Annotated in this window: 55 protein-coding genes, 2 rRNA genes and 1 pseudogene (2 of these 58 running past the window's edge); 15 read left to right on the plus strand and 43 right to left on the minus strand. The window is 40.8% G+C overall.

The window, feature by feature from the left end; genetic code table 11:
- The 3 genes from MUO15_RS09570 to MUO15_RS22150 all read right to left on the minus strand — a co-directional run.
- Positions 1 to 1,312, minus strand: a 23S ribosomal RNA gene (locus tag MUO15_RS09570) (it extends 1,609 nt beyond the left edge of the window).
- Between the two features lie 233 nt (positions 1,313 to 1,545).
- A 16S ribosomal RNA gene (locus tag MUO15_RS09575) occupies positions 1,546 to 3,112 on the minus strand.
- The 16S and 23S rRNA genes sit together here, the layout of an rRNA operon.
- Before the next feature lie 390 nt (positions 3,113 to 3,502).
- Positions 3,503 to 3,838: a hypothetical protein gene (locus MUO15_RS22150; protein ID WP_396266350.1), complete on the minus strand. Its 336-nt coding sequence runs from the start codon at positions 3,836 to 3,838 to the stop codon at positions 3,503 to 3,505.
- A 77-nt stretch (positions 3,839 to 3,915) separates the two neighbouring features.
- On the opposite strand from MUO15_RS22150, the gene MUO15_RS09580 reads away from it, so the two are divergent.
- Positions 3,916 to 4,563, plus strand: coding sequence for a DNA-3-methyladenine glycosylase family protein (locus MUO15_RS09580; protein WP_245035378.1), 648 nt, complete (start codon positions 3,916 to 3,918; stop codon positions 4,561 to 4,563).
- 400 nt (positions 4,564 to 4,963) lie between these two features.
- Here MUO15_RS09580 and MUO15_RS09585 read toward each other — a convergent pair whose 3' ends face one another.
- Complete coding sequence (locus tag MUO15_RS09585) at positions 4,964 to 6,253, minus strand: MFS transporter (RefSeq protein WP_245035380.1); 1,290 nt, start codon at positions 6,251 to 6,253, stop codon at positions 4,964 to 4,966.
- Between the two features lie 324 nt (positions 6,254 to 6,577).
- Positions 6,578 to 6,766, minus strand: a complete 189-nt coding sequence (locus MUO15_RS09590) for a helix-turn-helix domain-containing protein (protein ID WP_245035382.1) — start codon at positions 6,764 to 6,766, stop codon at positions 6,578 to 6,580.
- Positions 6,767 to 7,285: 519 nt separating this feature from the next.
- Here MUO15_RS09590 and MUO15_RS09595 point away from each other — a divergent pair.
- From MUO15_RS09595 to MUO15_RS09605, 3 genes are all read left to right on the plus strand, one after another.
- On the plus strand, positions 7,286 to 8,746 hold the full coding sequence (locus tag MUO15_RS09595; RefSeq protein ID WP_245035384.1) for a SulP family inorganic anion transporter: 1,461 nt from the start codon (positions 7,286 to 7,288) through the stop codon (positions 8,744 to 8,746).
- Between the two features lie 27 nt (positions 8,747 to 8,773).
- Positions 8,774 to 9,196, plus strand: a complete 423-nt coding sequence (locus tag MUO15_RS09600) for a universal stress protein (protein WP_245035387.1) — start codon at positions 8,774 to 8,776, stop codon at positions 9,194 to 9,196.
- A 270-nt stretch (positions 9,197 to 9,466) separates the two neighbouring features.
- Complete coding sequence (locus tag MUO15_RS09605; protein WP_245035947.1) at positions 9,467 to 10,078, plus strand: class I SAM-dependent methyltransferase; 612 nt, start codon at positions 9,467 to 9,469, stop codon at positions 10,076 to 10,078.
- A gap of 231 nt (positions 10,079 to 10,309) precedes the next feature.
- Here the strand turns inward: MUO15_RS09605 and MUO15_RS09610 are convergent, their stop codons facing one another.
- From MUO15_RS09610 to MUO15_RS09640, 8 genes are all read right to left on the minus strand, one after another.
- The gene (locus MUO15_RS09610) at positions 10,310 to 10,924 is read right to left on the minus strand and encodes an NUDIX hydrolase (RefSeq protein ID WP_245035389.1); all 615 of its coding nucleotides are present in this window, start codon (positions 10,922 to 10,924) and stop codon (positions 10,310 to 10,312) included.
- Between the two features lie 276 nt (positions 10,925 to 11,200).
- Positions 11,201 to 11,278: a putative holin-like toxin gene (locus tag MUO15_RS22155; protein WP_396266351.1), complete on the minus strand. Its 78-nt coding sequence runs from the start codon at positions 11,276 to 11,278 to the stop codon at positions 11,201 to 11,203.
- 91 nt (positions 11,279 to 11,369) lie between these two features.
- On the minus strand, positions 11,370 to 12,584 hold the full coding sequence (locus MUO15_RS09615) for an EAL domain-containing protein (protein WP_245035391.1): 1,215 nt from the start codon (positions 12,582 to 12,584) through the stop codon (positions 11,370 to 11,372).
- Between the two features lie 228 nt (positions 12,585 to 12,812).
- Positions 12,813 to 13,601: a cytochrome c oxidase assembly protein gene (locus MUO15_RS09620; RefSeq protein WP_245035393.1), complete on the minus strand. Its 789-nt coding sequence runs from the start codon at positions 13,599 to 13,601 to the stop codon at positions 12,813 to 12,815.
- A complete protein-coding gene (locus MUO15_RS09625; protein WP_245035395.1) occupies positions 13,594 to 14,109 on the minus strand; it encodes a DUF2243 domain-containing protein in 516 nt (171 codons plus the stop codon). The genes MUO15_RS09620 and MUO15_RS09625 overlap by 8 nt, the downstream gene beginning before the upstream one ends.
- A gap of 246 nt (positions 14,110 to 14,355) precedes the next feature.
- Complete coding sequence (locus MUO15_RS09630; RefSeq protein ID WP_245035397.1) at positions 14,356 to 14,928, minus strand: CBO0543 family protein; 573 nt, start codon at positions 14,926 to 14,928, stop codon at positions 14,356 to 14,358.
- Between the two features lie 120 nt (positions 14,929 to 15,048).
- Complete coding sequence (locus MUO15_RS09635) at positions 15,049 to 16,059, minus strand: DUF3231 family protein (protein WP_245035399.1); 1,011 nt, start codon at positions 16,057 to 16,059, stop codon at positions 15,049 to 15,051.
- 567 nt (positions 16,060 to 16,626) lie between these two features.
- On the minus strand, positions 16,627 to 17,007 hold the full coding sequence (locus tag MUO15_RS09640; protein WP_318036214.1) for a DUF420 domain-containing protein: 381 nt from the start codon (positions 17,005 to 17,007) through the stop codon (positions 16,627 to 16,629).
- Positions 17,008 to 17,087: 80 nt separating this feature from the next.
- On the opposite strand from MUO15_RS09640, the gene MUO15_RS09645 reads away from it, so the two are divergent.
- Positions 17,088 to 18,092: a DUF3231 family protein gene (locus MUO15_RS09645; RefSeq protein WP_245035401.1), complete on the plus strand. Its 1,005-nt coding sequence runs from the start codon at positions 17,088 to 17,090 to the stop codon at positions 18,090 to 18,092.
- Positions 18,093 to 18,160: 68 nt separating this feature from the next.
- Here the strand turns inward: MUO15_RS09645 and MUO15_RS09650 are convergent, their stop codons facing one another.
- On the minus strand, positions 18,161 to 18,616 hold the full coding sequence (locus tag MUO15_RS09650; protein ID WP_245035404.1) for an SRPBCC family protein: 456 nt from the start codon (positions 18,614 to 18,616) through the stop codon (positions 18,161 to 18,163).
- Positions 18,617 to 19,009: 393 nt separating this feature from the next.
- On the opposite strand from MUO15_RS09650, the gene MUO15_RS09655 reads away from it, so the two are divergent.
- Positions 19,010 to 19,597: a histidine phosphatase family protein gene (locus MUO15_RS09655; protein WP_245035406.1), complete on the plus strand. Its 588-nt coding sequence runs from the start codon at positions 19,010 to 19,012 to the stop codon at positions 19,595 to 19,597.
- Between the two features lie 126 nt (positions 19,598 to 19,723).
- On the opposite strand, the gene MUO15_RS09660 is transcribed toward MUO15_RS09655, so the two are convergent.
- The 3 genes from MUO15_RS09660 to MUO15_RS09670 all read right to left on the minus strand — a co-directional run bounded on the left by MUO15_RS09660 (position 19,724) and on the right by MUO15_RS09670 (position 22,397).
- Positions 19,724 to 20,617: a DMT family transporter gene (locus tag MUO15_RS09660; RefSeq protein ID WP_245035408.1), complete on the minus strand. Its 894-nt coding sequence runs from the start codon at positions 20,615 to 20,617 to the stop codon at positions 19,724 to 19,726.
- 240 nt (positions 20,618 to 20,857) lie between these two features.
- Positions 20,858 to 21,019, minus strand: a complete 162-nt coding sequence (locus MUO15_RS09665) for an aspartyl-phosphate phosphatase Spo0E family protein (protein ID WP_245035410.1) — start codon at positions 21,017 to 21,019, stop codon at positions 20,858 to 20,860.
- A gap of 22 nt (positions 21,020 to 21,041) precedes the next feature.
- Entirely contained in the window at positions 21,042 to 22,397 is a 1,356-nt protein-coding gene (locus tag MUO15_RS09670; protein WP_396266333.1) for a glycosyltransferase family 2 protein, read from the minus strand.
- 605 nt (positions 22,398 to 23,002) lie between these two features.
- Here MUO15_RS09670 and MUO15_RS09675 point away from each other — a divergent pair.
- The 3 genes and pseudogenes from MUO15_RS09675 to MUO15_RS22280 form a co-directional block, all read left to right on the plus strand.
- The gene (locus tag MUO15_RS09675) at positions 23,003 to 23,197 is read left to right on the plus strand and encodes a hypothetical protein (RefSeq protein WP_245035412.1); all 195 of its coding nucleotides are present in this window, start codon (positions 23,003 to 23,005) and stop codon (positions 23,195 to 23,197) included.
- Positions 23,198 to 23,473, plus strand: a complete 276-nt coding sequence (locus MUO15_RS09680; RefSeq protein WP_245035414.1) for an OsmC family protein — start codon at positions 23,198 to 23,200, stop codon at positions 23,471 to 23,473.
- A gap of 290 nt (positions 23,474 to 23,763) precedes the next feature.
- Positions 23,764 to 23,982, plus strand: a pseudogene (locus MUO15_RS22280) (IS110 family transposase); the annotation flags it as partial.
- A gap of 389 nt (positions 23,983 to 24,371) precedes the next feature.
- Here the strand turns inward: MUO15_RS22280 and pdxR are convergent.
- Positions 24,372 to 25,751, minus strand: coding sequence for a MocR-like pyridoxine biosynthesis transcription factor PdxR (pdxR, locus tag MUO15_RS09685; protein ID WP_245035416.1), 1,380 nt, complete (start codon positions 25,749 to 25,751; stop codon positions 24,372 to 24,374).
- Between the two features lie 130 nt (positions 25,752 to 25,881).
- On the opposite strand from pdxR, the gene MUO15_RS09690 reads away from it, so the two are divergent.
- Both MUO15_RS09690 and MUO15_RS09695 read left to right on the plus strand, forming a co-directional pair.
- The gene (locus tag MUO15_RS09690; RefSeq protein WP_245035418.1) at positions 25,882 to 26,496 is read left to right on the plus strand and encodes an FMN-binding negative transcriptional regulator; all 615 of its coding nucleotides are present in this window, start codon (positions 25,882 to 25,884) and stop codon (positions 26,494 to 26,496) included.
- Between the two features lie 108 nt (positions 26,497 to 26,604).
- Positions 26,605 to 27,741, plus strand: a complete 1,137-nt coding sequence (locus tag MUO15_RS09695; protein ID WP_245035420.1) for a trans-sulfuration enzyme family protein — start codon at positions 26,605 to 26,607, stop codon at positions 27,739 to 27,741.
- Positions 27,742 to 27,783: 42 nt separating this feature from the next.
- Here MUO15_RS09695 and MUO15_RS09700 read toward each other — a convergent pair whose 3' ends face one another.
- The 3 genes from MUO15_RS09700 to MUO15_RS09705 all read right to left on the minus strand — a co-directional run bounded on the left by MUO15_RS09700 (position 27,784) and on the right by MUO15_RS09705 (position 29,209).
- Positions 27,784 to 27,924, minus strand: coding sequence for a hypothetical protein (locus tag MUO15_RS09700; RefSeq protein WP_245035422.1), 141 nt, complete (start codon positions 27,922 to 27,924; stop codon positions 27,784 to 27,786).
- Positions 27,925 to 28,121: 197 nt separating this feature from the next.
- Positions 28,122 to 28,250, minus strand: a complete 129-nt coding sequence (locus tag MUO15_RS21635) for a hypothetical protein (RefSeq protein ID WP_256464177.1) — start codon at positions 28,248 to 28,250, stop codon at positions 28,122 to 28,124.
- Between the two features lie 782 nt (positions 28,251 to 29,032).
- Positions 29,033 to 29,209: a helix-turn-helix transcriptional regulator gene (locus MUO15_RS09705; RefSeq protein WP_245035424.1), complete on the minus strand. Its 177-nt coding sequence runs from the start codon at positions 29,207 to 29,209 to the stop codon at positions 29,033 to 29,035.
- A 193-nt stretch (positions 29,210 to 29,402) separates the two neighbouring features.
- Between MUO15_RS09705 and MUO15_RS09710 the strand changes: the two genes are divergently transcribed.
- Entirely contained in the window at positions 29,403 to 30,653 is a 1,251-nt protein-coding gene (locus tag MUO15_RS09710) for a PucR family transcriptional regulator (protein WP_245035426.1), read from the plus strand.
- Between the two features lie 106 nt (positions 30,654 to 30,759).
- Complete coding sequence (gene ald / locus MUO15_RS09715) at positions 30,760 to 31,890, plus strand: alanine dehydrogenase (protein ID WP_245035429.1); 1,131 nt, start codon at positions 30,760 to 30,762, stop codon at positions 31,888 to 31,890.
- A 188-nt stretch (positions 31,891 to 32,078) separates the two neighbouring features.
- On the opposite strand, the gene MUO15_RS22160 is transcribed toward ald, so the two are convergent.
- From MUO15_RS22160 to fosM, 6 genes are all read right to left on the minus strand, one after another.
- Positions 32,079 to 32,156, minus strand: a complete 78-nt coding sequence (locus MUO15_RS22160) for a putative holin-like toxin (protein ID WP_396266352.1) — start codon at positions 32,154 to 32,156, stop codon at positions 32,079 to 32,081.
- 191 nt (positions 32,157 to 32,347) lie between these two features.
- Positions 32,348 to 32,947, minus strand: coding sequence for a hypothetical protein (locus tag MUO15_RS09720; protein ID WP_245035431.1), 600 nt, complete (start codon positions 32,945 to 32,947; stop codon positions 32,348 to 32,350).
- Between the two features lie 420 nt (positions 32,948 to 33,367).
- Complete coding sequence (locus tag MUO15_RS09725; RefSeq protein WP_245035433.1) at positions 33,368 to 33,751, minus strand: DUF4183 domain-containing protein; 384 nt, start codon at positions 33,749 to 33,751, stop codon at positions 33,368 to 33,370.
- A gap of 252 nt (positions 33,752 to 34,003) precedes the next feature.
- Positions 34,004 to 34,483 carry a DUF4183 domain-containing protein gene (locus MUO15_RS09730; protein WP_245035435.1) on the minus strand — a complete coding sequence of 160 codons (480 nt, stop codon included), beginning with the start codon at positions 34,481 to 34,483 and terminating at the stop codon, positions 34,004 to 34,006.
- Between the two features lie 155 nt (positions 34,484 to 34,638).
- Entirely contained in the window at positions 34,639 to 36,174 is a 1,536-nt protein-coding gene (locus MUO15_RS09735) for a BCCT family transporter (RefSeq protein ID WP_245035437.1), read from the minus strand.
- Between the two features lie 503 nt (positions 36,175 to 36,677).
- A complete protein-coding gene (fosM, locus tag MUO15_RS09740; RefSeq protein ID WP_245035439.1) occupies positions 36,678 to 37,100 on the minus strand; it encodes a FosM family fosfomycin resistance protein in 423 nt (140 codons plus the stop codon).
- 333 nt (positions 37,101 to 37,433) lie between these two features.
- Here fosM and MUO15_RS09745 point away from each other — a divergent pair, with 333 nt between their 5' ends.
- Positions 37,434 to 38,231, plus strand: coding sequence for a C40 family peptidase (locus tag MUO15_RS09745; RefSeq protein WP_245035441.1), 798 nt, complete (start codon positions 37,434 to 37,436; stop codon positions 38,229 to 38,231).
- Between the two features lie 78 nt (positions 38,232 to 38,309).
- Here MUO15_RS09745 and MUO15_RS09750 read toward each other — a convergent pair whose 3' ends face one another.
- The 4 genes from MUO15_RS09750 to MUO15_RS09765 form a co-directional block, all read right to left on the minus strand.
- Positions 38,310 to 39,227 (minus strand): aldo/keto reductase, encoded by a 918-nt coding sequence (locus MUO15_RS09750; RefSeq protein ID WP_245035443.1) that lies wholly within the window; start codon positions 39,225 to 39,227, stop codon positions 38,310 to 38,312.
- Positions 39,228 to 39,500: 273 nt separating this feature from the next.
- Positions 39,501 to 40,430, minus strand: coding sequence for an alpha/beta hydrolase (locus MUO15_RS09755; RefSeq protein ID WP_245035445.1), 930 nt, complete (start codon positions 40,428 to 40,430; stop codon positions 39,501 to 39,503).
- 57 nt (positions 40,431 to 40,487) lie between these two features.
- Positions 40,488 to 42,107 (minus strand): flavin-containing monooxygenase, encoded by a 1,620-nt coding sequence (locus MUO15_RS09760; RefSeq protein WP_245035447.1) that lies wholly within the window; start codon positions 42,105 to 42,107, stop codon positions 40,488 to 40,490.
- Between the two features lie 403 nt (positions 42,108 to 42,510).
- A complete protein-coding gene (locus tag MUO15_RS09765; protein ID WP_245035449.1) occupies positions 42,511 to 43,884 on the minus strand; it encodes an MFS transporter in 1,374 nt (457 codons plus the stop codon).
- A 467-nt stretch (positions 43,885 to 44,351) separates the two neighbouring features.
- Here MUO15_RS09765 and MUO15_RS09770 point away from each other — a divergent pair, with 467 nt between their 5' ends.
- Complete coding sequence (locus tag MUO15_RS09770) at positions 44,352 to 45,119, plus strand: TerC family protein (protein WP_245035451.1); 768 nt, start codon at positions 44,352 to 44,354, stop codon at positions 45,117 to 45,119.
- A 207-nt stretch (positions 45,120 to 45,326) separates the two neighbouring features.
- Here MUO15_RS09770 and MUO15_RS09775 read toward each other — a convergent pair whose 3' ends face one another.
- The 12 genes from MUO15_RS09775 to MUO15_RS09830 form a co-directional block, all read right to left on the minus strand.
- Positions 45,327 to 46,748 carry an SLC13 family permease gene (locus MUO15_RS09775; RefSeq protein WP_245035453.1) on the minus strand — a complete coding sequence of 474 codons (1,422 nt, stop codon included), beginning with the start codon at positions 46,746 to 46,748 and terminating at the stop codon, positions 45,327 to 45,329.
- Positions 46,749 to 46,862: 114 nt separating this feature from the next.
- Positions 46,863 to 48,203: an MmgE/PrpD family protein gene (locus tag MUO15_RS09780; protein WP_245035455.1), complete on the minus strand. Its 1,341-nt coding sequence runs from the start codon at positions 48,201 to 48,203 to the stop codon at positions 46,863 to 46,865.
- A gap of 17 nt (positions 48,204 to 48,220) precedes the next feature.
- A complete protein-coding gene (locus MUO15_RS09785; protein WP_245035457.1) occupies positions 48,221 to 48,871 on the minus strand; it encodes a GntR family transcriptional regulator in 651 nt (216 codons plus the stop codon).
- A gap of 36 nt (positions 48,872 to 48,907) precedes the next feature.
- Positions 48,908 to 50,386 (minus strand): tripartite tricarboxylate transporter permease, encoded by a 1,479-nt coding sequence (locus MUO15_RS09790; RefSeq protein WP_245035459.1) that lies wholly within the window; start codon positions 50,384 to 50,386, stop codon positions 48,908 to 48,910.
- A 13-nt stretch (positions 50,387 to 50,399) separates the two neighbouring features.
- Positions 50,400 to 50,831 carry a tripartite tricarboxylate transporter TctB family protein gene (locus tag MUO15_RS09795; RefSeq protein WP_245035951.1) on the minus strand — a complete coding sequence of 144 codons (432 nt, stop codon included), beginning with the start codon at positions 50,829 to 50,831 and terminating at the stop codon, positions 50,400 to 50,402.
- Between the two features lie 55 nt (positions 50,832 to 50,886).
- Positions 50,887 to 51,900 (minus strand): tripartite tricarboxylate transporter substrate binding protein, encoded by a 1,014-nt coding sequence (locus MUO15_RS09800; RefSeq protein WP_245035461.1) that lies wholly within the window; start codon positions 51,898 to 51,900, stop codon positions 50,887 to 50,889.
- Positions 51,901 to 52,276: 376 nt separating this feature from the next.
- Positions 52,277 to 52,579: an AtuA-related protein gene (locus MUO15_RS09805; RefSeq protein ID WP_245035463.1), complete on the minus strand. Its 303-nt coding sequence runs from the start codon at positions 52,577 to 52,579 to the stop codon at positions 52,277 to 52,279.
- Positions 52,576 to 53,922 (minus strand): acyclic terpene utilization AtuA family protein, encoded by a 1,347-nt coding sequence (locus MUO15_RS09810; RefSeq protein ID WP_318036215.1) that lies wholly within the window; start codon positions 53,920 to 53,922, stop codon positions 52,576 to 52,578. Before MUO15_RS09810 ends, MUO15_RS09805 begins: the two co-directional genes overlap by 4 nt.
- Before the next feature lie 59 nt (positions 53,923 to 53,981).
- Positions 53,982 to 55,334 carry an acyclic terpene utilization AtuA family protein gene (locus tag MUO15_RS09815; protein ID WP_245035465.1) on the minus strand — a complete coding sequence of 451 codons (1,353 nt, stop codon included), beginning with the start codon at positions 55,332 to 55,334 and terminating at the stop codon, positions 53,982 to 53,984.
- Entirely contained in the window at positions 55,321 to 55,719 is a 399-nt protein-coding gene (locus tag MUO15_RS09820) for an AtuA-related protein (RefSeq protein WP_245035467.1), read from the minus strand. Before MUO15_RS09820 ends, MUO15_RS09815 begins: the two co-directional genes overlap by 14 nt.
- Positions 55,720 to 55,742: 23 nt before the next feature.
- Entirely contained in the window at positions 55,743 to 57,059 is a 1,317-nt protein-coding gene (locus MUO15_RS09825; RefSeq protein ID WP_245035469.1) for a CitMHS family transporter, read from the minus strand.
- 205 nt (positions 57,060 to 57,264) lie between these two features.
- Positions 57,265 to 57,671 carry the 3' end of a sigma-54 interaction domain-containing protein gene (locus MUO15_RS09830; RefSeq protein ID WP_245035472.1) on the minus strand. It continues 967 nt past the right edge of the window, so 407 of the gene's 1,374 nt are visible here — the last part of the coding sequence; the start codon falls outside the window, past its right edge — the gene reads right to left on this strand; its stop codon occupies positions 57,265 to 57,267.

Below are 57,671 nucleotides of genomic sequence, written 5' to 3' on the forward strand. Positions count from 1 at the left end.
GCTACTCATACCGGCATTCTCACTTCTAAGCGCTCCACCAGTCCTTACGGTCTGACTTCTCCGCTCTTAGAACGCTCTCCTACCACTGATCCGTTCGGATCAATCCGCAGCTTCGGTGGTGTGTTTAGCCCCGGTATATTTTCGGCGCAGAGTCACTCGACCAGTGAGCTATTACGCACTCTTTCAATGATGGCTGCTTCTAAGCCAACATCCTGGTTGTCTAAGCAACTCCACATCCTTTTCCACTTAACACACACTTTGGGACCTTAGCTGGCGGTCTGGGCTGTTTCCCTTTCGACCATGAACCTTATCACCCATGGTCTGACTCCCAGAACAAAGTCGTTGGCATTCGGAGTTTGACTGAATTCGGTAACCCGGTAGGGGCCCCTCGTCCAATCAGTGCTCTACCTCCAAGACTTTCTATTCTGAGGCTAGCCCTAAAGCTATTTCGGAGAGAACCAGCTATCTCCGTGTTCGATTGGCATTTCACCCCTACCCACACCTCATCCCCGCAATTTTCAACTTGCGTGGGTTCGGGCCTCCAGTCAGTGTTACCTGACCTTCACCCTGGACATGGGTAGATCACACGGTTTCGGGTCTACGACCGCCTACTGCTTCGCCCTATTCAGACTCGCTTTCGCTGCGGCTCCGCTGCTTTAGCTTAACCTTGCAGACGGTCGTAACTCGCCGGTTCATTCTACAAAAGGCACGCCGTCACCCATCAATGGGCTCCGACTACTTGTAGGCACACGGTTTCAGGATCTCTTTCACTCCCCTTCCGGGGTGCTTTTCACCTTTCCCTCACGGTACTGGTTCACTATCGGTTACTAGGGAGTATTTAGCCTTGGGAGATGGTCCTCCCGGATTCCGACGGAATTCCTCGTGTTCCGCCGTACTCAGGATCCACTCCGGAGAAAAGAAGATGTCGACTACAGGGCTCTTACCTGCTCCGGCTGATCGTTCCAGATCGATTCATCTATCCTCTTTTTTTGTAACTCCAAAGGAGTGTCCTACAACCCCAAAAAGCAAGCTTTCTGGTTTGGGCTGATTCCGTTTCGCTCGCCGCTACTTGGGAAATCGCGTTTGCTTTCTCTTCCTCCGGGTAATGAGATGTTTCAGTTCCCCGGGTCTGCCTTCCCTTACCTATGTATTCAGTAAAGGATCCTGCTCCATTACGAGCAGGGGGTTTCCCCATTCGGAAATCTTCGGTGCATAGCCTACTTACGGCTTCCCAAAGCATATCGGTGTTAGTCCCGTCCTTCATCGGCTCCTAGTACCAAGGCATCCACCGTGCGCCCTTATTCACTTAACTATTATCGTCGTGAAAAGACGTTAAAAAATTGATATTTGATGTCTTGTCATCCCGTGTCGTCCTCTATCAAAAGAAGATCGCCACGTTCTGATTAATCTTATCCAGTTTTCAAGGTTCACATTGAAAGATCGTTTGATCTCTCAAAACTGAACAACCAACCATGTACGTCTTCCGTATGCGGCAGCTTCCCGACATTCTCGTAAGAGAAAGGGGTTGCCTTGCATATTCCTTAGAAAGGAGGTGATCCAGCCGCACCTTCCGATACGGCTACCTTGTTACGACTTCACCCCAATCATTGGCCCCACCTTCGGCGGCTGGCTCCATAAAGGTTACCTCACCGACTTCGGGTGTTGCCAACTCTCGTGGTGTGACGGGCGGTGTGTACAAGGCCCGGGAACGTATTCACCGCGGCATGCTGATCCGCGATTACTAGCGATTCCGGCTTCATGCAGGCGAGTTGCAGCCTGCAATCCGAACTGAGAATGGTTTTATGGGATTTGCTACACCTTGCGGCTTCGCTGCCCTTTGTACCATCCATTGTAGCACGTGTGTAGCCCAGGTCATAAGGGGCATGATGATTTGACGTCATCCCCGCCTTCCTCCGGTTTGTCACCGGCAGTCACCTTAGAGTGCCCAACTTAATGCTGGCAACTAAGATTAGGGGTTGCGCTCGTTGCGGGACTTAACCCAACATCTCACGACACGAGCTGACGACAACCATGCACCACCTGTCACTTGGTCCCCGAAGGGAAGACCCTATCTCTAGGGCGGTCCAAGGATGTCAAGACCTGGTAAGGTTCTTCGCGTTGCTTCGAATTAAACCACATGCTCCACCGCTTGTGCGGGCCCCCGTCAATTCCTTTGAGTTTCAGCCTTGCGGCCGTACTCCCCAGGCGGAGTGCTTAATGCGTTAACTTCAGCACTAAGGGGTGGAAGCCCCCTAACACCTAGCACTCATCGTTTACGGCGTGGACTACCAGGGTATCTAATCCTGTTTGCTACCCACGCTTTCGCACCTCAGCGTCAGAGACAGACCAGAGAGTCGCCTTCGCCACTGGTGTTCCTCCACATATCTACGCATTTCACCGCTACACGTGGAATTCCACTCTCCTCTTCTGTCCTCAAGTTCCCCAGTTTCCAATGACCCTCCACGGTTGAGCCGTGGGCTTTCACATCAGACTTAAGGAACCGCCTGCGCGCGCTTTACGCCCAATAATTCCGGACAACGCTTGCCCCCTACGTATTACCGCGGCTGCTGGCACGTAGTTAGCCGGGGCTTCCTCGTTAGGTACCGTCAAGGTACCGCCCTGTTCGAACGGTACTTGTTCTTCCCTAACAACAGAACTTTACGATCCGAAGACCTTCATCGTTCACGCGGCGTTGCTCCGTCAGACTTTCGTCCATTGCGGAAGATTCCCTACTGCTGCCTCCCGTAGGAGTCTGGGCCGTGTCTCAGTCCCAGTGTGGCCGATCACCCTCTCAGGTCGGCTACGCATCGTTGCCTTGGTGAGCCGTTACCTCACCAACTAGCTAATGCGCCGCGGGCCCATCTGTAAGTGATAGCGAGAAGCCATCTTTTACCTTCCCCTCATGCGAGAGAAAGGATTACCCGGCATTAGCCCCGGTTTCCCGGAGTTATTCCGATCTTACAGGCAGGTTGCCCACGTGTTACTCACCCGTCCGCCGCTCATTCCACAAGCATCACCCCCGAAGGGGATCTGCCTGCTTCCTGCGCTCGACTTGCATGTATTAGGCACGCCGCCAGCGTTCGTCCTGAGCCAGGATCAAACTCTCCATAAAAGTTGAGAATGACTTGCTCATTTTGCACACCGAATGTGCTTGTTTGAATTCTCTCTATAATAATAGAAAGAATGAATTGACGTACTGGTTGGTTCGTTCAGTTTTCAAAGATCAAAAGATTGCTTGCCGCTTCAAAACAGCGACTCAATAAATATATCATGGTTAGTAAGTTAAGTCAATAACTTTTTTCATGATGATTTGTCGAAGCTTTTAGTCTGTTGCCGTCTCTTAAAGCGACAAGTAATAATATATCACGTGAAATATAACATTTCAATAGTTTTTCAAAAAAAGATTAGGAATTTAAAAATGGTTATAGGATTGTTCCCTATGTTTATTATGACTTCAAATGACTTAAGTTCCTGCAGTATTTATATCAAAGGATTCCTATGATTAGGTCTCCTCTGAATCCACACCTTCAAGGTCAAGCCAAGAGAGCATTTCCCGTACAATCGTGTTTATCTTTTCATCAACTGTTTCATCACCGTACTTTTTCTTGGCACGCTCAATGTTCTCGATAACATCATCACCAAAATGAATAATTGGATCATCATTTTCAAGGTTATTGAGAAGATCAAGGATTTCATCTAATGCTTTATCGAATTTTTTACTTTCTAATTCAGTTGCCTTCGTTAATTTATCACCCCGTAAATAGGATGTCCAAAAAGGTGTAAAATAAAGGTGCGAAAAAAGAGATGAAAATCGTCTCCCTAATACACCCGCGGTTATATGAGCGAGTTAAGCTATATATTGTATAATTGTTATCACCAAACACTAGGTAAGGAATGTCTAAAGGAGAATCTACGATGGATAAACTGTATTTCACGTTGGAAGATGAGAGTATTAAATATTTGTCACAAATAGATCCTCAGTTAAACAACTTAATTAAGGTTATTGGAACAATCGATATCCCCTTAAATAAAGATTATTACCGATCGATTGTTAAACAAATCATTGGCCAGCAATTATCCCTGAAGGCAGCCCACACCATCAATACTAGACTAGAGGAAATTTGGCCAAACCTTCAACCAGAGTTATTAGAAAATCTAAGTGATGAACAAATTAGAAGTGCCGGTGTATCCAGACCTAAAATCAAATATATAAGGGAATTAACTCAAAAACATCTATCTAATGAAGTGGATTTTTCCAGTATTCATTTACTGGAAAATGAGGAAGTGATCAAAACCTTAACTAGTATAACAGGAATTGGTAGATGGACTGCGGAGATGTTTTTAATTTTTTCGTTGGGGAGATTAAATGTATTGTCATATGGAGATGTGAGCATCAAAAATTCGATCAGGTGGCTTTACCAGCTAGAGAAAGGTGAGCCCCTGGATTTGGAGGTTTATTGTAAAAAGTGGCGGCCATTCAACTCTGTAGTTTCCCTCTACTTATGGGAGGCGATTAACTCTGACTTTGTTAAAAATCCTCCTCCTAAGTGCCAGTCTTTATAATACTGGTGATCTTTATCACTGAGGATGGTGAAGCATTGGAGAAAGTTTACTATTTTTTGCTACAGGTTATTACTTTGCAAGGGTTGTGATTGTTGGTATTAGGAAAACTCATGTAGTAAAGTATTCTCTTCTTTTGAAGACGCTTTGAATGATTACAAGGTAACAGTGGGAGAAAACCTTGTGTTAGTTGGGGAGGACACTCTTTGCTGTTAGTGAAGAACATGGGGGATTATTTTTCCATCGAAATGTACACTAAGGATGCCTCAAGCATGGTCAACCCAAAGAGACCAACACCATTCAGACTAAGTTTCATGGTTCTTCAAGGGATATCGGATCACCTTAGATAAAAACAACCACCCAAAACTTGCTAGGCTAGGGTGGTTGTTTTTATAGAATAGTATTAATTTGAAGCAGAAAAATGAGTTTCGTAATTTGGCTTTGGTGACAGCAGAGAAAAAATAGCAGCAAGCAACGGAAGTAAAATCATCACCCACAGGATTTCCTGATATCCTCCAAACCAATCATAAAATAAACCAAAAGGAAGAGGTCCAAACGCTGATCCTAACACCATAACCGTTTGAGCAATTCCTTTAATACTTCCTAAATGTTCCCTTCCAAAATAATTCGGCCAAACGATGCTCAATACAATACGTTCAAACCCATTGACCACTCCCCAGACCACGCCATACAGCATAGCCATTGCCCAGGAATTGACTTGCAGGAGAATAAGTAAGATCACGATATGACCGCCAAATGTAACCGCTAATATAAAGTGTACTGGAACCCGATCGACTAGATAGCCTACAAGAAAGGTGACCGGAAACCCGATTAGGGCCATCATAGTTAAGACGAGGGCTGCAACTGAATCCGACAATCCCTTTCCTTCAGCAATAGATACCAGATGGAAAGTCACTCCTGTGTTTACTAAAGCAGGCACACTCACACAAAATAAAATCAGCCAAAAAGCCCTCGTCTTCATGGCCTCCTTTAGTGTCCAGCTTTTCTCATTAATTTCTGCGTTAAGATTTTCTTCTCCATCTTGAAGAACATGCTTGGGTGTCCCATCAGGTATTTCTCCTATATCTTTAGGCTGATTACGGACAAATAAATAAGCGAGGGGAACGAAAACAATTAGAAGAAATATCCCCCAAGTTGTCCACGTCGTTCTCCATCCAAATACATCAATCATCCACGTATTCAACGGCGGTAGTAAAGCAGAACTTGCAAAGCCGCCAATCGCCATCACACTTAAGGCCCTCCCTCTTTTTCCTATAAACCATTGAGGAACGAGGGTATTGGGAATAAGTGTTAGGGACCCCTGCCCAAATAATCGCAGCATAAAAAAACCTAAAAACATCATGATAGCGCCAGTCAAAAAAGCATTCCAAAAACAGGCGACAGCTAATAATATTCCTGCAGCAGTCATCATGACTCGCTGTCCCAGCCGGTCAACAAGCCTCCCCACTAGGAATAGCGTTAAACCTGCACACAATGTTGCCGTGGAATATAAGCCGGAAACAAGTGACCTGGAATAGTCAAAATCATCAATATAGTGTTCGATAAATATTGATATCGAATACGTTTGTCCTGGACCAGAAAAAAACATGCTTAACCCTGCAGCAAACACAACCATCCACCCATAGAAAAAAGGGGGTCGTATCGGTGTTTGATTGGATCTTTTACTTATCATCGCTGGCTCCCCTCCCAGACAAAAACAGTCCTTTCCGCAATAAAGTGAACCTTCTATCAGTGTGAGTTTTCTTTATCTCCACTGATGGTTCGCGAGGCTCACATGAAGTGTGGGTCACACAGACGCTGCCAAGGACGTGGCGACCTTAGTCTGTGTTCTTTAAATCGGACAAGTTGCCCCCCACTTAGCTGTCCATTTTACGGTGAAATCTTGAAGTGGGGTTCTTACTGACCGTTAATGCGGAATAAATGTAAAAGGCTAATTTCACAAAAAAAGAAACCAGCGTGTCATCAACTGGTACTGAAATGGGTTCATATCTAAATATTAGAGATGTTCCCCGTGCTGAAGCTTCTTTATATGCTCTTGTAAATCCTCTTTACGGACTCTCCAATGACGTCCAATTTTGAACCCTGGAATGCGTCCTTCTTGTACTAATTTATATGTAGTGACTTCACTAATCTGCAGATATTCAGCCACTTGAGATATGGTCATGATCTCTTGTTCCTTCTCCATAATTAGATCTTCCTTTAACTGTAATGTTATTACAAGTTTAAACTGTTTGAGTGAATATCTCAAATATATTAGCAACGAGAAGCGTACAATGCCCCTTTTCAAGAAAGGCCAGTCACAGTCACCTACATAGCGGGGCAAGCTCATAATTTAAGGGTGAAAACATAACTCAGATAGTGAATCTCACACTTTTTTACCTCCTCTGCTGTTCATTACACATTGAAAAGGCCCTTATCTGTAAACTTTGAGGACAAACTTTACCATCATCATCCGTTTACTGACGTATGGAAACCCGATCAGCTCCCTTTATAAGTAACTTTGTAAATTATTTATTAATGTAAACGCTTAACACGATTTCCCCCATTGCAATTCACATGATAATCTTATAATCTATTATAGTCAGTTATAAAAGGTTATTAAATAAAACACTTAAAATCATTTAAATGAATTCCATTAAGGACCTGACTGCTGCGAGACTCAGTAGTCTCAAAATAAAAATAAACCAAAAGAAAGAGGGTATTTATGTCGACTTTATCAATCAAAGAACAATGGTTTGGCAACCTGAAAGGGGATGTGCTATCCGGTATTGTGGTGGCTTTAGCACTTATCCCAGAAGCGATTGCCTTTTCCATTATTGCAGGAGTAGACCCTATGGTTGGTCTCTACGCGTCCTTTTGTATTTCCGTGGTAATCGCCTTCTTTGGCGGCAGACCCGGAATGATTTCGGGGGCAACTGGCGCCATGGCTTTGCTTATGATCACATTGGTTGCCGAGCATGGCATTCAATATTTATTAGCTACAACCATACTAACAGGAATTTTACAAATACTATTCGGGGTATTTAAGCTGGCTAGATTTATGAAATTCATCCCACGTTCTGTTATGGTGGGATTCGTGAATGCTTTAGGAATCATGATCTTCACTTCACAGCTCCAGCATTTTGCAAATGAAACGTGGATGATTTATGTATTAGTAGGGATAACCCTGGCGATTATCTATTTATTTCCTTTAGTCACAAAAGCAATCCCTTCTACACTCGTTGCAATTGTTGTTGTGTCTGCAATTGCCATTTTCATGAATATCGGCGTCCGAAACGTAGGAGACATGGGTGAACTGACTCAGACCCTTCCATTGTTTGCTTTACCAACTATTCCATTAAATATAGAAACACTAATGATCATCTTTCCTTATGCCCTTGCTTTAACTATCGTAGGGTTATTGGAATCCTTATTAACGTCATCGATTGTTGATGATATGACAGATACAGAGAGTAACAAAAACAAAGAAAGTCGCGGGCAAGGAATAGCCAACATTGTTGCTGGCTGCTTCGGGGGCATGGCTGGATGCGCAATGATTGGTCAATCTGTGATCAACGTCAAATCAGGTGGTAATGGGCGACTGTCCTCCTTAGTGGCTGGTGTTATCCTGATGTTCATGATTATCGTGCTTGGAGGAGTGGTCGTTCAAATTCCAATGGCTGCCCTTGCCGGGGTTATGATTATGGTTGCTATCGGCACATTTGATTGGAGTTCTGTCAGAAACATTCACAAGCTTCCTCTATCGGATGCCACCGTCATGATCGTTACCGTCTTAACCGTAGTTCTTTCTCACAATTTAGCGTACGGTGTCCTAGCAGGTGTCGTTCTCAGTATGATTTTCTTTGCTATAAAGATATCAAAGGTTCGTGTTTCTTCCCTATATGTGAATGAAGGGCGTAAACGAATCTATTATGTTCAAGGGCAGCTGTTCTTTGCTTCCGTCACTGAGTTTGTATCTTCTATAGATTTTAAAGATTCGGTCGCGGAAGTGGAAATTGATCTAAGTCAATCCCATCTATGGGATGACTCAGCTATTAGTGCGCTGGATAACGTGGAAAGCAAGTTTGAGCAAAATGGCATTCAAGTTAACTTTATAGGATTAAACGGAGAGAGTTCCCGCCTATTAACTCGTCTTGGAGGGGTGTCCAAAAGCGCCGGCCATTAATAATTTAAAATTTTGAGGAGCTTGATTATGTTTAACAAAATATTATTAGCCACCGATGGTTCCGATCACTCGAATCGAGCGATTGAACAAACAGTGAAAATGGTTTCTCCGTACAAGGAGCAAGTCACAATTGACTTGATTTATGCTGTAGACGGTGAAACCTCTAAGTCAGATATTCTAAAATATGGTGACTCGAATACAGCAACCATTAAACGAAAAGAAAAGTTCTTAGACACCATTCAGCACATCAAGTCCCAGGGAATACAGGCTGACATTATCCTCTTACACGGGGAACCAGCCGAAGAGATCACAGAGTATGCAAACCACCATGAATATGATTGTGTCGTCGTTGGCAGCCGTGGGCGAAATAAATTACAAACCCTTATTTTAGGCAGTGTCAGTCATAAACTCGTAAAATATATTCAGTCACCTGTGATCGTTGTTAAATAGAAAAAGCGTGTAGCTAAAGGTTCAATTAGCTACACGTTTTTTTACTAGCAAAAGAAAGCCCCGATTGCGGAAAAACCGAGGCCGTCCCTGGTCCGAACAGGGATTGGGAATCCTGTTATATTCCGGACTAGCATCTACTATATCTAACTTTACATCTTCCTTCAATCTTTTTGGCATCATTTAATTAAATAGAGTGATTTAATTATAAATGAAGTGACACCATTTATAATATGATATAATATAGTATAAAAGGCTAAAGCGGTGAATAGGGTGTTAGAAGATACAGGAGAACGTGTGATTCTAGAAGAAATGAAGCCTACCAATCAGTTATTACTCGAGCATATTGCCAGATATACTTTCTCTACTCCTTACGTAAAGGGGAGAGTGTTGGATATCGCATGCGGGACAGGATACGGCAGTCTTCATGTGGCCAAAGCACGTAAAAAAGAGATCAAAGAAATAATAGGTGTAGATATCAGTGCAGATGCCATTCAATATGCTAAGCAACATTATTACCACCCCCTCCTCACCTTTCACAAAGGGGATGTTATGAACCCCTCTCTAAAAGATGAAATTGGGCGGTTTGATACCATTTTAAGTTTTGAAACCATTGAGCATGTTGTTGATGATCGCACATTCATGCAACGCATTTATAAACTATTAAAACCTGGAGGCAGCCTTGTGCTTTCGACTCCTTTTGGAAAAGGAAGAGACTATCCCTGTGGGTCGCCTTTCCATTACTTTCAATTGACGAAAGATGAGTTTCACCAAATCTTTCATTCTTTTTCTGAGGTCGAAATTTTTTATCAAAGAGGGGTAACCATTGAACCTCCTAGAGAGGGTGTTTATTATCCATTAGGTGTTGCTGTATGTAAAAGGTAATTTGCCTCTACTCTATTAGGACGTTTGTGCAAGGCGTCTAATTAATGGATTATGGATAACCTCCTACTACGTTTTCAGGCAGGCTTCGCGAGAATCTTATTGTTCAATAAGTGGCTTTGACATTTGTTTTTTTGAAAAAATTAGTCTTACTTCGCCATAAAGCGCAGAAATGAAGTCTGCCCCCGGCGCTTTAGTTAGCATGCTGGAAGGCAGACATTAAAATAGGTCAGTTTACCGAACTATTTCGACAAAGTGGGAAAGAATCTTTCCTGTAAGACCCCAAATCACCTTATCCTCATAGATGTAGAAATACTCGTCTATTTGCCTCGTTCGCCAATCATAATCCTGTCCACCAACGATGAGATCAAACGGGAAGTCCTCTTCTGGTTTCGCCTCAAAACTCACCTTATGCACTTGTGGCTCTGTTTTTAGAAAAAAGGAAAGTGGAACTGTAAAGAAGTCCTCAACCTCAGCAGGATTTGGTTTAATCGATTCGTGGTCATTTATGAATCCTGCATATGGATAGACGATCATGCCAAATGGGGAAACGATGTAATCTAATGGGAACACATCAGAAATGTTCTCGTGGTTAATGCCTAATTCTTCTGTTGTCTCCCTTATGGCTGCGCCTTTTTCCGTTTTGTCCTGGCGATCAATTTTCCCGCCTGGAAAACAGATATCTCCCGGCTGCCTTCGCAGCTTTTGCGAACGAACCTCAAACAGGACATGCCATTCATTGTCTTTTTCGACAAGTGGCAATAGGATAGCAAACTTTGAAAAGTCCTGGCTCCCAAGGATAGAGGGCGTATGTTGGTTTACTTTATTTAAGATTATCTCTGTGTCCATATTTTCACCTCAACCTTACTTTCTTCTACTATAACAGGTTAAAAGGAAAAACTCGTCCATTCAATGCTTTATCGTTATATAGAGAACTCTTTATAGGAATGTTTATGTTTTATAATTACAAAAAATGAGGTATAGTGTATATAGAAGCTCATATAATAAAAAAGGCTGAACGGTGCTGTTAACACCATTCAGCCTAAGTGTAATAGCCCTTCAAGGGGGCAGCTCACGTCAGAGTGTGAAAATAATCACCCTAAATGCTTGCTAGGCCTAGGGTGGTTATTTTTTGTTTGACAATATCGCAACAATTAATGTTGCAAACGAGATCATAAGAAACAAAGTCTCAAATACTGTCATTCCCTTTCTAAAGAAAGGGAAATGGGCCACTTCTCCTGAAATAGGAGATAAGGTTGCTAGCCTTCTGCTATGGACCTCACTCTATCCTCTCTTATACGAGTAAACATTCATTATCATAGATAAAGGAATATCGTATATCTATAAACAAAAAATGCTCATCATTTAATGGAAAGCTGAAGGTGCGAATCATATCCTTTGTCTCAATATCCGAATAAATGTCAGACAGGATCCCTTTCCTCCACGTTTTCATTTGCATCACATTTTCTAAGAAATAGGGACGAAATGCCCAATTAGATCCTTTTTTATCTTGTTCAAGCTCCCATGTCTGTTCCCGTTTGCGAAAGTTTGAAGACACTTGCTGACCGTCACTGTTACAAACAAACATACGAAAACTTTCTTCATCAAATTGATCCGTCACAAACTCAACAAACGAATCAACCTTTCTAGCTCCCTCCCATTTGGGAAGCAGCCCCTTCACCTTTTGTTCCCAGGCCAAGGTGAAGGTAAGTCGCTGTTCTACCAAAGATTTTTCCCGGAGGATATAGGCAGCTACCTTTTCCCCAATGTCTAACGAAAGTGAATTTTTCGTAACGAGCTCAAATTCTGGTTTGGCCAGGTAGTGCCCTTGATAATAGCGTCCTCCATGCTTCCAGGCAAAGTATAGCTGAAAATCATCCTCAATATTTTCAAATAGCAGGGCGGCACCTATGCGGTGGGCTAGCATGGATAGTGAGTAGATAATATCTTGAAAACTGTCGGAGTTATGCGTACGAATCATCTTTGTATCTATTTTTAAAATGTTGGGTTCAAGCTGGCGAATTCGATCTATGTTAGAGCTTTTAGCACCTACATGATCTACAGCAACTTGTATTCCATATGTTTTGTAGTAGAGAAGTAAGTGACTTAGAACTTCAAACTCTTCATCGAAATCATGTTCGGTGACCTCGATAACCACTCTGTTCATTGAAAATCCCTTTTGTTCAAACATAAGCAATGTTTCTAACAAGTCTTCCCCATCATTAACCATCAATTGCTTGGGATTTCGATTGAGGAACAAAAGGCCTTCTTTGTTGGACTCGAGCATTTCTGTGATAGCGATTTGTAATAAGTGCTGATCCACTTCAACCTTGAACTCGTCTGGTACATCATTATCATGAAAAAAAGGGCCAAGACTCATCCATTCTTCAGCATCATGAAATCGACCTAATACTTCATATCCGATCACATCGTGTTTAATAGCACTGACAATTGGTTGATACACTGGCTTTATGTTATGTAGATTCCCAACAATATCTAACGGATCCATGAGTCTCCCCTCCTTCATTCGGTTTTTATTAAAGCATTCTGCTCAGGATGAAAACTTCATTTACAGTTTACCATGGAAGTAATTTTTGCACATCAAAAGACGCCCCGAATTGGATTGTATCTATGAGCTGAACCTCGTTCGGCTAGTTTTCTCCGAAGCATTGGGTGGGAGTCATCCACTCCCTTATTCGATAATTTTCACGAAAAATCCTATGTACACGTTCACCTATTAGACAGAGGAGGAAGCGCGAGGTCGTGTAGCTTTGAACCATTGATAGCAAAGGAGGCAAATAAGAATCATATCGATTGCATCACCACCGTAATACATGAGCATGCCGCCAGATTCTGCCTGAGCCGCTGGCACAGCATGAGGTGGATGGGCATAGATGTATTTGGATAGGATCCCGTGGCTGGCTAGCGCAATCACTAACACGATCGAACGGTAAATGAAGCTAAATCGGTGTGGGATCGGATCAATATAAACGATGGCCGCTGTGAAAAGGTAGCCTGCGACAAACACGTGAATCTGCACCATCGCATGTACAAAGATATTTTGTTGCATCACCATATACAAATCAGTCGTATAGAGGAGCCATAACCCTCCGATATTGAGCACAGCTGCTGTGATAGGGTGTGTAAACATTCTTATTGGATAACTTCTTAGTACGCGCGAAAAACTCCGTGCTACAGATAAGGGGAGTGTTCGGAGAAGCAGTGTCATCGGTGCTGCCAGAACTAAAAGAAGCGGAGCAAGCATTCCTAACAACAGATGGCCGAACATATGTGCAGTGAAATAAGTGTGGGCACGGCTCGCTAATGGTCCAATGATCGCTGTGGCAGCACAGAGGACTCCGCCAATCCAGAAGACATAACGGTGGAACGGCCATGGCCTAAGCCAACTATATTTGCTCGATATGATACCTGCCCCGACATACAATATTACGAATAGCACAAATACTAGTGCCAACACAAGGTCCGAGAACACGATACTTTCGTGATGCACATGATCATTATTCATGGAAGGAGGTCACTCCCGTTTGCTGTAATTTGTTTCGTGTGCGAAAAACAAAAAAAGCACCAGCGACGATCATAACAGCTGCCGATATATTCCATACCAAGTCATAAATAAGAATATTCTCCACGTAGCGAATTTGGTGGATTCGCATTAGCTTGTGCTGGACGATACCATCGTATAACTGAAACGATCCGGCCCCAATTAAAACACCGCCCCACCATCTCGTCAGCCACAATGCGCTGCTCCGGCGTAGGTCTGCAACCATGAACAATGATGCAATCGTCGCGAACCAACTAAAAGCGTGGAACAACCCATCAGATACCAATCCAATATCGGTCGTAGATTTATCGTAAAAATGATGCCAATGCAGCAGTTGATGAAAAACGGTCTCATCTATAAAGGCGATAAGCCCAACACCAAACAGAAAGCCTGCCCATAAGTTTCGAGTTGAGTACGCAAAGTGTTTGGAATCATTTAAATTATTTTTTTGATGTGCAGTTTTTTTAACCATACAACCCCCCATTGCTCTTACACTTAGGATACACCCATTTTTCAATGATTTCCCCGAGTTAGGCGTTATAAACCTAACATTTATAAAGAAATAGATAAAAAAAAGCAAAGTAAAACAAGACAAACTAATGAAGCCCCTCCTCTATCACCAAAAAAAGGGGGGGATTAGTTTTAATTCATCGGTCGTTTTTTTATGAAAAGGAGATGCACCCCATATGATAGTTCCTTTGCGGGGGTCCCCTTCCCATTATAATTCACGGCTATATCGATTTTGTCGGGTTTTCATTTTTTGTATAAGCCATTTAAATCCGACACCGATTGCAATGTAGAAGGGAAATGAGTAGATATATTCCCAGCTATGTAGAGTGTAAATGTTCATCCATACGAACAGAGGTTCAGCAATAAAGACAGCCCCTGCTGCCGTAACAACGTGGGCAATAAGATATGACTTCCATTTCGAAAACCATTGATAAAGGAGCATATAGCAAACAGGTATTACCGTAAAATCAACGGGATTGAGTGTGGGAACCATTTGAATCAGCTTATACCCATACGTCCATAGAAGAAAGGAAATACCGACTGTATCTAGAAACATAGCCGTAACCGTAACAAGTGCACCCATGAAGGAGATTTCCAATAGCCTTTTTTTATCAACCAATCTCCACCACATGATCCATGGCACAATAGTTATAACCAAGAGAAACCACCAATTGAACGAAAACAGCTCATGTTCGACCCAATGAGCGTAGGAAGTCTCAAATAATTTTTTTTGTGCTTCATACAGAGGGGCTATATTGTTTAAGTAACTTTGGTTGATCATAGATGTTCCTCCAATAGAAATTCTCTCATCCTATTTTCTAGGCCAATGAACTTCCAACACATTCCATCAAATCACTATAAAAAGTCAAAATGCCTCACAATAATCTTTCCATCCCTGCGTTTAGCTCTTCTTTTTTGCAAGCTCTTTTCGGTCTGCTGCTTCTGGTGGTTGTTCCAGCCATCCATGGTTAATCATGATGTTTGCTCCATCATCCGAATAATGAAGAATCTCGGCCATGAGACGTGTATAGGTTACACCTAAATCATGTCTTGGACTTGTTGACATCGCGATTCCATATTGCCCGATACCTGATGCGGTTAATGTTGCAATATGATACATCATAAGTTTATCGGAAAAAGGTGCAATCCTTGAATTGGTTACTTCTTGCGCTAAATCTATTGCACCACTCACGTAATCTTCATGAAGGATGGAATTAAATGCTTCAAAGTGTTGTTTTGATATATCCCTACCTCTTTCTAAATACTTCTGAACGTCTTTTTCTCTTGCAACCTGACTAAAACCTATTATAACAGCTTGTCCCAGTGCGTTTCGTTTTGCATTATAAGCAAGGCTTGCAATTTCAATCCCAAGTAATGGCCTGCGATGACCTAGATATCCTGTTAGAAAGCTCTGCTTTTTAACAAAATCCACTTGTTCTGGTGTAGGAAGAACAGGCGGACGAACATATACTCCTTTTTCCTTTGCTAACTTTTTTGCATCATTATGGAGCTTTTTCGCTTCTAATACACAGTCCGAATAAAACTCAATGATATCGTCACGAGCTACAAGCGATAACGCCAAAGCATAGGAACTGAGCCCAAACTTCCCCATGTTTAGGATATACATCAAATAAAATTTATCAGTAAACAGGCGGGGAGCATCTAGATTCACATCTTGGTCGGTAAAGCCAACCGGAATCGGATAATTCTCTGCTTTTAAAATTTCCGTTACTTTTTTAACGTGTTGCTTCGACAGGTCAAGGGCATATTCTAAAACGGAACGTATATCGCTATCATCTATATTCGACAAGAAATATTTAATCCCACAGATCGCCATAGAATCATTTTGGTATGACGTCCAAAGATTAGAAATTTCGGCAGCTGTTAATTCTGTTTCATGTGTTTTTGCCATAAAATATCCTCCTAATACATTTCAGTTAAGATGGTTATCCCTTACCTAAATCAACGAGAGCCCTTTTTTTCATTTTGGAAAAAGTCTATGGAAACCAATAGTAGTAAGGCTGGAATGATAGCACCCATCAAAATATTGAGGGGACATAGGATTCAAAAAGAAATTCATTCAATTCTGCGTAATTGCCGGCAAATAGAATAGCGCCTACACCAATCAACCAGGCTAATGTAAGGACTAAAGGTTGGTATGTAGTTAACCGTAAAGCTTGAGCCAACCCTAAGCTTAAACCGTAAAAAACTGAGCAACTCTGTAGTTAAAAGCATAATAACCGTAACAAGCGCCCAAATGGTGTGGGGTGGAAGAATCTTCATTGTTTAATTACTGGTTATCCTTATTGTTTGGAAAGATCTACTCATCTGCTGCACCTCCTTTAAACTATAGCTTTTCATAAAGGAGGCTTATTATTCTCGGTACTTCATTTTAAAAAGTCAAAAGTGAGTCCCTACCATCCTAAAATGGCCTTCAACATACTTGTTGTAGGACCTGGCTCCCAAATGATATAAAGGGTCAAGTAGTTGTCAGGGATCCAAACCAGATCACTGCTGCCACTGGACCCATTTTTTTATGTTTACTAAACCTTCCTTTTACAGCAAAGGTAATGGTTACGATCCCAAATATAAGCCCTGTGACGGCTAGAAAAATGTGAAAGATAAGAAAAACGATATAGTAAGGCTTGACACTAGCCGGTCCCCCAAATGATGTATTTCCAATAAAAAAAGTTCTTGAAATATATATAACCAAAAATAACACGGCCAAGATCGTTGCCATCGTCATCATTCTTTGATGGGATAAACGTTTTCCCTTTAAGATGGAATACCAGCCTAAGGCAACAAAAATCGCACTTGCCACATTACAAAGTGTACTTACCAATGGCAAAATATGAACCATTTCTTTCCCTCCTTTTGGCATGCAATAAGCAAAATATAATATATCCATAATATTGGGAAACACTAGAAGAGGGTGATGATATGAATAAAGATGAAATGAAGCTGACATCTTCTGAAATTGGCAGCTTGTGGGGAGAATATATCAATGGAACAGCGACAGATATGATCAACCGATATATGCTGACCACTATCGAAGACGATAAAATAAAAGCTCTTTTTAAAGACGCTATCAAGACATTCGGGAAACAAAAGAAGAAAGTAACAGCTTTTATGGAAAACGAAGGCTTTCCGGTGCCCACTGGATTTACGGAAACAGACCTAAATAAAGGGGCCAAAAGATTATTTTCCGACATATTCTGTTTGCACTACTTACACATTATGACCCTGCATGGGTTATTAGGGCACACGACATCATTTAGTTCTTCTGTAAGAAAGGACTTGCGTCATTTTTATGATTCCTGTGATAATGATGCAAAGAAAATGTACCATCAAACCATCGAATTATTGGTTGAAAAGGGTCATTTTCAAAGAGACCCTTACTTTTATCCCGAAGATAGTCCTACATTTGTTTCGGGGCAAAATTTCATTGATGGATTCTTCGGTGATAAACGCCCTTTAGCCGCAACGGAAATCCTTAGTATGTCTTTTAATCTTAAAAAAAGCATCATGACAAAAACACTTTCTATCGGGTTTAGTCAAGCAGCTCAGTCAAAAGAAGTGAGGAAATTTTTGAGGGCATCAGAAAAAACTTCTGATGAGCATATTCAATCCTTTAGTAAAACCCTGCATGCCGATAACTTACCTGCTCCCATCTCTTGGGAATCCGAAGTTACGACTTCTCAGGAATCTCCCTTCTCAGATAAGCTAATGTTATACCATATTGGATTTCTAATTCAGGCCGCCCAAAACTATCATGGTGCCGGTATCGCATCAGCGATGAGAGCAGACCTTGTCCTGAATTATGAAAAAGCCGTAACGAAAGATTTGGCCGTCACGAAAGAGTGGTTTAATCTTATGACAAAAAATAAGTGGTTAGAACAGCCGCCTCTTGCCCCAAATAGAAAAAAGATTTCCAAAAACAAATAACGAATCTAACACCTCTCATTGTTGGGAGGTGTTAGATTTTAACCTCTCCCACCCCCGTGAAGTTGTCCTCATTTAAACAATTCATCAAGCTTCTTACGTCGATAATGGAAAATCTCAGCAAGTTTCTTTTCGACACTAGCCTTGTGTACGATTCGTCCAACCGTTGCAAAAGGAAGAGCATAATGAACAATATCGACCATTTCCATCCCGTTCTCAAGCTCTTTAAAGTGATGTTGATGGTGCCAAAAGCGATAAGGACCAAAGCGTTGTTCGTCTACAAAGTATTTTCCCTCCACCATATGAGTAATTTCCGTCACCCAATTCAAGGAAACCCCTAGAAACGGCTGTAAACGGTAAGTTGCAATCATGCCTGGATGCATCTGTTCAGGCAACTCACCAGTGACCTCGAATTTCATCCAAGGAGGCGTAATGTCTGATAAATTCCCCGCATTGGAAAAAAAGGACCAAGCTCGATCCACCGTAATAGGAAGTTTCTGTCTTTTCTTCAGCACATATATTTTCAAAACACCCTCCCCCTTTCAATGGCGTACCTTTATCGTTACAGGTTAATAATCGCTTACGCTAGAAACAGACTAAGTGCAGTCACGATCGGTGTCCCGTCGACGAACTAGAGACAAGCGAAGCGAGTGAGTTGTCTTTTTTATTGAACTGTTGAAACTAAATTTACCATCCATTTTAATACCCAGTTTTCCCCTGCAGAAACCTCCTACGTACTTTGTATCGCTACATTCCATAATATATTCTGCTTTTCTACTATTTCCTATTTCACTCGTTATAAACCCGAAACTACTAAATGAGAAATCATCTGTTTATCTCTTTATTCAGCTGGGAAATGATTACTGAAAGGTTACAGTAGTGTTACATTATAATTACTATTTTATAAAGGAGAGGTATTTTTGACGAATATCATCATCATTCGCCATGGTGAAACGGACTGGAATAAGGAAGGAAGACTGCAGGGGATAGAAAATATCCCTTTAAATAGCACAGGAAAAGCTCAAGCATCTATGGCAGGTAACTTTTTACGTGAAGAAAAATTAGGGGCCATCATAACCAGTCCCTTAGACCGTGCTCAAGAAACAGCAACGATCATTGGACAATGTCTAGATGAAGACGAAAAAATTAGAGTGAAGAAATCTTTTATTGAAAGAAACCACGGAGATATTTCCGGACTAACCATAGAAGAACAAAAAGTTAAATTTCCAAACGATGACTATGAAGTCAAGGAGTCATGGGAGGTATTGTGTACACGTGTTAAAAAAGGGCTTGAGGATGTAGCGGAAAGCTATCCCGGAGAAAATGTGGTTCTAGTTACACATGGTTTGATTATAAAATCGATTCTCGAAATCACATCAGAAGGTGGACTCAACTCTGAAAACCTGAGTTTACTAAATGCCTGCATATCCAATTGCTCTTACAATGACAGTAAATGGGAGATTAATTATTACAACAAAGTTAGTCATCTAAATAGAACTTTACAATAATAGATTAGTAACTGAGTAACCCCCTTTTTAGAAGAAGAAAGGGGGTTACTCTTTCAGTCTTTGCATTCGTCAGTTAACTCAAACTCACCGCTAGTTAGAGCTTTCATAGCATCGGAAAATATTTTCTTATGATGTGCTGGTCTTCCCAGATGGTGCCCGTCTTGTTGCCGGTTCAGGCCAGTTCACAAGGAAGATTCCTAAGAAAATCATCATCCCTCCACTTAAAAGGGACAGCCCAATGTGTTCATCTAAGAGCAGCCAACCTGATACCACACCAAAGAATGGGGCGAGAAACAAAAAGGCACTAACTTTTCCGGGATCCCCTTCTTTTAGCAGGAAAAACCAGACGGCAAATTGGACAATTGATGCCATGACGGCTAACCATAAAACGATAAAAATTGAAGTTGGGTTTAAAACAAGGTGGGTCTGCTCCAAAAAGGCACTGCCTAATAACAAAATAAGTCCGCCAAAGAGCATTTGATAAGCGGTGAGCACCCACGTATCAAATAAATGTCCCCATCTATTAATCAACAGCGTCGCAATCGCCCACGAAACTGCAGCACTAAAACCTAACAAGGTCCCGAATTGGAAATGTAATTGACCTCCAAGGGTGATGAACACGCCTACGAAACCCAGAAGCACACCGGCCCATTGAATCAAGCGATACTTACTTCCTATAAAAAGGGCACCGAAAATGACAACGAGCAAAGGGTTCATAAAGGTAAGGATCGATGCCTGCCCTGCAGATATGGTACGCAAACTTAAAAAGATCGCCCCCATCACGCCAGCTGTTTGAAAGAATCCGATGACCACGATGCGAAACCAATCACCGTTTTTCTTTGGATGCGGCCTTTTATAGAGAATCACAAACAGCGACATCAAAATCCCCGCGATGGCAAAACGCAAACCGACTAATAAAAGTGGTGAGACATAAGCGAGCCCGATTTTACCGATAGCAAATGATGACCCCATTAAGCTCGTAGTGATCACGACCAGAAGGGCAAAAACAGCCTTACTCATATATTTCTCCTCCAAAAAAGAAACTAGGAAAGCATATACTTTCCTAGCTGTTTTTAAATGATATTAACTCTGAAAATTATACAACGATAGATCAAATGAAGCCTAGCCATCTGCTCAATCCTTGGACCAACCAACTCCCCTATATTCTAGGCCTTTCCCCTCTAAAACGGTCTAGCCTTTTCCATTTATTAAATGAATTCACCGTCGCAGGTTACTAATCGCTCCCGCTACAACTATGATCTATGATCCATAGCATACGGCTTTTTGATAGGCGATTATTTTGTCATCTAACAATTGACTTAGACGAATCACTTGAGGGTGAGCCATAGTTTGATGCATCGTGTAAAGTGCATATAATTCTTGTCTGAGATCTTCGATTTCATTTCGCAGTTCATTTTCCAAAAGTCTTCCTCCCCAAATTCGCTTATTTCCATATTCGTTGGAGTTTGAAGACCTCTTGGATGTACCCCCATACGGAAACGGGTGCCATAATCATTTGATAACATAGCACAAAAAAGATAAATCCCCTTGCATTCTTGCGTACACGGAGATCAAGTTCATTAAATACACGCTTTTGATAACGGTAAAGAATGCTGTAACTGATAAGGGTTAACGGTAAGACAAAAAGCGTCATCGGACCGACAATCCAGTAGAAACCAAGCAGGGCTAACACAAGCCCAGGAAGCCAGCAAAAAGTGTACGTAATATCCATGTAAGGCATGACGAGGTTAACTCCGGTTAAGTATTTAGTATAGATTTGCGGCTGTTGCCACGGTTTGGTTTGTTTTAGTGCCTCTACCATCCCCCGTGCCCAGCGAGAGCGTTGCTTTATAAAATGTGTCATCTTTGGCGGGGCATCCGTGAACGCTACCGCCAACGGCTCGAAATAAACTTTCCAGCCTTGCTGCAAAAAGTTCCATGTTAATACAATGTCCTCTCCGATCGCATCAGGCCATCCGCCAACATCCTTGACTGCATTTGTTTTATAAAGACTATAAGCACCTTGTGCGACAAGTGTTCCCTGATATAATCCTTGAAGCCGTTTGATTGAGGCAATACCTAAAAAGTAATCCCATTCTTGGATCCTTGTCAGCAAATTTTCACGGCTATTGCGAACAAGGATAGAACCGGCAACGGCACATACTTCATCCGGGGAACTGATCATTCGTGCGACAAGGTAACGGACAGCTGAGCGATGCAGTAATGTATCTGCATCTAACGTAATCACTAAATCTGTTGTGACATGACTGATGCCGGTATTTAGTGCGTTAAATTTACCCGGACGCTCTTCATGGATGACTTGAATCCCAAGGTTGAAGGTTGAGGCTGCTTCAAGAGCTGCTTCAGTTGTTCCATCTGTTGAGCCATTATCAACTATTACCACATGAATAGGGTGTGGGTAATCTTGTTGCTGGACGTACCTTAACGTATTGGCAATATTCTCAGCTTCATTCCGGCAGGCAATCAGGATGGAAACAGGAATTTCCGGCCAAGGATCTTTGAATTTCGGCTGGCGATCAAAGATAAGACTAATGACCAAAAAAGCGTTAAGATAACCAGGAACATAAGCGATTCCTCCAATGACAAAAAGAGCTACGGGTAGTGTCACGATCTCCCCTAAATCAATTACCCATGATAAGGATAAATATATGGCTAACACGGTCCAGCAGATCGAACATCCATGACTCAACCAAAACTTTTTGTTAACGGAAATATAAATGGGCTTATCGTTTAACGGAGAGAATGGCGATTCTTGGTTCGGTCGTAATTCAGGCTTCAATATAATCACCTAATTCATTGGTACTACTAAAATACTATTCTATGCTTTTATTAAGTTGTCGTAAACAAATCAAAAAAGGATCACTTTTGTCAATAAGGGTCTTCTAGCTATTTGTTGCTGGATACATAGAGTGTCCGGATCTATTCAAGATCGGATTTGAATAAGGCGGTTTATGACAACCACTAGATCAAAAGGAATGTTAGGTTCCTCATTCTCCATGCCAGATTGTTATGCTTGATGCCCCTTTAGAGGCGAGTCATTAGTCCGCTCTCTCTTTTTATCGGCGTACTTGCTTAAAAAGTTGAATATTTCGGACTGCGATCAACATTAGATGAGCCCAATTTAAGCAATAGTTGTTTATTATTAATCAGCTGTTCGTCGTCATTGATTCGCTATTCTGCAAGCGGAGAGTAAAGAAAATAGTAAAACTGAAATGGTGACTGATGGGGAGAAGGTTCACTTTATGAAATACGAAGAAACTGATAGGAATTCAAACCTGGTGTAGCCGAACAAATAAATTTCTGTTTTCAAATCTAATGTTCCTCTATTGTTTAAAAAACTGTAAAACGGGTATTGTAATAACAATAAAAAGAAAGGGGAATGACATGGCAAAACCAATTGAGATTTCTAAAGTTCGCATTTATCAGGATGAGCCACCTAATCGCCGTGCTTACATCGGCAATTTTGATGAACCTTTTCACTACGGCATTCACGGCGGTGTGAAAGAGTTTTACAAAGCAGAACCAGAAGTAGAACACCCGTCAACCCTTGATCATATCGTCGCCTCAGCTGCTGGCTGAATGACCGGGACACTTTCTGGCGCGCTGGAGGCGCGCAAAATTCCAACATCCCCGGATAAACTGCAGGCGGAGGCTCAAGGTACCATTGACGCTCCTGAAGGTGTAATGAAAATCACACACATTCAGCTCCACTTTCAACTGGAGATTCCAAATGGTAAACGCTCCGAAGCAGAACGGGCTCTATCCGTGTTTGAACGCAATTGTCCGGTGGCCCAAACATTAAAGGGCAGTGTACAAATTGATTACGATTGGGAAATAAAAGAACTGGATGTTTAAGATTAGACTTTGGTACACGTCCCGTGAGAAGGGTTTCCTTCGTGTACTTAAAAGGATAGCCAATATTTTTGGCTATCCTCGTTTTTATTTTCTCAATAATCCTGAACTCTCATTGATTAGAAAATAGGATGGGTTACTGTACAGCCATAGCCATTATAGTTTTGACGAAAACTAAATTTCAGACATAAAACTAACCATATATAACGGTTACTATTCCAAAATCAGCAAATGAAATCCCACTGGTGACCAACAGATATAAAAAGAGGAAAATTCCTAAGTGTGTTAATGTCCGAGGTTCACCTTATCTTAGACGTGCTATATGGCAAGCAGCCTTCGTGGCTAGCTTTAATGATCCTGCCCTATCCCTTTATTATCAAAAGTTACGAGAACGTGGAAAAGCTCACGGTACTGCAGTAGGAGCCATAGCTCGTAAATTAACACACATCATATTTGCAATTTTGAGAGATCAAAAGCCTTATGTACCTCGTCCTCAAACAAACGATGATTAATAACCGTTTATTGCAATTTTAATAATTAGAAGGGTAAGGTTTATTTGGCATGCCAAATTTTTCACAGTGAATTTAAAAGAATCATTTAATTAGTTACTTGACATTTTATAGCTGGTCTTAAACAGAAGAATCGATTTCAAGATAACCTTAAATGACAATAATACTGATCTTCCACTATTGCCCCCGTTTCTATAATACTCGAATTCAAGATAACTTGAATAAATACCATTGAAATAATGATAGACCTCCCTCTACTTCTTCAATTCTTCACTTTATGATTTTTTTGTTTAGGTTCCCCCTTAGATTTTGCAGTAAAACTACCAAGAAAAAAACAACGTACAGGTACCAAATACCTATTAATACACGTTAGTTTAAGAATAAAAACTCCTCTATAACCACGCTTTTCTTAAAAGTTTTACACCAAGTTCGATTTCATCATAAGAAAGACCACTAAACCCTAGTTTAATCATAGGTCTATCCGATTGGTTTTTTATGAAATAGATTGAAGTTGGCCGTACTTTAACCCCATAAAGGAAAGCCTGCTCGACTAGCCGTTCTTCTGAACACTCCAGATTTACCTTAATTAATACGTACAAACCGGACTGTTCGCCAATAATGGATATACTTTGCCCTAAATGTTTTTTTAATAAAGATACAAGGTGTTCCATTTTTCGTTTATAAACAAGGCGCATTCGCTTAATGTGCCGATTCCATTCCCCATTTTCCATAAATCTAGCCATTGTAAGTTGGCTAAAAAGTGAAGTTGAACTTTCGAAGTTCAGGAACTGATTTTTATAACGATTTAAAAGTTGCTTTGGTAACACCATATAGCTTAAACGTAGTCCTGGGAGGAACGACTTTGAGAAATTCCCCAGATATATGACCCTTGTTGAATCAATAGAAGCGAGCGCTGGAAAAGGCTGTTGTGTGTATCGAAACTCACTATCATAATCGTCTTCAATAATGTATCCCTGTACCTTATCTGCCCATTGAATGAGCGTTTGTCGTTGTTGAATAGGCATGCTTACACCGTATGGACTGTGATGAGAGGGTGTTACATAGATTAAGGCTGAATCCAGTTGGTTAAGTTGCGAAAGGTCTATACCCGCTGCATATACTGGCAAATATTCAAGCAAAAAGTGATGGAATTGGAAAGCTTCCCTGGCGCCATCGAACCCTGGATCTTCTACGATAATACCTGAGTAATCTTCCTTTAATATATGGCCTAGATGGATAAGCATTTGTTGTGTACTACTACCTATAATAATGGCATCTGCATCGGTTTTTACCCCACGTGATTGTAGTAAGTATGCGGAAATTTGTTCACGCAGACTCACCTCTCCAAAAGATTCTCCATACCGAAAGCTCTCAGGTAACGTTAAGACCTGATTAGATATTCGCCTCCATATTTTTAAGGGAAAATGGGATTGATCAACAGCATCTGTCCTAAAATCGACACGAACGGACTCTTTCTTTCTCCCCCTTTTTTTGTTAGGGAGGATTGGTGATTCCTGGTATAAAGATGGCTCTAATAAATTGACAAAATAACCTTTTCGTCCTTCTCCGCGTATATAACCCTCCGCTACAAGTTGGTTATATGCCATTAGGGTTGTATTACGACTTACTTGAAGAGAATCAGCAAGTTTTCGAATAGAGGGTAGTTGTTCATCAGCTTTCATATTGCCTTGTTCAATAAATGATTTAAACTGCTCGTAGATTTGTTTGTATTTGGGAGAGCTTTCGTTTAAGGCAAAAAGATAATTCTTCATAATTATATCCCTCCTGACATGCTTAATTATTTCATATTGTATCTTTTTAAATGTCAGTTTATATCATAGTATATTTTTATATGAACGTTAACATTTTTTCAAGCACGAAATTAGATGAGGAGTGATAATAATGTATATTCCAAAGCACTTTGAAATCAAAGATGAAAAAGCGATTTATGAGATTATTGAGGAAAACAGCTTCGCTACGCTATTTTCCCAACATCAGGGTCACCCGTATGCGACCCACCTTCCTTTGATTTTAGATAAAGAAAAAAGATATTTGTACGGTCACTTTGCAAAACCGAATAAGCAGTGGAGAGATATAGAAGAACAGGAGGTACTTGCCGTTTTTCAGGGGCCGCATTGTTATATCTCATCTTCCTGGTATGAAACGAATAAAGCCGTTCCGACATGGAATTACGTAGCTGCTCATGTATACGGAAAGGTTGAGATCATAGACGGGAGACAAATGATGGATTCCCTTCATCATATGGTATCGAAATATGAAGATCCAAATAGCTCTTATCAATGGGACCACTTGGATGCCCATTTTTTAGAAGGACAGGCAAAAGGCATTGTTGGGTTCAAAATCAAGATCGATAAAATTGAAGGAAAGGCAAAGTTGAGTCAAAATCATTCCCCTGAACGATTAAGGCTTGTTATTTCACAACTTGAACAATCCACAAGTGAAGATGAGAGGGAAATTGCATCTCATATGAAAACAATTCTTAGAAAGAAATCTTGAAGGTATTCAAATGTACTCTTTGATGAACAAAACTTATTTCTCAATCAAAGCAGACGAAGCTTATGGATAAAAGATCATTTCAAAATTCTTTGAAAGCGAGGAATATGTATGCGTTTTGAAACAAAAGCCATTCACTCCGGGCGTTCAATTGACAAATCGACGTCCTCGGTTACCATGCCAATCCATCTCTCTACAACATTCGAACGAGCAGCAGATGGTTCATACCCAAATGAATTCGTGTATAGCCGTGAAAGCAATCCCAATCGCCATGCTCTAGAAGACTGCCTCACTTCGCTCGAGGAAGGTTATGATTGCGTCACTTTCGCATCAGGGATGGCAGCAATCACTTCATTAATCGAGGCACTTCCTGCCGATAAACCACGACGAGTTATTATGCCAAACGATATGTATTTTGGTATTCATTCCCTTCTTTGGGAAACCGATATTGGGTCAAAGTTTGACATAGTGATTGTTGACATGACAAATCTTCATGAGGTTGAAAAAGCGATAAAAAGCGCACCAACCGGTCTGGTCTGGATCGAGACGCCATCTAATCCACTACTGAAAGTTATTGATTTTGAAGCTGTTACCAAAATTGCACAGCAGGCCGGGGCTTACACCGTTGCTGATAATACGTGGGCCACTCCAGTTCTGCAACGTCCCCTCACTCTTGGAGTTGATTTTTCAATCCATTCCGTGACGAAATATATTGGGGGACATAGTGATTTAATGATTGGTGCAGTTGTTGCAAGATCAGATAGTCCTATGTTGACTAATCTACGAGCTTGGCAACATTCAAAAGGTGCGGTGCCTTCCCCTTTCGACTGTTGGCTTGCACTACGGGGCGTACAATCACTTGCCCAACGTATGATGACCCATTGTGCAAATGCATCGGAAATTGCAGATTTTTTAGATTATCATCCGAATGTTGGAGCCGTTCATTATCCTGGTCTTTCTAACCATCCAGGACATCATATTGCAGCACGGCAGATGAGCTCATTCGGTAGTATGTTGTCCTTTCAGGTGAAAGGTGGTCAACGTGAAGCGATGGCTGTTGCTGCAAAAGTACAATTGGTTACCCGTGCTACAAGTCTGGGTGGAACGCACAGCCTCATAGAGCACCGTGCTTCAGTTGAAGGAAGCACAACGATGGCTCCGCCTAATCTCCTGCGTCTATCAATCGGACTCGAGCATGTGGATGATCTAAAGGAAGATTTATCTCAGGCGCTGGAAGAAGTAAAATGAAACTTCAATCAGAGGGGATAATTCTTTCTTCCCCTCTGAATGTTAATAGAAGAAGTATCCCTCGACTTTTTGCTGTAATTCCTCATTAGGTTCGGTAACTCTTCTACCTAATATGGCCAAAAACCCCAATAGAGCAATGATTCCATCCCCAAAAGCAAATACACCAAATATCACAAGGTCCAAGATGACTACCACTCCTAAAATGTACTTTAATTTACCTACGAACTGTGAACGGATATCGTTTCAAAATAAGATATTATCTCGAATTCAAGTCTTCAAGATAACTGGCCCTTATGCGGAAGACTCGATGTCGAGATAAAATTATCCAAAAATGACAACAAGCTTCTATTAGCTGGCAGCGTTGAAGAAAACTAATAGATTTAAATTTCTAGATAAACTTTTCCAAATTGCACTTTTAATTGTTCTTTCATATTTTTATTTTCTTTTTCTAAATCTTTCACTCGTTTCCGTAAAGAAGCGATGATAACATCTTTGGATGTGTCACTCATATTACGTTTACCTGTTTGGGTGTTGGTAAAGCTTCCTCCTGTTCTCGAAGCGTTTCTATTCTACAACGCAGCTTGTGATTCTTATATAAAAAACCTTTAGATACTTTTGCATGTTCAGCAACCGTATTAAAATTTTAATCAAGATAATTTGGGTATGTCTTCTGTGAAAACCAGTTTACTGACCGGAGTTAGCGTCTGGGTTCCTTCAGCTAAAAAATTTTGAGCAATAGGTGTTCCTTTGGTGATATGGTGTAACAATGGTGTTCACAGTTGTTTCTGAGGGTCTTGCTTTAAATGCCCATATAGTCATTACCTTTATAGATTGATGGGAACATCTTAGCCAACCAATAAAATTGCCTAAAACATTAATATCAACATCTTGGTGATCAAGTTGATTTTCCTCCAAAAACTGATGAAACAGCTTTAGGTGATAACAGTAGGATTTTAGGGGATTCCAGCCTTCCCTACGTGATCTAAATACTTTAAATATTTGACCACCAAAAGAACAGGACTTCCCTGTGAATCAAGAAGCATATACCTCGTTTTTTCATTAACCTTCCTTCCTGAACCTTCAATAAATCTACCCCCTAGTGGAACTATCATTATTAACTATAAATTTATAGCTTAAATAAAAGAATTTTGCAGTTAATATAATAGAGCAGGCAGAAACGCTGAATACGTTAATACCTACTCTTCATGATAGTATATATAAAGAAATAAGGTCTCAAATACTGGTCGTCATCATCTGGATGGATCGCACCCATGCCCGCCCCATTCCATGGTCACCATTCAATAGACACTTGAAAAACATTTGAAATTTCAAAAGCTAGGGGCAGAGAAGGTGAGTATTTGTCTTTCTCAATGGATATAATCGTTTGTCTGGATACTTGTAACTTTTCTGCCAGTTTATCTTGAGATAATGAATGATGTTTTCTAAAATCAGCAAGTCTATTCTTCAAAAGACCATCCCCTATTGTAAAGGAAACTTAACGTCAAGGTTCCTTTACATAAAGTGAAAAAGGAACCATTACCCTGCTAAGTTAAAGCTCTTGTCTCCACTTCATCATCCTATTCCCTTTCCAAAACTAGATGTTTTGCCCTCCTTAGAACCATGATAAGATGAGGATACCTATGAAGCGAAGGAGCCACAGTATGAGCCATTCATCAAATCGATTAAACGGATTTACCGATAGCCCGGATTCTCCAGAAGGATTGGCAGACCGCATTGCAGAGATTATAGGCTGCCCTGTCACCATTGAAGACTCTAACCATCGGATCGTTTCTTACAGTAAACACGAACATAATGTTGATGAGGCGAGAACGGCTACCATCATGAGACGCAAGGTTCCTGAACGTGTCATTAACGGATTGTGGAAGCACGGGGTTATGTCGAAGCTATTTGAAAGCGGAGAACCAGTTGTCGTTCCCCCAATTGACGAAATCGGACTCGGAAACCGAATCGCTGTTTCCGTCCGAAAAAATAAGGACATGCTCGGATTTATTTGGGCCCAAGCCAATGATGTGAAGATTACCGATCATCATTTGCAGCTGATCAAGGACGCCGCCCAGCTTGTCAGTCACCACCTTCTTCATCATCAAGCTAAAAAAAGAAAGTCTGAAGAAAACCAGAAAGAGTTTTTCTGGCAGCTTCTGACCGGCACCCTCAGGCACAAACCGGAAATCATTCGTCATGCCAAACGATTCCGAACAAAAATAACCGGACAGCTTTGTGTAGCTGTATTTGAATTTAACGAGAATATGAATCAATCGGTCGAGCGCCACGCCCATTACTTGACCGAAACGCTTCAGCAAACGCGAATCGTAAGCAGATTGTTTGATGAAAACCAGCTCATCTTGCTGGTGCGATCGAAAGAGGAAGAAGATGCTGCCCGTATATGTCATTCTTTTATTACTGATTTCACTCAAAAAATGAGAGAGCGGCTGCAATTCGAAGACGTGAAGGGATCGTTTGGATTAATCTACGACTCCCCTGAATACGTAAGTGACAGTTATAAGCAAGCATTGAAGGTACTTGAGTTGAAGAATCAATTCCCTAGAGCTCTAAACCATGCATTCAGCTATCAGGATCTCGGGATCTATCAATTCATTAATGAGTTGGCCTCCCTTCGCAGCCGTGAGCGATATCAAAACGCTTTTCTTAAAAAGTTATTGGAATACGATCAGCAGAACAGATCAGAACTCGTCACAACCTTGAGGGTCTACTTATCCTGTAATAGCAACGTCCACAAAGCCTCTGAAGAAATGCATATTCATACCAATACATTGAATTACCGCCTGAAGAGGATAAAGGAAATCGGCTCGATTGATTTAAAAGACCCTAATCAGAAGACTACGTTATACTTAGATTTACTCATAGATGAAATGGAACGAGATGATTTGTGATTTTACACAAATCATCTCGTTCATTTTGTGTATTTTTCCTAAACCAAAAACTAGAAAAGCAAGATATACTAGCTGTAACAAGCACAAGGAAAGGTTGGGAATAAAGATGATTATCGGTATACCAAAGGAAATTAAGAACAATGAGAACCGTGTGGCGATTACCCCATCTGGAGTAATCAATGTCATCAAAGCCGGACACACCGTCCTGATCGAAACGAATGCAGGGCTCGGCAGTAATTTTACAGACGAAGAATACAAAGCATCTGGCGCTACTATTATTGAAAGCGCTTCAGACGTTTGGGCGAGAGCCGAAATGGTTATGAAGGTAAAAGAACCTCTCTTTTCTGAATATGGGTATTTCCGAAAAGGATTGATCTTGTTTACGTACTTGCACCTTGCAGCAGAGCCAGAATTGACGAAGGCTTTAGTTGAAAACAAAGTAACCGCCATCGCTTATGAGACGGTTACCGTCAACAACTCCCTGCCGCTTCTTACACCGATGAGTGAAGTAGCCGGCCGCATGGCTTCACAAATCGGGGCTCAGTACCTTGAAAAGTCATTTGGCGGAAAAGGGATTCTCCTAAGTGGTGTTCCCGGAGTTAATCGCGGAAAAGTGACCATCATCGGCGGCGGAATCGTCGGAACAAATGCGGCGAAAATCGCTGTCGGTCTCGGTGCTCATGTCACGATCCTCGATTTGAACCCAAACCGTTTACGCGAGTTGGATGATTTATTCGGATCTGACGTACAGACACTCATGTCGAACCCTTACAATATCGCGGAATCAGTAAAAGATTCTGATCTGGTCATAGGAGCTGTCCTTATTCCAGGGGCCAAAGCACCGAAGCTCGTCACAGAAGATATGGTTAAATCCATGAAACCGGGCTCTGTGATTGTCGACGTCGCTATTGACCAAGGCGGCAACTTCGAAACCGTCGACCACATCACAACACACGATGATCCCATCTATGAAAAACACGGCGTGCTTCATTATGCAGTCGCGAACATCCCAGGTGCCGTCCCGCGCACAGCTACGATCGGATTAACGAACGTGACGATTCCGTATGCGTTACAACTTGCTTCTAAAGGTGTTGTAAAAGCCATCCAAGAAAATAAAGCAATTGAGCAAGGTCTAAATACCATCAATGGAAACCTCACCTACGAGGCTGTAGCACGCGACCTTGGTTATGAGTATGTACCAGTTAAAAATGCTTTAAAAGAAAATATACACGCATAGGAAATAAGGTCTGTCCTAAAATAGTTAAACTCTATCTAAAAATGTGGTATGATAAAGGCAGAAAAAGGATACAAATAAACAGAGGGACCACAGCTTGCGGCTGTGATCCCTGGATAGTTGCTCTTTGAACAAGGTGCAGCCTAGATTTAAAAAATAGACTCACCACCATTCGCGCCAGAATAGGGAGTCTATTTTTTTATGCGCATAATCAACACAACTAAAGCAATGATCGAAACAATTAGCGTGCTAAATGCGATCATAACCATGAGTGACTCACAGGCCTCACCCCCTTCAGTGATGTGACATGGGGACTAGCCGACACCCTATTCTACCTGCCAAACAGCAGTATGAACAACTACCTCATCTAGCATAGCCGTGCTTTTTAGAAGTCAGCCATTTTAAAATATGTGGTCTGTCCTCCCTACTACAGTAAAGCAACGCCCGACAGCCCCTATTTTCATTCACTTCGTCCCCGGCTTAACCTAATGAGATAGATATCTCTCACCATATTACCCATTTGTTTCATTCTATTATATTCACCGTTCAGTAGTTCACCAACAAGGAATGACCTAACGATCGAACCAACATATAGCAGAATGACAATAAACAGTAAAAAAATCCCCGTTGTCCAGGTAGCTTCAGCAAAACTATTGATCTCTTTCGTAAAAATAAAAGTAATGTACTGTATCCAGACGGGAGCTATGATGGCAGCAATAAGCCCCCAATTGATTAAGAAAGGAACTTTTAAATCCTGAGCATTTTTATCGATTAACTCAATTAAATACTCAAACTGATGGGGTTCTACAACGCCTTTCTGTTCCAGATAATCTGCAAACTCTTTTTTTCTTTTGTAAAAGACATCCTTAGGTGAATCTTGGTTATATACTTCCTTCGCGATTCTGTTCTTTTCTTTCTTTACATATAGCATCAATAATCCATTAGGAATAGGGGCCAACAGAATGAACCACTGGACCCCACTCCAAAAGGAAACAAATAGTAAGCCTAACGAAATAATAATAGTCGTCAAAAACAATGAAATGACCAGCCATTTTCTCATGTAAGTAAAATACACATTCCAATATGACATTCTTTCCTTATAATAAGAGAATAAATCATAGACCAAAGTGATCACCCTTTTCACTATTTTTTTTAGTCAGCCTTACTATTATTAAATAGACTTATTAGAAACAACACACCCTAAATCCTTACCAAATCATGTTATATAATTCTACCATTCTACAAAGTCTTTACTATTCCTTCTTCCTTAAGAAAACTCTTCTTTTAGATTCTGCAATTATGATGAGACTGTTTTTAGACTAGTAAATAAAGCCTGGATAAGCAAAACAAGTTCTCAATCCATTCTCTAGCACTGTGCCTTCAAATTCAGCAATCGTGCTTGTCCTTTACTAAACAAATATGTAAAACGGGAATAGTATTCAGACATACCCCTTTTTAGAGATGTCTGAATACAGTAATACTAGGTCGTAACCGTTGTAGAAGAATCAGCAGCATAATTTAATACTTCCAGAACGACCGGGGAACCTGCTAGAATCGGTTCACCATCTGCTGGTATTTCAATAGCCAGTGATCCTATTCCAGTTGCTCCCGCCGTGTACGTAGAAAGTCCTTCCATTTGTAAAACACCATTCACGTTTACATTGTAATAACTATTATTGGCAACAAGCTCAGGAAGTTCTGTCACAGCTGAACCATCATCTGCAAAAAAGTCAGCAGCATCAATAGTTAGTGTAGAACCAGCGGCCGTTTCTGCTGTCGTTACATGAAAGAACCTCGTATCGGTTGGAACAACATTGGTTGTTGTACTAGCACCTATGAGTAGTTTCATTAGTTGTAGTGCCATCATTCTCCTCCTTCCATGATTGTAGTATATGAATTTCAAGTCATAATGCTTGGACGAAAAACAGTGAAATAACGCACAAATTTCTGTTGAAATATTCTACCTTATTGCAGAACAAAATCCGCATTCTCTTTTTGAAAATGCGGATATTTATATAGAAAAAGTAGACTAAATCTACGATAATCACCCATAATTGTGACAACAAAATTCTTTTTACCCCCTAATACTGTAATAATCCATACTTAAATATACTAGTTATTCTTTTATAACTAAAAATAAGAGTATAATAGGGGCGCCACTTGGGGGTAAATCACTGGATTTTAAAAACAAGCTGCCTTTTTTTACTTCATAAACGATCTCTGGTTGAAGTACTCCGTTTACAAAAAGATTCATGTAGGAAACGTTGTTAGGATCGGGTATTTCACTGCTTCCGTATTGTTTTAATGCTTCTTCGTTTGTATAGACCTTTTTTCCTTCCTCAGCGGTGGCAATGTATTGAAAAGTCTCAACTCCTATAGAGGGTGATGGTGTGTTTGTAGGAAAGACATTGATTGTAATGGAGGGATTAAATGTCGGATTAAACGAATTTGTATTAGAGGGACTGTTTTCAGCCTCGTTTTTAACATTTTCCCCACTTTTTTTGTGACAATGATTACATCCACATCCACTGAAGTCTTCCTCAAATAAACTTCTAATACCTTCCCTGCCTCCATAACAGTTACCTCGCTTTCCCATAGTCCCCCCCCCCCCTTTTCTTGAATACCATAATAATGTATCTTACTTAATTACAGGCAAATTGCTTGTGCGGGTGACAGGGTAGTAAGAATTGAGATCTCAAAGTAAAACCTCTCAATAGCTAAAAGCTATTGAGAGGTTTTAGATTACCATTATTATTTTCTTATATTATACTTCCAAGCCTTATCTTCATCGATCATTCGCTTCGCAGCGTAGATGAGTAAAAATTGAATAATAATTATGGGCAGACCCATTAGCCCTGAAATAACCTCTAATGGAGCTAATCCACCGATACGCATCAGGACAAGAGCGAGTGCTGTGATAACAGCGGCAATAATGATACGCAACGATTTCGGTGGTTCAAACTTACTCATATCTCTCGTACTTGTATAAGCAGCTACGGTATACGTTGTTGAATCAAGGGTAGTCGTTAAGAAAATAAGCGCAACTATGACAAAAATGATAATCGCAATATTTCCAAACGGGAGAGTCGAAAGGATCTCTGGAATGGCTGCCATCCTTGCTTCCTCTTGGACAATATTCAAAACGTCTAGATCTCCCGTGAGATATCTATGGACACCTAAGCCACCAAGCACCCCTGTAGCTATCCAGGAAATCAGGGTAGGTGCTAAGAAATACGTAAGAATCATTTCTTTGATCGTTCTTCCTTTAGAGATTTTGGCTGCGAATACACTATGAAGCATGGCCCATGTTGCACTATAGGCAAACCAAAAGACGGTATTACTTTGAATGTGCGATGGTTCTCCTTGGTGCACCGAGTCTGTGTTTAATGAAATATTGAGATAGTTGGATAGTAGAAAGGAAACACTATCCGAGAAATAATTTAATATAAACACACCAGGTCCAGCCAATAAAATAAATACAGCAAAAAATCCAGCCAAATACATATTTAGTGTGCTTAACCGTTTGATCCCTTTTTCAATCCCTAAGTAGGCACTGAGGGAAAATAAAAACACCCAAATAATTGTAACTATGATGGTCATTACAAATGTCACTTCTATGCCTAAAAGAGTCGATAAGTTATGTGTAATGATCGGCGCACCAAGCCCCAAAGTGACAGCAGCACCTGCCAAAATACTAATTAGAAATAGGATATCAAGGATTTTTCCGCCTAATCCATCCGTAAACCTGTCCCCAAAGATAACGCGGCAAGCTTCAGAGATCCTCATCAACGGCCGCTTCTTGACGTGAAGAATATACCCCATAGCTGGAGCGGCCATGACAAAAATCGCGAAAACTTGGAATCCCCATAAGAACATGCTGTAGGCGTTCCCCCACAGTAGCGCCTCTGCTGACCCAGCTTCCACCCCCACAGGTGGATCGTTAGCTACGGACGTCCACTGTAACATCCCTGTCCGCATAATGGTCGAACCTACTCCCATTGCGATCAGAATGGACGCATATTCAAAGAGCGTAAAACGAGGCTTTTCTTTCGGATCACCCAGTACGACTTGACCATATTTAGAAAAAGATAAATATAACCCTGCCACGACGAGAATGATCCCGTACCATAGATAGCCCCAACTGAATACTTTCACAATATAATCAAAAATAGCATTAAGTAAATCCAATGATTCTGCCTCATATAAGGCAAATGGAATACTGATGCCAATTATAATTAGTAATGATGGCACGAAAATTTTGTAATCAATCAATTTCTTTCTACTCATGGAATCCTCCTCTATGTTCCTCTGCCTTAACAATCCTTTTTCTTCATACCCTTAAAATGAAAAAGGATAACATAGAAAGATATGTAAAATACTTTTTAAAAAAGCCTACGAGAGAAACGACTCCACTACATCAAATCCAACCAATAACTGACTCCGTTGTTGAGGCTTGCTGTCTGAACACATTATCTTAATATAGGTAAGTATCGTCTATAGTAACCTCAGGAGAAATCAAACATAGGAATTAGTGAAGATGCGATAAATTATGGGGTGTATTCGTTTGGAGGTCTAAAAGCTTTTTAAGGGCACGCTCTTTTAGTGGGGTGTTTCCACAGAGACTCTTAAATAACATGAGAGGATTCTTAAATAACGACTGACGATTCTTAAATAACTAGTTAGGATTCTCAAATATCAGGTCTTAGCTTTGAGAAGAACCATATTTTCGTCATTCTCACAATGTATTACTCAATAATATGGCCCGACCGTATTACGGAACGTCTCCATCGTTAATCATAAAACTTCATATGGGGTTTATCTTCTTTACAATAGTTTAATCTGTCCTGCAATGAACCTGTGTGAAACTCAAATTTGTGACCATCTGGATCCGTAAAGTAAATCGACTTTCTATCTTTTCGATCTCTTGGCCGACCAGATAAGATATTCACATTCAAACCCTCAAGTTTTTCATAAATCTTTTCAAAATCTTTTTCCTCAATTGAAAAAGCAATGTGTGTATAGGAAAGGGATATTTCGTTACGCGGAATATCACTTTCTTCATTTAAGGCAAGCCACAATCCATTTAAATCAAAATAGGCAGTGGTCTTCCCCTCAACTAATAGCTCTGCATCAAAAACATCTTGATAAAACTTGATAGACTTCTCAAGGTCAGAAACAGAAAACAGAAAGTGGTTTACGCCATTCACAGTCATTCTATCACCTCAACATTAGTTTAGTTACTATTCCCATCATATAGATAAAATCCAATTTTAAAAAAGTCTTCCCAACGACAATATCCTCTACGATCATGATTGGCCCCTCTATATCGTTCTTCTCCATTGTAAAAGAACTATTATCGAACCTTAATCTCGATGCAATCTATTAACTAGGTTTGTCTGTTAAACTAGGTCTAGTTTGAAATTTGGCGAAATAAATCGAATAATCCCGGATTTTATCAAGTAGTGTCTAAACTGTCCGGCTGCATCATCGTTTTTAACCCGTCATCTTTCAGACTAATTTCAGATCTTTCTTGAGGAGGATTTTTTATGACAAAGTCAAGTTATACTGTAAGAAAATATATGATCTCTTCCGCATTGGTAACCACTCTTGCATTTACACCGGTTTTAAGTGGAAGTGTTTTTGCTTATGCTAATTCAACTTCTGTTGATCAAAATAATTCCAGCAGTGGTGCCCAAAGCGAGCAGCGAGTATCACTTTCTGAGACATCTTTACTAAAAAAAGGAGATCAGGGGGATAAGGTAAAAGCTGTACAATCAGAGCTGAAAGATCATGGTTATTATACCTATAACCTTGACGGGATTTTTGGCCCCATTACAGAAGATGCGGTGCGAAATTTCCAAGCTGATCACGGGCTTAAAGTGGACGGCCTAGTTGGTCAAAAAACATTTGCAGCGTTATCAGCGGATAACTTAGCATCCAACGAATCTACGACCAACGAGACAGCTTCTAATACACCAGCCCAGCAGTCCGATATTGTTTCTGTTGCAAAAAGCGTACTTGGAACGCCATATGTATGGGGCGGCACAACACCAAGCGGCTTTGATAGCAGCGGTTTCATCAATTACGTATTTGACCAGGTTGGCGTGGATTTATCAAGAACCGAAAGTGGGATGTGGCAAAATGATGGGGTAACCGTCGATTCTCCAAGCATTGGCGATGTTGTATTCTTCGAGGGTACATATGATACATCTGGAGCTTCCCACAGCGGGATTTATATTGGTAACAACCAAATGATTCATGCGGGCAGTGAAGGTGTGGTCATAGCTGATCTTAGTATAGACTATTGGCAAAACCATTATCTAGGTGTCAAATCCTTTAAATAAGTAAGAAGAACTAAAAGCCAGTGCACCGTGCACTGGCTTTTAAGTTATTTTTATGGAAATTGACTGATTACCAACAACCTAAGGCAATTCGTTTCCTGCAGCGAGATAGAGTTCATACCATTCTTTTCTTGTTAGTTCAATGTCAGAAGCTTTCGCAATGTCCCTTAAACGTTCCTGATTCATTGTGCCGACAACCGGCTGAATCGTCGCAGGATGGCGTAAAATCCAAGCGATCGCAATGGCAGAATCAGTTACACCTTTTTTCTCAGCAAGTTCCTGCAGTTTCGCATTTACTTCCGGGAACTCTTTATTCCCAACAAATGGCCCTTCGATCATACCGTGCTGGAACGGTGACCACGCTTGTACGGTGATATCATTTAAGCGACAGTATTCGAGAACATTACTATCTCGGACAACCGCCGGGTCGTTCTGCATGTTCACATTGAATCCCGCATCGATCATTGGAGTATGTACGATACTCAACTGCAATTGATTCACGATCAAGTCCTGTTTCAGATACTTGTTCAGCAATTCCATTTGCATCGGATTCTGGTTACTCACACCAAAATGGCGTACCTTTCCGCTTTCTTTTAATGTAGTAAAAGCTTCCGCCACCTCTTCCGGTTCAACTAATGCATCCGGGCGATGAAGCAGCAAACTGTCAATGTAATCGGTTTTCAATCGTCGAAGACTGCCTTCAACAGACTCGAGAATATGTTCTTTGGAAAAATCAAAGAGCCCCTCTCGAATCCCGCATTTTGTCTGCAGTTTCATTTTTTCCCGAACATCGTCATTCATGTCAATCGCATTCGAAAAAACTTCCTCTGACTTTCCTTTGCCATAAATATCAGCATGGTCGAATAAATCAACCCCAACGTCCAATGCATTCTCAATCACGTAGCCCGCCTCTTTTTTATCGAGTTCGTTCATCCGCATACAACCCAATGAAATTTCTCCAACTTCTAATTCACTGTTGCCTAATTTGATTCTTTTCAAAAATAGCACCCCTTTTTAATCGATAGCTTAATGCTACCATAAATTATTAAAGTCTTTCCCATTGTTTATGGAATAAAAGGAACTAACACGAGAAAATAAGATTCTGAGACTAAGAGAAACTTAATCTTATCTTACATCCTGTCTATTTTAACTCTCAATTATTCCTTGTATTAACCTTCCTAAAATATACCCCAGAATAAACTCTTTAATCTCGCAAGTTTACAAAAGTAAAAAACACTTCCGATCGGGAAGTGTTTTTACTATAAGCCTATCCTATTTCTCAAAAGCTCGTTTCAAAGCAGAAGCAGCCTTATCTATGCATTCTTTTCCTTGGTCTAAGACTCCTGGCATCCAGAAAAACCCATGAATCATTCCATCATAACGCTTTGCTTCGATAGAGACACCGGCTTCTTTCAAGCGCTCCGCATAGGCTTCTCCTTCATCACGCAGTGGATCGAACCCTGCAGTAACAACGAGCGCCGGCGGTAGTCCACTCAAATCATCAGCTAGCAATGGAGATGCGTAAGGATTTTTACCATCTTCCTCGTTCCGTAAATAATGGTTCCAGAACCACTCCATTGAATCTTTTGTTAAGAGATAACCATCGGCATTCTCCCGGTAAGATCGTGTGTCATACGAATGATTGGTGACGGGATAAATCAACAGTTGATAAGCTAATGAAATATCATTTTTATCTCGAGCCATTAATGAAACGACAGCCGCGAGATTTCCGCCGGCACTATCTCCCCCCACCGCTACACGTTCGCCGTCTACTTGAATCAATGCCCCGTTCTCCACGGTCCATTTCGCCACCGCGTAAGCATCGTCAGCGGCTGCAGGGAATTTATATTCTGGTGCCAATCGATAATCAACCGAAATGACGACACAACTACTTCGATTAGCAAGGAGACGGCAAGGGACATCGACTGTATCAAGATCTCCAATCACCCAGCCACCACCGTGGTAAAAAACTAACGCTGGAAAAGGTCCTTGTCCCTCTGGTGTATAAATTCGTACTGGAATATTTCCCCCAGGACCTGGAATCGTTCGGTTCTCCACTTTTTCTACTTCTTCGGGTTCTCCTGCCAAAAGGGAAAAATCCGCGGATTCCCTTGCTTCTTCTGGTGTTTGTTCATGCATCGGCGGTTCACCTGCTGCTTCCATTTGTTCTAAAATAAACTTCGCTTGAGGGTCAAGACCCATGGTAACTGCCTCCCTATATTTTTAATATATTGTTAGCGCTTTCAAAAATGCTGTTAATCATACTTTTTTTAAAGAGAATCCTTCGTAGCCTTTAGCCGTTACTTCATCACAAATTTGACGATAAGGGCCATAACCCCCTACATAAATCGGAAATCCACGCGCTTTCCCAGAAATGTTTGCTCCTGTATACCAAGAGTCCGTCTTTGTATAAAGCGTCGCATCCGCCAATTCTTTACAGTGTTTGCTCCAGTCCTCTTCAGCTCGATCTTCTGCTTCGATTACATCCACTTTGTTTTCGCGCAAATGCTCAATGCAATCCGTGACCCATTCTACATGCTGCTCAATGGTTGCCGGCATATTCCCTAACACAGAAGGGCTTTCCGGTCCTGTAAGCATGAACATATTCGGAAAACCTGCCGTGGTCAATCCGAGGTACGTTTTCGTTTTGGCTCCATTTTCCCATTTTCCTTTTAAGGAAACGTCATCTCTACCACGAATATCTATTTTGAAAAGGGATCCTGTCATTCCATCAAATCCTGTCGCAAATACGAGGGCATCTAGCTCATACTCATCATCAGCTGTACGAATTCCTTTAGAAGTAATCTCTTGAATCGGTGCTTCCTTCACATCCACTAAGCGGACATTTTTCCGGTTATACGTTTCGAAATACTCGGTATCTACGATAGCACGCTTTGTTCCGTAGTAACTGGAAGGGGTGAGTTTCTCCGCTGTTTCAGGGTCATCAACGGTTTCACGTATTTTCTCACGTATAAACTCAGCAACAAGTTCATTTGCTTCCTCATTCATCAGGAGATCGTTATAGGCAAATAAAATCTCCCAACCGCCTTTATCCCAGCCTTCCTGCAATACCCGGCGACGTTCTTCCGGCGTATCCTCTAGCACTGACCGTTCCCCGTGGATAAAACGCAAACCAGCCGCGGATTCCTGCATCTGCCTTCTAATCTTACTGTAGTTTTCTTTCACCTCATCAACGAACTCTTGTGTATATGCATGATTTCTCGCTGGCACACTGTACTGCGGGGTTCGCTGAAAAACGGTAAGGTGAGCCGCTTCTTTCGCGATGGCGGGGATTGATTGTATCCCACTGGAGCCTGTCCCGATGACTCCGACGCGTTTCCCGGTGAAATCTACTTTTTCATGGGGCCAGTGACCCGTGTGATACCAATCACCTTCAAAAGAATCAAGACCTTTTATATTCGGAACATTGGCCGTAGAAATACAGCCGACTCCGGTAATAAAGTATTTAGCTGACACACTCTCCCCTGTATCTGTTTGAATCTGCCATCGATTTGACTCTTCCTCGTATATGGCCGAACTAACGCGCGTATTAAACTGAATATCCGGACGCAACTCAAACTTGTCCGCGACATAATTAAGGTAACGCAAAATCTCAGGCTGCTCCGGATACCTAGAAGACCACTCCCATTCTTTAAAAAGTTCTTCAGAGAAGCTGTAATTATAGTAGACACTCTCTGAATCGCATCGCGCTCCAGGATAACGGTTCCAATACCATACACCACCGACGCCATCAGCTGCTTCATACACACGGGTAGATAAACCAGCCTCGCGCAAACGGTGAAGCATGTACATACCAGAAAACCCAGCGCCAATAACGACTGCATCCACTTGCTTTTGAGGTTCTCGTGAGGATGACATTTGACTCCCTCCTTTAATCTCTTCCTTTAATGTGGGCACTCAAAAAGAATTCTTGATTCAATATATGAAAAGAGATCTATTCTAAGAACTTAAATGATAACCTCGACATGGCAAAAGGCCCCTTCTTTTTAGAGCGAGGGGCCTACTATTATCTTATTAGAATTCAAATGTTAAATCTTTTAAATACTAAAAGCCAGTGCATCATCGCACTGGCTTTACTTCAGGGGTATTCACTTTTAAATGCTTGCTAGAGAAATGCCATTCTTTTTAGAAAAAGCTTACTCACTTCTGAACCTAAAATACATACGAACTCCGTTGTTCGTAAAATTCGTCCAATCTTTTACTATCAATACAGTGATTTTATTAAAATTAGTCAAGGACAAAAAATAACAGCCTCAATGAATTAAACCCTTAACTTTTTAAAAGCAAAGTAAAAGAAAAAGCCGTTTAAAATCGTCAACACAACAAGACCTATGAAGACATTGCTATAGATAATCTCGTGATCCTGGGAAATGGAAAAAGGATTCAACTTCATGTCAGTTTCGTAGTCTAATATTTTCCCGATAACCGCTCCACCAAATGCACCTGACATAAAATTGAATAGGTTATAGACCCCCATCCCTACACCTATTTCATTTCTGGGCAAAACAGTTGAGATCAAATTTGCAGTGGCCGTCTGGATAAAAGGAAAAGCGATATAGCTTATAATGATCACTATACTTATAACCCAAGCAGGACTTCCAATAAAGGTGGATAACAGGAAGAAGCCAATAATCATAAGTGCAAAAGCAATAAAGACTACTTGCTTACTGCCCCGCTTATCGGTTAAAATCCCAGCCCATCTACCCATAAAAGCAGCAGCCATTGCACCAGGAAATAAAGTAAGACCTATAAATAGCGTATTTAATCCGTTAACCTCACTTAACATAAGAGGCATCATAAACATCATGCCAAACATTGTCATGATCGCAAAAAATCCAGCGATAATGGTTGTTCGGTAAGGAGCGTTTCGAAACAAGTCCGGCCGGATAAACGGATTGTCACTGTTGAATATTCTCCACGCAAACAAACTAAAGAACATGATGCTTATAAGGATGTACCACCAAGTAAACAATGTAATAAAGAGAATGAGAGCAGCTACCGCTATAGCGATAAATACAGCGCCTAGAATATCAACTTTTCCTTCCTTCTTCTCCTCTTCAGGCATCCAGATTCGAAAAAAAGGAATGGTAATTAAAACGAGTGCAGAAATTAAAAATAAAAATTGCCAATTCAGGGCACCAGCGACAAAACCTCCGATCACTGGTCCAATACCAGAGGCGAAGGCCATTGTACTCGAGACAATGCCTAATACTCTACCCTTTTCTTCCGGAAAATATCTTGATGGGACAATAAAAGCCAAGGCAACAATGGAAGAAGCCCCCATTGCTTGAATCATGCGTGAAAAGACAACCATCAAAAAATTTGGTGAAAAAAAGCCCAAAATCGAACCAGCTGCAAACAAGCTAAGTCCAATCGTCAATAACGTTTTCAAAGGGTATATATCAGCTAATTTCCCATACATCAATGCACCGATTGCATAAAGAATGATATATCCTGTTACAACCCAGCTAACCTGTGAAGGCAAAAGGGAAAAAGATGTTGCAATATCAGGTACGGCAATCATGAACATGGTTCCATTCATAACAGAAAATAATAAGACAGAACACATCAGGAAGATGATCTTCTTTTTTTCTGACTTCGTTAGATTTTGTTCTACACTTAGTTGTTCAGCCATTGTTGTCACTTCCTTCGACCTCTCCTTTTCTTATTATTTGCAAGCCTACTTGAATATCATAAACAGCCCAACCGGTAAAAATCCAGAAAAGTGATTTGGGAAAAGCTTTATTTCTCATCACAGATCAACAATTCTAGTATTCTATCATTTGAGAAAGAGTTCTATCCACATCGAAAGTAAAAATACACTATCTCTTTCCAAGATGAAAACGAGAGAATGGATTGACTTATAATTGGTAACGTGATTAACTAAACATAGAATTTCAAAGGGAGTAGCTTTAACAGTGATTGTCGTTATTACAGAGTGAATTTTATTACTCTCGGCAATACTGGCAACTTACAGTATTGTTAGCAAGACCTTTGCCATCGTGGACGGTAGAGGTCTTGCTTTTTTGCGGTCTATACCAGTATAACTCTATAACTCGTACAGGCAGCTATTTTATTGGCATCATGAAAGGGGAAAATTTAGTGGACTCAATATGGCTTGAATATGGTTGGACATTATTAGTACTCATCGGTCTAGAGGGGATACTCTCAGCTGATAACGCTCTTGTTCTCGCGGTAATAGCAAAGCACTTACCTGATGAACAAAAGAAACGCGCCATTGACTATGGTATCCTCATGGCATTCATTTTTCGATTCGCTGCCATCTTTCTTATTTCATTTGTGGCAGGTGTTTGGCAAGTTCAGGCAATTGGTGCAGCCTACCTCATTTATCTAGGCGTAAAACATGTTTATGCAACGTTCTTTGTTTCGAAAAAAGAACACGAGGAAGATGAAAATAAGGCAGGATCTGGTTTTTGGCCTACAGTAGCAAAGATTGGCGTAGCTGACGTTGCCTTTGCCATTGACTCAATCCTTGCCGCCGTAGCACTTGCTGTCACTTTGCCAGCAACACCACTACCTAAGTTCGGAGGAATGGATGGTGGGCAATATATTGTTATCGTTACTGCAACTATAGCAGGACTAGTATTAATTAAATTCGCAGCAACCTGGTTTGTGCAACTTCTTGAGAAACGTCCTGGCTTAGAAACGACTGCCTACATGATTGTTACATGGGTCGGCGTAAAACTTGCTATTATTACACTTTCTCATCATAACGTCGGTATCTTACCCGAATCATTTTCACACAGCACCGGCTGGACAATTATTTTCTGGTCCGTTTTGATCATTATCGCAGCAGGAGGATGGTTTCTCTCAGATAAGGGCTCTTCTCAGAAAGAGTATTCAAATTAGAGAAATTCTCCAAAATTGAATATAGCAAAAATCCTGACCTAAGCTGTTTATGGTCAGGATTTTTTGAATTATAATGATCTAATAACGTCGCTAATGTTGCTATCCGGTCCTTTAACATAACTAAACTTTTTCACTAAACCCTCACACATCCCCTACACAGTTCCAGACAAAGACAAATTGTTAGAACAATTGCTAGTTGACCTTGCATTAATACATAGTAATCCCCACTAAAGGCCAATAAAATAAAGCAAGCAATAAGGTTATAATTATGATGGTACTTGTTAAAACACTCCCTACAACAAACATATCCCTCCCATTATAGTACCCGAGTGAATATGTCATCATATTTCCAATCGATTGTGAGGGGAATAAATAAGAAGTACTACTAGCCACAACACAAATCATTCCTAACCATACTGGATTAAGTGGGCTGCCATTTGCGAAAGTAAGTGCAACAGGTAATAGTGATGCCACCATAGCAGTGTAATTTGTAAAGACGATTCGAATAGCAACAAATATAAGCATAAGAATTAACGGTAGGACTAAATTAGGGATGTTTTTGAGATGCTCCTCAACTAGTGTGGTAATCGATACAACAACCCCGCTTGTTTGAAGTGCAAAAGCTATCGTAAAACCAGCAGCGAATAATAGCGGAACTCCCCAATTCACACCATTTTTAGCCTCTTCCCACTTAATGATATTGAATCCCGGAACAAACAACATTATACATATAAGGACAGCCGACATTGAAATTGGAATATGATGGATCTCTTTTGTTACCCATAAAATAATAAGAAGACTATACAGTACCCCTAATTTCTTTTCAGAAGCCGTCACATCACCCAACCTACTTTTTTCTTCTTCGAGATAATAATTTATACCCTTTAATTTTTCCAGCTTTACCGGGAAGAGCCAAAGTAATAACAACCAAAAAAACAGAAGTATAAGTAAAGAAATTGGGGTCATCACAATCATCCAATGTAAGTAGGACCATTCATAATTGAGCATTGATTCAAATAAACTAGCAGCGTATATAGAACCTCCTGCGCCTGTTAAAATACTAATAGTAGACAAATAGGGAACAAACGTAATAATTAGAATGATCGATTTTGAGAAATTAACCTCTAATTCATTCTCAAATGCTTTAATAAAGCTAATACCAATCGGAAGTAAAACACTTAGTCTACCTATTGCGTTTGGAATAATGAATGTTAGTAGAAATGCCAAGATGATAAAATTTAATAAAATTAACCTTATCCTGCCATAGGAAAGGGAAAGTATAAAAAAGGCAATTCGCTTATCTAAATTAGTTTTTTTTACTGCGGCTGCCATTATAAGCATTGACAAGACTAACCAGATAATTTCGTTTCCTAATCCTTGTGCTGCTTCTTCAAACGTTATTACATCAAGCAACGGGTATAACACAATAACGACCATGCTGGTTACGGCAGCTGGGATCACTTCCGTAAACCATAAAGTGATCGCAAATAGTAGAATAGCCAGAGTAGTCCACTCTTTATCGCTGGCCACATTTTCACGTGGAACAACATCCGCGACCAAGATCAACAGTAATGCTAAAAAAATAACCATCCACTTAACTGTTTGCTTTTTGTGCTTATCTGCATTCATCATAATGCCACCTTACCCTCAACTAATATTAGAAAGGTTTTCCTTACTTATTAGCCAAAAATAAGTAAAAACCTTGACTTTCATCAAGGTTTTTACCGAAAATAAATCATCCATTTAAACCAGTATATTTTTACTAGTACATAGCTCAATAACTTCTTTAATTGAGGAAAGGTTTTCAAAGTTTCCTACCTTTTCAATAACCTTCTTTCCATTCTCAGCACCAATAATTGGTTGGGTAAGTTTACTAAATTTAGTATCTAGATGCTCTTGTGTCATCGGATTTTCAATGCTTCCTGTTGCATGTTCAATTTTTACAGTGTGCTCTTCTCCATTAATTAATGTTAACTTGGCAGTTGCTTCATCTTCTTGCATGTTTGGATCAACAGTCGGCTTTACTTTAGAACGGAATGAAACAACATCGGGACGCAGAACAACTTCATCTTTATATTGGTCCTCACCTGCATCGCCTTCTAAAAATCCAACAGTTGCTGAGTGATAAATGCTAAATTTACCCTCTAACCCTGTCTGAGGTTCAGGCTTTCCAGTTAGCTCAAGAACGTATGGGTTTACAGTTACCTCAATTTCTTTTACATCCTTTACACTTGCGTAATCTCTTAACTTGATACATGCGTCGATGGATGGATGTAGTACAATACCACATGCATAAGGTTTAAATGCATTTTTAAGCAGCTCCCATTGTGTGCCCCAATTTTCATTAATACGATCAAGGTTATATTCTGGCGCTAATACAGAAGCAAAGCCTCTTTTAGCCTCTAATACCTGCTTAGAACTTGTAAAGCCCTTCTTCGCTAATAGAGCAGCTAACAACCCATTTTGGGCAGCCTTTCCTGGGTGAAATGGTTTTGTCATTGTACCAAACATTTCTCTTAAGCCACTTGATTGTGTTCCCGCTAAACCGAGTGCATGTAACATTTGTTCCTCATCGAACTTTAATAGAATCCCTGCGGCAGCTGCTGCTCCAAATACACCAGCAGTACTTGTAATATGCCAGCCTAAGCTATAATGGGATGGATATACTGCATTACTGATTCTTAATTCAACTTCGCACCCCAATACAAATGCTCTAATCAACTCTTTTGGCTCTAAATCATAGTGTTCCCCAAGTGCAAATACCACTGGAGCAATAGGACCACTTGGATGGTGGATTGTATCTAAATGTGTGTCATCAAAGTCGAAAATGTGGGATGACATTCCGTTTGTTAAGGAAGCCAGCAGCAGATCCACCTTTTCAGGCCTACCCAATACTGAAACTTGCTCTCCAGAATTTAAGTCTTCTTTTAGTTCTAGTACCATATCCATGGATTCGTGATAGGCAGCCCCTATTGCAACACCCATCCAATTTTGAATGCTTTTTTTCGCATGTTCCACAACAGAAGAAGGAATTTCCTCATACGTAGTATTTAAAACGTTTTTAACCAAAGTTCTTGTTTCCATCATAACCTCTCCATTTCTTAATCCTCATTTATTTTTAGTTTTTGCAAAGCTTTATTATAAGATTTACGAACATGTGACTTAATTACTGCTTCTGCTAATTCAGGATCCCAGCTTTCAATTGCATCCACAATCATCCGATGTTCTTTCAAGTTCTGGGGAGGCCGATTTTTGTTTGATAGTGATGTTACCATTACAAGTTGAATATGTGATTGTAAAGTTGTCAGAACATTTATTAAGTAACTATTCCCTGAGATTCTTGCTATTTCCATATGAAAATTACTATTGATTGTGGAAAGTGTATCTATATCCCCAACCTTTACGGCCTCCTCCGCATCAGCTAGAAGATTATTTAGCACAGAAATAGCTTCTTCATCTCTATTTTCAGCTAATAACCTGGCACCTAGTCCTTCAAGTACTTCTCTAACCTGATATAAATGTTTAATACGGTCTTTTGTCATCGAAATTACTTTAACACCTTTGTGTGGTTCAGACTCGACTAGCCCATATTTCTCTAGCCGTCTCAATGCTTCACGGACAGGTGTTCTACTTACACCAAGTTTTTTAACAATCCCTCTCTCTGTCAGCATTTTTCCAGGAGGAAATTCTGCAGTCTTTATACCGTCATATATATATTGGAACACTTTATCTGTTTTCATATCTTTTTCCATTTTTTAGAGAAGCACCCCGTGAAGCTATCGTAAACTCTATTTATTTTTTCTGCTTCTTGTTTTCTGTATAATTGGTAAAACAAGGGTTATTATTGAAACAGCTAGCAATATTACAGTAATAGGTCGTTGAAAGAAAAACGAGTAATCCCCACCACTGACCGTCATTGCTCTTCGGAAATTTGTTTCCATCATAAATCCTAATACTAAAGATAAAACCATTGGTGTTGTAGGCACATTACATTTCCTCAAAATATACCCTAATATTCCAAAGGTAACCATAATCCACACCGGGAACATTGTATTGCTGTAAGCGAATGCCCCTAGAATACATATACCTGCTACAAATACAGCAAGAATCCTTTTAGGAATAAGGACTACTTTTACCCATAGACGTGCACCACCAAGCCCAACAAGGGTCATAATGGGCACTCCAACAAATAGTGTAGCAAATATTGAGTAAGGTATTTCGGGATTGTCTGTGAACAACATTGGACCAGGTTGTATGCCTTGAATAGTCAACGCACCGATAATAATAGCGGCACTAGCAGAACCCGGGATACCCAGAGCTAACAGGGGCGCAAATGCGCCAGACACAGCTGCATTATTTGCACCCTCTGAGGCTGCTATCCCTTCAGGATTCCCTTTGCCAAAAGTATCCTTAGTTTTGGAAACCCTTTTCGCTTCATTATAACTGACTAGGGAGGCAATTGTTGTTCCTGCTCCAGGTATAACTCCGATAAAATAACCCAGAAGTGGTGCACGGACTAATGTGGCCCACATTTTTTTAAATAAACTAAATGGTGCTCCAATCCCCTTCAGTTTTTCTGACTTAGCAGGCTTTTCTTTTACATCCTCCAACATATACAGTACTTCAGAGAGCGCAAACAAGCCAATTAATGCAGGTAAAAATGGCACCCCTTCAAACAGACCATTGGTAAAGACAAACCTCGGAGTTCCCATTACAGGATCTAAGCCAATCGTAACTATTAAAAGTCCCAGCAACATGCTTAGCATCCCTTTTAAAAGGGACTCTTGACTCAAAGAAGCCACTAAGCTTAGACCAAATACTGCCAAAGCAAAATACTCTGTCGGCCCAAATTCTAAGGCAAAACTTGCCATAGGGACAGCGGTAAAAACCAGTAAGACTGAACTACTAAGAGCACCGATTGCCGAGGCAATAATTGAAATAGTTAATGCTTTTCCCGCTTCCCCTTTTTTCGTTAACTCATACCCGTCAAAAGCTGTAGCAGCCGCAGCAGGCGTCCCAGGAGCATTTAACAGAATAGCTGTTATCCCTCCCCCGTATTCAGCAGCCATATAAAGAGACGTGATAATGATCATTGCCATTACAGGGTCCATTGTAAACGTAAATGGAATGATTAACGCAATCCCAATACTAGGAGTTAAGCCGGGCATCGATCCAATAAAATATCCTATTGCAATACCAATAAGAAGTCCAAGAAAGTGTGATAGTTGAAAAACATGTGAAAAACCAGTTAACATACCTTCTATCATGTAAAATCCCCCTTTACGGTAAAGGCACTCCTAGTAATTGATCAAACATTCCAAATGCAAAAAGCTCAAAAATTAGTGTGGTCATTACAATCGACTTCCAGTTTGTTTCACTTGCTAAGAATAATAGAACAGGAAAAAAAATAGCCGTCGAAATGTAAAAACCCAAAATCGGAATCAATACTACAAACGCTATGATAGATCCAACTGACATAAGGATATTGCCAAACCTCTTAACTACTATTCTACTGTCGTTGGCTTTGTTAAATAGTGAGTTTAGAATGATCGTAACGGAAAAGATAATCACCAGAATTGAAATAGCTTTGGGGAAGGCAGCGGGGCCGACACCTGCTTTATTTACTGCCTCCGGAAATTGTTGTGCACCTATAAAAAAACATAGGGCAAATATGATTGAAATTGTTCCTAATACTAGATTACCCGTCTGCATTCTCAACTTTTCTCACCTCTTTCTAGAAGGGGACTTTTAGGCCCCCAACAATTAATTACTTTATTCCCAATTTATTGAGCCAATCGTTATTAACCTCCATCTGTTTATTTATAAAATCAGTAAACTCTTTATAATCCATGTACCCATATTCTGTCTTAGATTCTTTTAAAAACTTCTTGAACTCATCAGTGTTCATCGCTTCCTCAAAGGCCTCACTTAATTTTTGTAAAACCTCTTCCGGTACATCACCATTTGTATAAATACCTCTAAATTGAGCCCAATCAACATTTGCATCGAAACCAGCTTCTTCATAAGTTGGAACTTCAGGCAATGACTCTAGTCTTTCCTCGTTAAAGACCCCTAGCACCCTTAGCTCCCCAGACTCAACATATTGCATAACTTTCCCCGGATTAGAATTTGCCACGTCAACATGATTGCCCAACAAAGCAGTTACTGCGTCACTTGTGCTCCCGTAATTCGTCCATGTACCTTCAACACCAGCAGTATCAGCGAATATATTCCAAGCCACATTATGTCCGGACCCTACTGCTCCATATCCACCTACTTTGATTTCACCTGGATGCGCTTTCATATAATCAACTAAATCACCAAGTGTTTTAAACTCACTATCCGCATTAACAGCTAGGATGTAAGGATCCAACTGTACTCTTGTGACAAATGCAAAATCTTCTGGACTAAACTGCCCCTTTAAATTGCTGTTCCAAGCTCCCACATGGGTCGGTGTAATTGATGCCAAGGTATAGCCTTCCGAATCACCGGACTGGAGAGCGGCCATTTGTGCTGCACCACTACCGCCTTTCTTGTTTTCTACTATTATAGATTGCCCTAGAATAGGCTCTGCTTCTGTCGCCAATTTACGAACCATTGTATCTGTAGGACCCCCGGGACTCGTATGAACAATTATTTTTATTTCCTTATTAGGATATCCACTACCTTCCCCATCTGAGCTTTCAGATGCACCCTCTCCCGTTGTTGTTGATGAACATGCTGCCAGAATTAATACTAATGTAAATAAGAAAATACCCTTAAAGCGCTTACAGATTTTCATCTAGATCTCCCCTTTCCTCTTGTTAATTAGGATTGTATACCATTAACTAAACAATTACAATACTTAAAATAATTTTAATTGGTTGAAAATTACTTAAAACCCTTTATAAAAGGCGCTAATTGATTGTTTTTGAATGTTATTCACATTTGATCACCTGTATTTTAAATTAAATTTGGTATACCATTAACGAGGAACTAATTTTTTTAGCTTTAACTACAAACTGCCCATGCATCCTTGGTGGTCAAGAATGCATGGGCAGTTAAAAGTTAATAGAGTATAAATCAATTTCTATAACACTAAAACTTTCTTATTCATACAATACTTCCCTATCAGTTTAATCGATGTGATTACCTCCCAAAACCCTAATGCGATCGATTTAATCAATCTCCATCTCTAGTAACGCACTGCTCAAAGTTTTTCCATGAGTGTCCATAGCAAGCGAAGTCGTGACTCCACCAAGCAAGCTTTGATAACAAACAAAATTTAATGCTTTAATATTAGGTAGTTCATAACGAACCACCTCCCCTTGAACAACATCTTTCAAATGATTCTTCACTGCTTCCGGTGTGACCTTTTCACATAACTTTTCAAAATTCTTTTCTTCATAAGGAATGAGAGATAGGCTCAGAATATCTCCTTTGTCTCCGGCGCGACTATGTGCAATCTCGAATAGCTTCAATTTGTAGCTCCACTCCTCTCTTCACCCTTTATCCATTCATTGAAATAAACCTCTGCCTGCACTTTTTCTCTGTTAATCAAGGTGGAAAGAACACCTATAGATTCAGTGACTTTCTTTCGAGCTCCTCCACCAGCTGCCGGTCCATTTAAGTACAAGGCTTCTACTTCCTCCCCTATTAATCTCGCCATTTGTTCGGAATCATGATACCCGGCGGCACGGAGCCTTACTTCATATGGAGTTGAGCCATTAAAATGTGTTCGATGGACAGATGATAATCCGATAAAATCAATCCGTAAATTTGGAAAGTCATCTATTAGGCGCTTCTTCAAAATCTCCCCTGCTATTTCTGCACGGGTTAACGCACTTGTACCCGCATAAGAGATCTCTCCTTCTCCTAAATAGCCCGCATGATAGCCAACAGAAACTTTCAAAGACTGAGGACGTTCCTTACCGCTACCGTTTAATACCTCAACCTGATTTTTCCCTACCTCCTGTAACTGGACAGTTGAAAAGTCGACTATAACGTCGGGGGTCTTGTATTCAGCTGGATCATGGACTTCGTATAACAACTGCTCTTTAACCGTTCTTAAGTCAATAAGCCCACCCGTCCCTTCCACCTTTGAAATGACGGCACGGCCATCAGCATCGATCGTGGCAAAAGGAAACCCAATGTTTACAAGATCAGGTACCTCTTTGTTATGAGCATCGGCAAAGTATCCCCCACTAATCTGACTTGAACATTCAAGCAGATGGCCTGTCACCAGCCCCTGGCCTAATTTGTTATAGTCCTCTAATGACCATCCAAAATGGTGAACTTGCGGCGCAAGAAAGAGAGAAGGGTCAGCCACTCTGCCCGTAATAACAATATTCGCATCAGACTCAAGGGCCGGTAGTAATGCTTCAACTCCAAGGTAAGCGTTCGCCGAAATAATCGAGCCACATTCAGAAATTGGACGATTCGTTTCCCAAGGAATTGCATTTAAGTCGAGTTGATCAAGAACATCATCCCCGGTTACAGCTGCCACTTTACAAGACAGGTTCAATTCTTTTGCGATTTCGAGTATTTTTTCTGCTGCGGCGATTGGATTTGCAGCTCCCATGTTTGTAACTAAGCGAACATCTTTTTCTAAAAGTAACGGCAGTAGTTTTCGTATCCTTTTTTCCAGCAAAGGATCATAACCGCCACTATCCTCATGTAGTTTACGTTGTTGCGCAAGTGCAATTGTACGTTCAGCTAAACATTCTAAAACTAGATAATCTAAATCTGCGTGTTTTAATAAAACCTCTGCCGGCTCTATACGGTCACCCGAAAATCCAGCACCTGATCCGATTCTTAACATCATTCAATCCCTCTTTTCGCGTTCATCTTTGTTCTTACTAATCGATTTGAAAAGCATCTAATTTATTCCCTATATACAACAGCTGTCGGTGCTTCTTCCTCCGGGACTAACACGGAACGCAGCCCGATAATTGGCCGAACTCGATTCCCCATCGGGCCCCATTTCCCTGTACCAGACGGACCATTCACAGCCATTGGATCGATTTCTTTACGTAATTTTTCTGCATCATGTAAAGACTCCGTTTTTAATGCCACACGTAAAATAAGTTCGTAAGGTGTTTCCTCAAGAGACGAAGAGGCCTCACGATGTACACTGTTCACTCCTAAATAATCCCATCTCATTTCTTTAGGCCTAAGAGAAATTTGTTCAAACCGATTAATTAAAATTGACTTAGCCACTTCCGATCTTTCTCTTGCACCTGGTCCAGCAAACAACATCATTTCTTCAGCAAGATAGCCTTCCTTTAAACCCACCAGAACTTTTAACGCACCGGTTTTGGGACGGCCAACCCCTTCATGGCAAATCACCTCGACACGATCTTTCCCGGCATCAAGAAAGCTGACCTTCGTAAAATCAGCTACAACATCTGGACAAAGATAATTAGCGGGATCCTGTACCTCATATAAAAGCTGCTCCTTACACGTTTCCGTTGAGACAACGCCACCGGTATTTGATAGCTTCGTAATGTAGATTTTATCTTCACTGACTTCCGCAATTGGGTGGCCTAACTCGCCAGGATTTGGCACATGCTTATATCCTGGATCTGAAAAATATCCCCCGGTAATTTGACAAGCACATTCCATTAAGTGACCAACGACCATTCCTTTTGCAATGGCATCGTAATGATCGAAGTCCCAATCAAACTCATAAGCTAGCGGACCAAGATAAAGACAAGCATCCCCTACCCTTGTCGTAACAATAACGTCCGCTTCATTTTTTAACGCATCAACGATTCCTTCAGCACCAAGGTACGCTTCAGCAGAAACAATATCATCCTTGTAATCGCTAATGGATTCTCCGTCTTCTAAAAATGCGAATGCTAGATCCGTAATGTTATCTGTCAATATGCCGCCGTTTACCGCTGCTACCTTAAGATTGTTGATCCCTTGAGATTGAGCCACTTCCAAAATCTTTTCTGCAGCCCCTTCAGGGTTAATCCACCCCTGGTTCGAAATGATTTTAATTCCCTTCTCTTTACATTCTTTTAAAATTGGACCAAGACGATCTACTAAATAGGGATCGTAACCCGACGTATTTGGATCATCCACTTTTTTCACCTGCGCTTCGCTCATCGTCACTTCTGACATCGATTCAAAGCAAAGGTAATCCAGATTGCCATGTTTGACTAAATCCTCAGCTGGTCCAAATCTATCTCTAGACCAGCCAGTGGCTGCTCCTAGTTTAATCTTTTTCACTATGAACCACCGCCTCTTTTATCCCTGAATGAGAGCTTTTCATATCCTCACTTCTTGTCACGTAATCATCTGTTACTTCAATAGGCATTGTTAAAACCCGGGAAGATAAGGACTTCCCCGATTCATCAAAAGCCAGCGTTCGTGATCGGCCCCCTCCCAGCGCACCTTCTAATACAAAATTCAAGGCACCAATGTTGGGGGCTTCATATCTTTGAATGTTTCCATTGGTTATCGGTCCGTAGAGCTCACGGACAGCATCAATCGTTACCTGTTCCTTTATGATTGCGTAGTCTTTTTCTTTATAAGCGATGACTGACACATTGACCGTGTCACCCTTTTCACCTGATCGTGCATGCGCAACCTCTCTTAACTGAACCCGTTTCATACTATGCCTTCCTTTCCAGCTGGTTATAGCAGCCCCATAAATAATGCGACAGTTGCCATGATAGCAGTAATCGCAAAGCCCAACGGAATAGCCTTTTTCTGGAGATCCCCTAAATCCACGCCCGCCAAGCCAATCAATAAAAATGTAGAACCTGTCAGTGGACTTATTGGAAATCCAACTGTCATTTGTCCTAAAATAGCTGCACGTCCCATTGTTACTGGTTGAACTCCAAATGTTTCTGCTGTCGCACTCAACACAGGTAGTACGCCAAAATAGAAGGAATCTGGGTCAAAAAGGAGACTTAGCGGCATCGAAAGATAAGCTAGAATAACCGGCAGGGCCTGACCCCATCCACTTGGAATCGCAGCTGCCGAAGTGTTCGCCATCGCCTCGATCATTCCCGTCCCTGCAAGGATACCTGTAAATATTCCGGCAGAAAAAATTACTGAGGAGGTGTAGATCGCACCACGAGCATGCGCCTCAATCCGATCCTGTTGCATCGCCACCTTACGATAATTCATCATTAACGCTAGCGGTACCCCAATAACAAACGGAATGGCCAAAGGCACAATCCCCATCACCAAAACCACAATAACCGCGATGGTTAAAAGGAAATTTGGAATCAACATTTTCGGACGCTTGAATTTTTCATGATCTGACCCTTTTTCCGGATCAAATGAATCATGCGACTCCTCCGCGTTCACACTTGCAGCTGTCTCACTAATCCCAACGCGTTTACGTTCTTGCTTACCGAGCCAAAAAGCTGCTATCAAGACGCAAACCAAACCAGTGATTTGTACTGGTATCAACGGAGCATAAAGTTCGATCACATCTACATTTAACGCAGTGGCCGCTCTTAAAGTCGGCCCACCCCATGGCACCAAATTCATTGTTCCGGCACTTAACGCAGCAATCACCGCTAACGTTAACGGGCTCATTTTTAATGCTTTGTAAACAGGCAGTAGGGCTGAAATCGTAATAAGGAAGGTACTAGATCCTGAACCGTCTAAATGTGATGCCATAGCAATAATGGCTGTACCTACTGCAATCTTAACCGGATCTCCCCCGGCATACTTAATGACGCCATTAATCAATGGGTCAAATAATCCGGCATCGAACATGATTCCGAAGAAGAGAATAGCGAAAGTAATCATAATACCTGTCATGGCAATGTTAGCCATACCGGTTCCCATAAACTCGCCAAGTTCCCCAATGCCAAACCCAGCGATCAGGGCAATGACAGTAGGAACTACGACCAGTGCAAAATGAACCGAAGTCTTCTTCGTCAATACGAGGTACAACAAAATCGCAATGATTAAAAAACCGTAAAAAGCAAGCATGATTTTCCCCCTTATTTTGAAATAGTTTCACTTATATACGATGCAAGAAGTGTGCCAAAGAAAAAGAGCCTTATAACAAGGCTCGAATATTTTATATTTCTAAGAAATTATAAGTCCAGTATATTTTAATCTTCATAATCACCACTATTGTAAGCGCTATCAATTAATTCTAAAAAAATAGAACTGTATTCCAGTTTTTTAGAACTCATTTGCCCATTTTATTATAGAGGGTTGCCAAAGAAATACCTAATTGTTGCGCAGCCATCTTTTTACCATCAAGTGTATCTCCACAGGATTTTATCGTTTGCCTGATGACCTCTTGTTCTGTGTTTTTTATAATTTCTTTAAGGCTCTGATGAGAATAAATATTCGTTATGGATCCATGCTTGCAAATGACTTCTGGTAAGTGCTGTGGTTCAATATCATTCGTTTCAGTCATACTAAGAGCATAGTGAACCGTATTAAATAGCTCACGTGTGTTCCCTGGCCAATCGTACTGACTAAGAATTTGACGTGTTTCTTCTGTAAAGCGAATGGCCTGTGTTGTCCCTGCTTGGTCAATCAAATCATTAATTAGTAACAGAATGTCCTTTTTCCTCTCACGCAATGGAG

Origin of the sequence: Halobacillus amylolyticus, from assembly GCF_022921115.1 — a bacterium.
Taxonomy (GTDB): Bacteria; Bacillota; Bacilli; order Bacillales; family Halobacillaceae; genus Halobacillus_A; species Halobacillus_A amylolyticus.

Excerpts from the sequence above, each read along its gene's own strand:
- MUO15_RS09620 (WP_245035393.1), bottom strand. The coding sequence starts at position 13,601 with ATGAATAATGATCATGTGCATCACGAAAGTATCGTGTTCTCGGACCTT.
- MUO15_RS09635 (WP_245035399.1), bottom strand. The coding sequence starts at position 16,059 with ATGGCAAAAACACATGAAACAGAATTAACAGCTGCCGAAATTTCTAAT.
- MUO15_RS09745 (WP_245035441.1), top strand. The coding sequence starts at position 37,434 with ATGACAAAGTCAAGTTATACTGTAAGAAAATATATGATCTCTTCCGCA.
- fosM (WP_245035439.1), bottom strand. The coding sequence starts at position 37,100 with ATGACTGTGAATGGCGTAAACCACTTTCTGTTTTCTGTTTCTGACCTT.
- MUO15_RS09795 (WP_245035951.1), bottom strand. The coding sequence starts at position 50,831 with ATGCAGACGGGTAATCTAGTATTAGGAACAATTTCAATCATATTTGCC.
- MUO15_RS09785 (WP_245035457.1), bottom strand. The coding sequence starts at position 48,871 with ATGGAAAAAGATATGAAAACAGATAAAGTGTTCCAATATATATATGAC.
- MUO15_RS09825 (WP_245035469.1), bottom strand. The coding sequence starts at position 57,059 with ATGCTTGCTTTTTACGGTTTTTTAATCATTGCGATTTTGTTGTACCTC.
- ald (WP_245035429.1), top strand. The coding sequence starts at position 30,760 with ATGATTATCGGTATACCAAAGGAAATTAAGAACAATGAGAACCGTGTG.
- MUO15_RS09800 (WP_245035461.1), bottom strand. The coding sequence starts at position 51,900 with ATGAAAATCTGTAAGCGCTTTAAGGGTATTTTCTTATTTACATTAGTA.
- MUO15_RS09810 (WP_318036215.1), bottom strand. The coding sequence starts at position 53,922 with ATGATGTTAAGAATCGGATCAGGTGCTGGATTTTCGGGTGACCGTATA.
- MUO15_RS09720 (WP_245035431.1), bottom strand. The coding sequence starts at position 32,947 with ATGAGAAAATGGCTGGTCATTTCATTGTTTTTGACGACTATTATTATT.
- pdxR (WP_245035416.1), bottom strand. The coding sequence starts at position 25,751 with ATGAAGAATTATCTTTTTGCCTTAAACGAAAGCTCTCCCAAATACAAA.
- MUO15_RS09725 (WP_245035433.1), bottom strand. The coding sequence starts at position 33,751 with ATGGCACTACAACTAATGAAACTACTCATAGGTGCTAGTACAACAACC.
- MUO15_RS09735 (WP_245035437.1), bottom strand. The coding sequence starts at position 36,174 with ATGAGTAGAAAGAAATTGATTGATTACAAAATTTTCGTGCCATCATTA.
- MUO15_RS09645 (WP_245035401.1), top strand. The coding sequence starts at position 17,088 with ATGAATAAAGATGAAATGAAGCTGACATCTTCTGAAATTGGCAGCTTG.
- MUO15_RS09615 (WP_245035391.1), bottom strand. The coding sequence starts at position 12,584 with ATGGATCCGTTAGATATTGTTGGGAATCTACATAACATAAAGCCAGTG.
- MUO15_RS09760 (WP_245035447.1), bottom strand. The coding sequence starts at position 42,107 with ATGTCATCCTCACGAGAACCTCAAAAGCAAGTGGATGCAGTCGTTATT.
- MUO15_RS09600 (WP_245035387.1), top strand. The coding sequence starts at position 8,774 with ATGTTTAACAAAATATTATTAGCCACCGATGGTTCCGATCACTCGAAT.
- MUO15_RS09755 (WP_245035445.1), bottom strand. The coding sequence starts at position 40,430 with ATGGGTCTTGACCCTCAAGCGAAGTTTATTTTAGAACAAATGGAAGCA.
- MUO15_RS09695 (WP_245035420.1), top strand. The coding sequence starts at position 26,605 with ATGCGTTTTGAAACAAAAGCCATTCACTCCGGGCGTTCAATTGACAAA.
- MUO15_RS09675 (WP_245035412.1), top strand. The coding sequence starts at position 23,003 with ATGGCAAAACCAATTGAGATTTCTAAAGTTCGCATTTATCAGGATGAG.
- MUO15_RS09680 (WP_245035414.1), top strand. The coding sequence starts at position 23,198 with ATGACCGGGACACTTTCTGGCGCGCTGGAGGCGCGCAAAATTCCAACA.
- MUO15_RS09730 (WP_245035435.1), bottom strand. The coding sequence starts at position 34,483 with ATGGGAAAGCGAGGTAACTGTTATGGAGGCAGGGAAGGTATTAGAAGT.
- MUO15_RS09710 (WP_245035426.1), top strand. The coding sequence starts at position 29,403 with ATGAGCCATTCATCAAATCGATTAAACGGATTTACCGATAGCCCGGAT.
- MUO15_RS09660 (WP_245035408.1), bottom strand. The coding sequence starts at position 20,617 with ATGAGTAAGGCTGTTTTTGCCCTTCTGGTCGTGATCACTACGAGCTTA.
- MUO15_RS22160 (WP_396266352.1), bottom strand. The coding sequence starts at position 32,156 with ATGGTTATGATCGCATTTAGCACGCTAATTGTTTCGATCATTGCTTTA.
- MUO15_RS09765 (WP_245035449.1), bottom strand. The coding sequence starts at position 43,884 with ATGGCTGAACAACTAAGTGTAGAACAAAATCTAACGAAGTCAGAAAAA.
- MUO15_RS09580 (WP_245035378.1), top strand. The coding sequence starts at position 3,916 with ATGGATAAACTGTATTTCACGTTGGAAGATGAGAGTATTAAATATTTG.
- MUO15_RS09595 (WP_245035384.1), top strand. The coding sequence starts at position 7,286 with ATGTCGACTTTATCAATCAAAGAACAATGGTTTGGCAACCTGAAAGGG.
- MUO15_RS09625 (WP_245035395.1), bottom strand. The coding sequence starts at position 14,109 with ATGGTTAAAAAAACTGCACATCAAAAAAATAATTTAAATGATTCCAAA.
- MUO15_RS09630 (WP_245035397.1), bottom strand. The coding sequence starts at position 14,928 with ATGATCAACCAAAGTTACTTAAACAATATAGCCCCTCTGTATGAAGCA.
- MUO15_RS09590 (WP_245035382.1), bottom strand. The coding sequence starts at position 6,766 with ATGGAGAAGGAACAAGAGATCATGACCATATCTCAAGTGGCTGAATAT.
- MUO15_RS21635 (WP_256464177.1), bottom strand. The coding sequence starts at position 28,250 with ATGAGTGACACATCCAAAGATGTTATCATCGCTTCTTTACGGAAACGA.
- MUO15_RS09775 (WP_245035453.1), bottom strand. The coding sequence starts at position 46,748 with ATGAATGCAGATAAGCACAAAAAGCAAACAGTTAAGTGGATGGTTATT.
- MUO15_RS09610 (WP_245035389.1), bottom strand. The coding sequence starts at position 10,924 with ATGGACACAGAGATAATCTTAAATAAAGTAAACCAACATACGCCCTCT.
- MUO15_RS22155 (WP_396266351.1), bottom strand. The coding sequence starts at position 11,278 with ATGACAGTATTTGAGACTTTGTTTCTTATGATCTCGTTTGCAACATTA.
- MUO15_RS09820 (WP_245035467.1), bottom strand. The coding sequence starts at position 55,719 with ATGAAACGGGTTCAGTTAAGAGAGGTTGCGCATGCACGATCAGGTGAA.
- MUO15_RS09690 (WP_245035418.1), top strand. The coding sequence starts at position 25,882 with ATGTATATTCCAAAGCACTTTGAAATCAAAGATGAAAAAGCGATTTAT.
- MUO15_RS09780 (WP_245035455.1), bottom strand. The coding sequence starts at position 48,203 with ATGGAAACAAGAACTTTGGTTAAAAACGTTTTAAATACTACGTATGAG.
- MUO15_RS09585 (WP_245035380.1), bottom strand. The coding sequence starts at position 6,253 with ATGATAAGTAAAAGATCCAATCAAACACCGATACGACCCCCTTTTTTC.
- MUO15_RS09790 (WP_245035459.1), bottom strand. The coding sequence starts at position 50,386 with ATGATAGAAGGTATGTTAACTGGTTTTTCACATGTTTTTCAACTATCA.
- MUO15_RS09640 (WP_318036214.1), bottom strand. The coding sequence starts at position 17,007 with ATGGTTCATATTTTGCCATTGGTAAGTACACTTTGTAATGTGGCAAGT.